The following is a 57,671-nucleotide window of genomic DNA, read 5'->3' on the forward strand; positions in this document are numbered from 1 at the left end:
AAACCCGCCTCCGTTATTAAGAGTGGCTACCATATATTCTAACGGGAAATAGGCTTTTAAGAACAAACTCTGATAACTTTCTACGGCATAGCTGGCAGAATGTCCCTTTGCAAAGGCATATCCTGCAAAACTCTTTATTTGATCCCAAACCTCAGAAATGGTCTTTTGTTCGATCCCTTTTTCGTGACAATTGGAGATGAATTTTTCTTCTACCCGCTGAAATTCTTCTCGGGAGCGATATTTCCCACTCATTCCGCGGCGTAAAACATCTGCCTCGGCAAGGCTGAGGCCGGCAAAAAAATGCGCTACTTTTATTACATCTTCTTGATACACCATAATACCATAAGTGTCGGGCATTATTTTGGCAAGTTCGGGATGGGCGTTGTCTCGTCTTTCCGGATATCTGTGGCGTAAGATGTATTCTCGCATCATTCCGCTTTTTGCCACTCCGGGACGAATAATTGAACTGGCGGCAACTAATCCTAAATACGTATCGGTTTGTAATTTTTTAAGCAACATGCGCATTGCGGGAGATTCCACATAAAAACAACCTATACAAGAGGCTTCTCTAATAAGGTTATTTATTTTAGGGTCTTCTTTAAATGCTGCCACATCATGAATATCGAACCCAGCTGCATCGGGCTGATTTTTAGCAATGATATCTAAAGAATCCCGAATCTTGCCTAATCCGCGTTGTGCGAGAATATCAAATTTATATAGTCCTACATCTTCAGAGATCACCATATCGAACTGTACACAAGGAAATCCTTTTGGCGGAAGGTCTAAAGCAGAGAAAGCCGTAAGAGGTTTGTTGGAAATAAGAATACCTCCTGCATGAATGCTTCGGTAATTAGGTAGCCCCTGGATTAACTCACCATATTTAAGGACTATTTTATGAATCTCGTCTTGTTTATTATTTGGGAGACCTCCTTTACAAAGTTTGTCTATGTCTTCTTTTGGAAGCCCAAAGACTTTTCCTAATTCTCTAATCACAGCTTTGTACTGGAAGGTGTTGTAAGTAGCGAGCAAGGCCGTATGGGGAAATTCTTCAAAAATAAAGCGAGTGACATCTTCCCGATCATTCCACGAAAAATCTATATCGAAATCTGGCGGACTGGTCCTGAATTCATTTATAAATCGTTCAAAATAAAGATCTAATTCTATAGGATCTACCTCGGTGATCTGCAGTAGATAGGCTACAATGCTATTGGCACCGCTTCCTCTACCTATATAGAAATAGCCTTTTTCCCGGGCATATTGGCAAATGCGCCAGTTGATAAGGAAATAGGAGATAAAATTCATTTTTTTAATGACCTTTAATTCTGTGATCATTCTTTTAAGAACTTCCTCTTTAGCTTCAGGATAGCGAAGAAGGAGTCCTTTTTCACAAAGTTCTTTTAGGAATTTTTCATCTTCAGAAGCACTTTCTCCAAAAACCTGCTGATTTTGAGGTTTTCTATTTTCAGAAAAATCGAAATGGATCTTACAGGCTGCCAGAAGATCTTCGGTGTTTTTGAGAATAAAAGGGAACTCTTCAAAACACTCTTTTATTTTCTCAAGAGGCATCATTTGCTCTTCTTTTCCAGCTTGTTCTTCAGGAGAAAGTTTGCTTAGTAGTGTATTGTTATCAATGGCGCGCAACAATCTATGCGCATTAAAATCTCGTTTATTTCTGAAGGTGACAGGTTGTAGTACTACTAGTTTAGTGGTGAGTTCTTTTAGTTTTGAAAATTTCAATTTTCGCAATTCAGCAATACTTACCCCGATAAATTCATTTGCGGCAAATTGACTTATTTCTGAAGCTAATATTTTTTCAAAAGGATAAATAACAAAGGCATTTTCAAAAAAAGGAGCTTTTTCTGGGATGGCTATTTTTTGCTGAAGGTGTTTAGAAAGAAAATCATTTAATTCCTGAAATCCTTCATTGTTCTTTGCGATGCCTATAAATTGTTGCTGTACTCCGTTTCTAAAATCTATGCCCAGAATAGGGGTTATATTATATTCTTTGGCAATTCTCACAAAATTTAGGCTGGCAGAGGTGTTATTAATATCTGTAAGCACTAAAGTTTTTACATTATTTTTTTGTGCCAATTCCAGTAATTCTATTTCTGAAAATGTTCCAAAGCGCATGCTATAATATGTGTGGTTATTTAAGTACAATTTCAGGTCTTATGTTTACAGTATTTTAAACTTCTAATTCTTAATATTTTCTTCTCTTTTCAAGTAACTATTTATTGCTTTCTGTGAGCTAGTACTACCGGCGGTTCCCCGTTAAAAGGATTGGTCATCCGGCCAATGGTCTTAGCTCCTAAAGAAGCAGCCCTTAATACGCTTCGGTCTCCATACCGAATTCTAATAGTATCCATCGCATTGTATAAACTCAAAATCTCTTCGTTATCATCAAACAAGTTGATTTGGTAATTCCCACCGGCTAAATGGCTAAAACGTATCCCGATAAGTCGCACCAATAAGCGGCGGTTATAGAGTTTTTTAAACAGATCTTGTATCTTGGGAAGCAAGATATGATCTGCACTTGTGTAAGGGATCTTAAGTTGCTTGGTGTAAGTATTAAAATCTGAGTATCTTATTTTAACCGAAATGCAAGAGGTGAGTTTATCACCACGCCGTAGCTGAAATGCCAGATTTTCCGTCATCGCTATTAAAATAGCAGATAACCTATCTACATCTATCGTATCCCGATCGAAAGTGCGCTCGGTGGAGATGGATTTTCTTTCAGAATAGGGGATAACTGGCGTGTTATCTATTCCTTGTGCTCTGTGCCAGATGGTAGTGCCGTTTGCTCCCAATACTTTTTGGATCATTTCCAGCGGCATTTCTTGTATTGTTTTTACATGCCTAACTCCAAGATTCCGAAGGGTTTGATACGTTTTATCACCTACCATAGGTATTTTTTTAACTGAAAGTGGTGCTAAAAATTCCTTTTCAAATCCCGAATCTATTTTTAATTGATTGTTAGGTTTCGCTTCATTAGTGGCTACTTTTGAAACTATTTTGTTTGCTGAAAGTCCGAAGGAAATGGGTAGTCCAGTTTCACGAATAATCTTTTTACGCAATTCTGAGGAATATTTATAACAGCCAAAAAAGCGATCCATTCCAGTGAGATCTGCATAGAATTCATCGATGCTTGATTTTTCAAAGAGCGGAACATCTTTTTTTATTATATCGGTTACATCATTAGAATATTTGGTGTAAGTACTTGCGTCTCCCCTTATAATTGTAGCCTCCGGGCATAATTGCTTGGCGAGTTTCATAGACATTCCGGAATGCACCCCAAAAGCTCTGGTTTCATAACTGCAGGCCGCTACAACTCCACGGTCGCTGGTGCCTCCTACTAATAAGGGTCTGTTTTGTAAACGCGTATCTATTAGGCGTTCTACAGAAACATAGAAGGTGTCCAGATCTAGATGTAATACTGTTTTCGCCATTTTTATATGCATTCCATCTTAATGGGAATGATTACAAAATTATGGAATAATTCCAATATATTGGAATTATTCCAATGTTAAAACTGGAAGATTTTGAACTTTAATAGAAGACCTAATGGAATTAGGCACTAGCAGAAATTTGAAAGAATAAATTCCCCTGTTATAAATCCAATAATGAGAACAGGGAATTGTAAAAAGAAAAACCCCCAAGGAATACCTTGAGGGTTTAAAAAAAAAAGAAATAAATATTACATGTTTTCCAATTGTGTTTCAACTTCAGCTTTAGTTCCTCTATAGGTTTTTACTTTTACATCTGTTTTACCATTTTCAATAATAGTAGTTCTAACCTCTGCTACAGTTTCATCACCTTCAGTGGTCATTCTAATTTCTATTTCTTTAGTTCTGGAATTATCTACATCAGCAATATTGATTATTTCAGCTTGTTCAACTGAATTAGTTGCTTCACCAATTGTGTGACCTCCTAATATAGGTGCTATTACCAAACCAATTAAACAAGTCAGTTTTATTAAGATGTTCATAGATGGGCCAGATGTGTCTTTAAATGGATCTCCAACAGTATCACCAGTTACAGCGGCTTTATGGGCATCAGATCCTTTATAAGTCATTTCGCCGTTGATCAATACACCTGCTTCAAAAGATTTTTTAGCATTATCCCACGCTCCACCTGCGTTGTTTTGGAAAATAGCCCAAAGAACTCCACTTACAGTAACTCCAGCCATATAACCTCCTAACATTTCAGCAATTGCTAAATTGTTCATTCCAAAGATCATTGGGATAAAAGCGATCGCTAATGGAAAACCGATGGTTAATAAACCAGGAAGCATCATTTCTCTTAAAGAGGCTTCGGTAGAGATCGCCACACACTTATCGTATTGTGGTTTCCCTGTTCCTTCCATAATTCCTGGAATCTCTCTAAACTGACGTCTAACTTCCTGTACCATTTCCATAGCTGCTTTTCCAACTGCATTCATTGCCAATGCTGAAAATACTACGGGAATCATTCCTCCTACAAATAACATTGCCAATACTGGAGCTTTAAAGATATTAATACCTTCTATGCCAGTAAAGGTTACATAGGCTGCGAATAAAGCTAAAGAGGTTAATGCGGCAGATGCAATTGCAAAACCTTTTCCTGTAGCTGCAGTTGTGTTTCCTACAGAATCTAAAATATCTGTTCGTTCTCTTACTATTGGTTCTTGTTCGCTCATTTCAGCAATACCACCTGCATTATCAGAAATAGGTCCGAAGGCATCTATTGCCAACTGCATGGCGGTTGTGGCCATCATTGCTGAAGCTGCTAATGCAACTCCGTAAAATCCTGCGAAAGCATAAGATGCCCAGATTGCACTTGCAAATAATAATACTGAAGGAAACGTAGAGATCATCCCTGTTGCTAAACCTGCAATAATATTAGTTCCTGCACCTGTACTGGATTGTTGTACGATCTTAAGTATTGGTTTTTTACCTAATCCTGTATAATATTCTGTTACTGAAGAAATTGCTCCCCCAACAATAAGTCCGATGATTGTTGCCCCAAATACACGCATGGAAGAAATTTCTTTTAAACCTTCGCCAAAGAATTCCATTTGCATCGTTGCCGGAAGCATCCATTTTACTAATAAATAACATGTTATCGCTACTAATGCTATGGACACCCAGTTCCCTATGTTCAAGGCACGCATTACTTGCGATTCCTTTGCATCGTTACTGCTTATTTTAACTAACATAGTCCCGATCATGGAAATAATAATTCCTGCACCGGCAATTGCCATTGGTAATAATACTGGACCAATTCCGCCAAAAACATCATCTATGCTTCCGCCCATATCCTTAATCACATAATTCCCGAGAACCATTGCTGCAAGAACAGTGGCTACATAAGACCCAAAAAGATCGGCTCCCATTCCCGCTACATCACCAACATTGTCTCCAACGTTATCTGCAATAGTTGCTGGATTTCTAGGATCGTCTTCAGGAATTCCTGCTTCGACTTTACCAACTAGATCTGCTCCAACATCGGCAGCTTTGGTATAAATTCCACCTCCTACACGCGCAAACAAAGCGATAGATTCAGCTCCAAGAGAGAATCCTGCAAGGGTTTCCAATACAATTGTCATGTCTGAAGTGGAGGTCCAAATCCCGCCCATAAAGTAATGGAAGAATAATATAAAGAAGGAAGTTAAACCTAAAACAGCGAGTCCTGCAACTCCAAGCCCCATCACTGTACCACCACCAAAAGAAACTCCTAAGGCATTTGGCAAACTTGTTTTGGCGGCTTGTGTAGTTCTAACGTTTGTTTTTGTTGCTATTTTCATTCCCATATTCCCTGCTAGGGCAGAGAAAAATGCTCCAAAAATAAAAGCGATCACTATTAACCAGTGTGTAGTGGGTACTACAAAAGAAACTACTGCAAGTGCAACACTTACAATAAGTACAAAAATGGTAAGCAGTTTATATTCGGCATTCAAAAAGGCTAAGGCGCCCTCATAGATATGATCTGAAATTTCTTTCATTTTTCCGTCACCGGCGTCTTGTTTTAAGACCCAAGACCTTTTCATCCACATGTATAATAGACCAATTAAGGCCAGAACAATTGGGGCATAGATAATCATTGATTCCATAGAGATAGTTAAAAATTAGTTAATGTCTGCTAATGTAGTTAAATCAATGATAAATAAAAAAGCGATAACTTTTTAGGGTTATCGCTTTTAATTATTCAATATTTATAAGAAAATATTCGATTAAATCCCGAATCTCTCTTTATCTCCTTCATAATTCTTATATCTCTCGATACATTGTTTGATAATTTCTCTAGCTTCATCAGCATTACCCCATCCACCAACATCTACTTTCTTTTTCTCAAGATCTTTGTATACTTTAAAGAAATGTTCGATCTCTTTTAATAAGTGACCATTCACATCGTCAAGATCATTTAATCTATTCCAGATAGGATCTGAAACTGGTACACAGATAATTTTTTCATCTGGTCCTTTTTCATCTGCCATATGGAAAACACCAATTGGCTTAACTTCCATTACAATCCCAGGAAATGTAGGCTCTGCTACCAGTACCAATACATCTAAAGGATCACTATCCAATGCTAATGTGTTTGGAATAAATCCGTAATCTGCAGGGTACATCATAGAAGAAAAGATCATTCGGTCGTACCGAACTTTCTTCAATTCAAAATCATACTCATATTTGTTTCTACTCCCTTTTGGGATCTCTATCAATACATCAAAAGTCTCTGACATTGTCTTTCTTTTTTATTCAAATTTTTCAGGCGGCAAATATAGTAATTTATCCTCTTACAGAGCATATTAAAAATGAAAACCGAAGGAAGCGGTTACCCCAAACGATCTAGCATCTTCATTATCGAAATAATTTCCTCTAAAATGAGCATCTATTCTTAGGAACTTAAAAATATTCCCAACACCTACACTATATTCCCAATATGGGTCGGAATCTGGTGCGATAAGCGGTAATCCAGAAGCATCTATATTTTTATTTTCTTCTGAAATTTCTCCATAAACTCCGCGAATTCCGATGATCTCCCTTAAATTAAGATCACGAAGAACTGGGATTCTAGAAAATAATCTACCATTAAAATTATGTTCCAAATGTGCCGCTACATAAGTATCGGTTACAAATTCGTAAAAATTAAGCAGAGAAAATGTATTGTATAAAGCGAAATATGTTTGATTTCCAGGTACTACACTCAATAATCCCAGCGGAACTTCACCAAATGTTTTTCCTGCTTCTAAACTAACATTGGATCTTCCGAAACCTCCTACTAATAACGGCTGATTATAAAAGAATTGTATTTTCTTATAATTAAAATCACTTTCAAAAATATCTTTTACTCCCAGGCTATAATTTAAGAAAAATGTAGGAAAATCACCGCCATTAATAACATTTCTATCCACGCCATATCCAGTGGTTTCCCTTCCTGGGGTATAAGTAAAAATGGTGGAAATTTCTGTTTGATTTATTTCTGAATCTATTTGTGTTAGCGCATCATCTGCATAAAAATCTAAACTGAAAGTTGGGGATGCTGGCTTTAGAATCCTATAAGATCCAGCTAGTCTAAAAGTGAAATTTTTAATGGGTTCTATTTCAAGACTTACAACAGAGAGGTTAATAGAACTCAACTTATCATTATCTCCTACATTTATCAATGAGGAAGAAGCTAAGCTTCTACCAAGTACATCTGTTGTATTTGTAAGGCTAGTACCTAATTGCTCTATATCACGCCTATTTCCGGCGGTGGCAATTATCCTCATTTTTTTATCTAATAATACCTTACCTGCAATTCCGTATTTAAATTTCTTATCCTTAAAACCATAAGCTCCATATCCTTCTACTCTCCAGGGGTCATTTTGGTCAAAATAGGTTCTTCCACCTCCTCTTAACCTAAATCCTTCCACATCGTTAAATCCTAATGTGGTATAAATTGGTCCATAATCAAAACCATCAAATTCTATATATCCTGTGGTTAGGGTAGTGGTTAAATTATATAATCGTTTAAAAGCTTTTACATTTTGCAGGGTGTCCAGCATTTTATAAACTCCTCGTTCGTCCCCGTTTAATTCTTCTAGTCTATTCTTTTGCCAAAATTCATCATCTCTGTTATAAACTTCTTCCTTAAAATCTATAACTCGGGCATCGTAAAAATTCAATGGTTTTTTATTATTAAAATTATATTGATCGTAGAGCACGGTTCTTTTTCCGTAGATTCCTCTTGCATTCTCTTTATCTCTAAGCGAAAAATCTACCTGAAAAAAGTCTCGGGTAATCAAGAAAATAGAATCGTTTAATACATCAAATTCTTGTTCTATATAAACCCCTTTCACCCAGTTTACATTAGCATCTTGTGCCATTTCCAGATTGATCTTCTTTACCGCCCAAGTCGTATCATTAACCCAAAAGTCTCCTTTAAAGGTTAATTCATTTTTTCTTCTTGGGTAATATCTTATTCTATAGCACCATTTATCACCAACAAAAGAGCTATCTGTTAGTACATAATTATAATTATTTATTCCAGTTGTGGAAAGCGGACTTATAAAACTTTTGTCGAAAAATTTAAGGTAGTTTTCGTAGATATCTATTTCTGAATAAATATCTTTTACTGAAGAGATTAAGATCTGATTATTACTGAAACCGGAATTCTTGTTCCCTAGAAGTTCCTCCTTGTATTTGCCAGATTTTTTATCTCCGTATATTTTAGAAACAGCTTCATTCAGGAAAATGGGTAAATAAGTTTTACCAGTAACTCTATTGGTGTCAAGATCTTTAAATATGAATTCCATTCCATTAAAAATGGGACTTTTAATTAAAGCGCTATCTATTTTATTAAGATCGAATTCCAGTTTTTCATATTTTCTGTACTCGTATTGATCGAATTTCTTTACACCGTTCAATCTTTTGTTCTCCCAGACCTTTCTAAGAATATCCAAAGCAGGATTGTTAGTCTTGGAAGTTTTTCCTTGATAGATCATCACTTCACCCAAAGATTCGGTCATTTCTTTTAGAACGATTTTTAGATTCAAATTATCTCCTTTTTCAAGGGGTAATAGCAAAGTCTCATATCCAACATAGGAGAATTCTACATTAGGTTGAACTTGATCGGATATTATATAGAAATCACCGTTTTCGGTAGTGGTTGTTCCTTCAGAAGAACTTAAAAAAATAACATTCGCAAACGGGATAGGATTGCCTGTCTCATCTAAAACTTTTCCGCTAATTCTGGTTTGTGACCATCCTTGAAAAAAAGTTAATAGAATACAGGTAAATAAAAGGGTTTGTTTCATAATTGGGCAAAAAAAAAGCTTCATCTTTTAGATGAAGCTTCAAAGATAAGTCTATAAGATTACTTGTAAAGCACCTTTCTTACAGCTTTAACAACATCTTCACTATTAGGCAACCAGTTCTTTAAAAGTTCTGGAGAATATGGAGCTGGCGTATCTGCCGTGTTGATCTTTATAATAGGGGCATCCAAGTAATCGAATGCATTTTCTTGAACTTGATACGTGATTTCTGTAGCAACATTTCCAAATGGCCATGCTTCTTCCAAGATCACTAATCTATTTGTTTTTTTAACCGACTTATATATTGCCTCATAATCCAAAGGTCTTACGGTACGTAAATCAATGATCTCACAAGAGATTCCATCTTTTTCTAATTCATCTGCTGCTTTATAAGCTTCCTTGATGATCTTTCCAAAAGATACAATAGTAACGTCTGTTCCTTCTCTTTTAATATCTGCAACTCCAATAGGGATTATATAATCTTCTTCAGGCACTTCTCCTTTGTCTCCATACATCTGCTCACTTTCCATAAAGATCACAGGATCGTCATCACGAATTGCCGCTTTTAATAATCCTTTTGCATCATAAGGATTAGAAGGAACAATAACTTTTAATCCTGGACAGTTTGCAAACCAGCTTTCAAAAGCTTGAGAGTGTGTTGCAGCTAATTGCCCTGCAGAACCTGTTGGTCCTCTAAAAACGATAGGAATATTAAACTGCCCACCACTCATTTGGCGCATTTTTGCTGCGTTGTTAATAATTTGATCTATACCTACAAGTGCAAAGTTGAAGGTCATGAACTCTATAATAGGTCTATTCCCATTCATTGCGCTTCCAATTCCAATTCCGGAGAAACCAAGTTCAGAAATAGGAGTATCTATAACACGGTCTGGTCCAAATTCGTCCAACATACCTTTAGATGCTTTGTAGGCACCATTATATTCTGCCACTTCTTCACCCATTAAGTAGATAGTGTCGTCTTTGCGCATCTCCTCGCTCATGGCCTGCTGAATCGCTTCTCTGAATTGAATTGTTTTCATTCTATATGTCTATACTGTTAAATGTATCTCTTTAAAAAAACAAAAATAGTAATTCGTAAAAGTTTATAGCGCATCTAACTGCTAAAATATTTGTTATGCATGCATAGTAAATTCTGTATAAATTTACCTATCTTCGTGATCACGATAAAAAAATTATTTAAAAAGAAAATATAGATGAAAATATTAGTGTGTATAAGCCACGTACCGGACACTACTTCGAAGATTAACTTTACAGATAATAATACTCAGTTTGATACCAATGGAGTACAGTTTGTAATTAATCCGAATGATGAGTTTGGTCTTACCCGTGCCATGTGGTTCAAAGAAAAACAAGGAGCAACAGTAGACGTAATAAACGTTGGTGGGGCTGAAACTGAGCCAACCTTGCGTAAAGCATTGGCTATTGGTGCAGATAATGCAATAAGAGTGAACACTCCAGCTATAGATGGATTCCAAGTTGCTAAACAACTTGCAAATGTTGCAAAAGAAGGTGGATACGATCTTATTATTGCAGGACGTGAGTCTATAGATTATAATGGAGGGATGGTTCCTGGAATGTTAGCTGCCTTATTAAAAGCTAATTTTGTAAACACCTGTATAGGGCTTGAGATTGAAGGAACTGAAGCGAAAGCGGTTAGAGAAATTGACGGTGGAAAAGAAAGTGTTACTGCTAAATTACCATTGGTTATTGGTGGACAAAAAGGTTTGGTTGAAGAAAGCGATTTAAGAATTCCTAATATGAGAGGAATTATGATGGCTAGAAAGAAACCTTTAAATGTTGTAGAACCTGTAGAAGTTGATGCTCAAACTGAAGTTGAAAAGTTTGAGAAACCTGCTCCTAAAGGTGCTGTGAAGTTAGTAGATCCGGATAATTTAGATGAATTGATTCAATTGCTTCATACAGAAGCTAAAGTGATCTAATTACAGTCGAAAGGCTTCAAAAAGCCGAAATGACGTAAAGAATTTAATATCCACAACAAATAAAAATAAAAGACATGTCAGTTTTAGTTTATATAGAATCAGAAGAAGGAAAGTTTAAGAAAGCTTCATTAGAGGTGGTTTCTTATGCAAAGGAAGTTGCTCAAATGCTGGGAACTACTGTAACAGGGGTAACATTTAATGCTGAAGATGTTTCGGAACTTGGAACTTATGGAGTAGACAAGGTTTTGAAGATCAATAATTCGAAATTAAAAGATTTTAATGCTGAAGCTTATGCCGATGCATTGAAACAAGCAGCAGATAAAGAACAATCTAAAGTAGTAGTTGTTAGTCAGAGTGCTAATAGTAAATACGTAGCGCCTCTTTTGGCAGTTCATTTAAATGCGGGATATGCGTCTAATGTAGTTTCCATTCCAGAAAGCGCTAGCCCATTTGTTGTAAAGAGAACAGCTTTTACAAATAAAGCATTCAGTTTTACAAAAATAAGTACAGATATTAAGGTAGTAGGAGTTTCTAAAAACGCCTTCGGCTTAAAAGAAGTTCAAGGAGATGCAACTGCAGAAGATTTTTCTCCAAACTTATCTGAGGAAGATTTTTCAGTAAATGTTACCAGCGTAGATAAAGCAAAGGATAAGGTAACCATTGCAGATGCAGAGATCGTGGTTTCTGGTGGAAGAGGACTTAAAGGACCGGAGAACTGGGGTATGATAGAAGATTTAGCTGAAACTTTAGGTGCTGCAACAGCATGTTCTAAACCGGTGAGTGATATGGGCTGGAGACCTCATAGTGAGCACGTTGGGCAAACAGGGAAGCCTGTTGCCTCAAACTTGTATATAGCAATTGGTATTTCTGGTGCTATCCAACATTTGGCAGGGATTAACTCATCTAAAGTAAAGGTTGTTATTAATAATGATCCTGAAGCACCTTTCTTTAAGGCTGCAGATTACGGTGTTGTTGGTGATGCCTTCGAAATTGTACCGAAGCTAAATGAAAAACTAAAAGAATTTAAAGCTAAAAACGCATAATTTTTTTAACTTGCGAGCTTTAAAAGGGCTGTCTAAATCTGGTATTTTGTCCTTATTTAGACAGCCCTTTTTAATTATTGGTATATGAGCCTAATACGCCTTAATATAAAAGGAATATCTTATAGTCAAACCCAAAACGGCGCCTACGCACTTATTTTAAGTGAATTGGGTGGGGATAGAAAACTCCCTATCGTTATTGGCGCTTTTGAAGCACAATCTATTGCCATTGCGTTAGAAAAGGAAATTAAACCTCCGCGCCCTCTTACTCATGATCTATTCAAGAATTTTTGCGACAGATATGAGATCATCATTAAACAAGTGATCATTCATAAATTGGTGGACGGAGTGTTTTATTCTAGCTTAATTTGTGAAAGAGATAAAGTTGAAGAAGTAATAGATGCACGCACTAGTGATGCTATTGCTTTGGCTTTACGATTTGATGCTCCAATTTTCACCTATAAAAATATTTTAGATAAAGCGGGGATATTTTTGAAAGGAGAATCGGGATCTTTGACTCCAACTACAGCGAAAGAACAAGCGCAGGTAGATGATATATTATCAGAAAAGGTTGAACCTGAAGGGGCAGATTATAAAGTAATGTCCTTAATAGAACTTGAAGATCTACTCACTCAAGCAGTAAGAAATGAAGATTATGAAAAGGCAGCCAGAATTAGAGACGAGATTTCCAAAAGAAAATAAGTAGTTATTTATGAAGAAATACTGGTATTGCCTGTTCTTTTTTTTATTCGGAATTATTACCGCACATTCCCAAACAATATCTAAATCCTGGACTTTTCAATCTACAAAGGATACTACTCAAAGTCTTTCAGGATTTATTTCTGAAGATAATTTGACCCTTGAAGATGGTCGGTTTACAATTATTTCTGAAGACGAAACAACAGCTCAAGGAGATTATTTATATCAAAATAATCTTTTGGTATTCTTTTACAATCAGCCCGCGGGAGATTCTATTAAGAAATTTAGAATCACTGAATTAACTGAAGGCTCTCTTCAGTTATCAGATAACTCAAATACTTATACCTTTAGTGAAACCCCTCTACTAATAGAAGAGGTGATTCCTGTTGGGACAGTTAAACAAATGATACCTAGCGCCGGGATCTCTTTTAAGAGTGTTTCAAGAGGCCTTCTAGGGATGGCATCCTTGTTACTTATCGCTTTCATATTTAGCAGTAGTAGAAGGTCTATTAATTGGAAAACCGTCCTTATAGGATTAGGAGCGCAGATGTTACTTGCAATCGGGGTTTTAAAAATCACATTTGTAAAAAATATATTCGAATTTGTTGGTGGGATCTTTGTTTTGATCCTTGACTTTACAAGAGCGGGAAGTGAGTTTTTATTAGGTGGAATGATGGATATAGATAGTTTTGGATTTATATTTTTGTTTCAGGTATTACCAACTATTATTTTCTTTTCTGCATTAACATCTGTATTGTTTTACCTAGGAGTAATTCAAATTGTGGTAAAAGGAATGGCTAAAGTTCTTACTAAAATCATGGGTATTTCTGGGGCTGAAAGTTTAAGTGTTGCTGGAAACATCTTTTTAGGTCAAACCGAAGCTCCTCTAATGATCAAAGCTTATTTGGAACGTATGAACCGTTCTGAAATGCTATTGGTAATGATTGGTGGGATGGCTACCGTTGCCGGTGGAGTTTTAGCAGCTTATATAGGGTTTCTAGGTGGTGATGATCCTGAACTTAGACTGCAATTCGCAAAACACCTATTAGCAGCTTCTGTAATGGCAGCGCCAGGTGCAATTGTTATTTCAAAAATATTATACCCCCAAATAGAACAAATTAATACTAATGTGGAGGTTTCTTCAGAAAAAATTGGATCTAATATTTTGGATGCAATTGCCAATGGAACTACAGAAGGTTTAAAATTAGCAGCTAATGTTGCAGCCATGTTATTAGTATTTATCGCTTTTATAGCAATGATCAACTATTTGTTAGGTTGGATTGGTGGTATCACTCATCTTAACACCTTAATGGCAGACTATACACCTTATGCTAAATTTTCTTTAGAAGCAATTCTTGGAACTGTATTCGCGCCTTTAATGTGGCTTATTGGAGTTGCTAAGGAAGATATGATGCTTATGGGGCAATTGCTAGGAATTAAGCTTGCAGCCAGTGAGTTTGTTGGTTATATCCAATTAGCAGATCTTAAAAATCCAATGAATGCGCTTAGTCTAAATTATGAGAAATCTGTAATTATGGCAACTTATATGCTTTGTGGATTTGCCAATTTTGCTTCCATAGGAATTCAAATTGGTGGAATTGGATCTTTGGCTCCAGGGCAACGTAAGGTGCTTTCAGAATTTGGAATGAAAGCCTTATTAGGTGGAACCATCGCTTCCTTACTATCTGCAACTATCGCCGGGATGATTATAGGATAATTTTAAAGATTCTGTATTTATAAATATGAAAAATTTTTTTCTGCTATTTGTTTTATTGGTTACCTCATGTTCCACTTATAAAGAACCTTCTCAAGATTATATTCAGAACAATAATTATTTAGAAGTAATTGGGAATATCCAGAATACTAACGGACAAGAAATTATTGGTGATCTGGATAGAAAGCCAATGTTTCCCAACGGGAAAAAAGGTGTGTCAGAGTATATTGGAAAGAATTTTAGATTACCTATTACTGCTGAAAAAATTAAAGGAAGGGTGGTTGTGAAATTTATTGTTAACAATGAAGGAAAGGTGTCGTATGCTGAAATCGTCGAAGGTTTACATCCAAAAATAGATAAGGAAGCCATTCGTGTTATAAAATCCATGAACAATTGGATTCCAGCAAAAATGGATGACAAAGTAGTTGCCGTCCTTTATCATCAACCAATTCAATTTTGAGTTAGTATTTATTTCTAGTTTGCTTCTCTTCGAGGCTTTATATAGCTTAAAATCCATATTTCTGAAGTTGTTTGTTATTGAAATAGTTATCTTATAAAAATGAACCAATCACAAAAAGTTCGAAAATATCGTGGGGAAGATGCTCAATGGCCTCATCAAATACCTTTGGCTGGCTGGATAGATATTGGTAAAAGATCTTTTCATGAAATGAAAGCTGACAATGTGCAGATCGTGGCCGCTGGTGTAGCTTTCTATTTCTTTTTGGCCGTTTTCCCAACAATTATAGCGACAATTTCTGTGTATAGTCTAGTACTAGAACCAGACCAAATACGAGAGCAAATCTCTAAATTAGGTCTCATTTTGCCAGAACAGGCATTTGGGATGATTAAGGAGTTTTTAGAGCCAGTTATTGCTAAATCTAAAAAGGAAATTGGTTGGGGACTTGCTATAAGTGTTCTAATAAGTATTTGGAGTGCTAATAAGGGAACTAGCGCCCTTTTTGAAGGAGTAAATATTGCCTATGACGAGAATGATACCCGAGGTATCATCAAAAAAAATTTACTGACGCTACTCTTTACTTTAGGTGGAGTTGTCGTTGGACTTATCAGCTTATTAATTGTGATATTTTTTCCTTTACTTATTAAAAACATTGGTCTTAATCCTCAAATCGAACATGTTATTACTTGGTTTCGTTGGGTTTTATTGGGAATCATAATTGTGCTAAGTCTAAGTATCGTTTACAAATTCGCTCCAAATCGTCGTAGTCCTAAATTGCGATGGGTAAGTTGGGGTGCATTACTGGGATCTGTTTTATGGCTTGCAGGATCTATGCTGTTTTCTTGGTATGTGAGCAATTTTGGTAGTTATGATGATCTTTACGGAAGTTTTGCTGCTGTAGCAATTTTAATGCTTTGGCTCTTTTTAACTGCTTTTATTATATTGATGGGTGCCGAAATAAATTCTGAAATGGAACATCAAACAAGATATGACACCACCATAGGCATGGATAAGCCAATGGGAGAACGAAACGCTCATCATGCAGATCGCTGTGCGGTGAAGTATGAGGATGATGAATAATTTTCCATATTTAAAATTAAAATCTCTTAGAATATCAGCCGTTGTTTTTGCTTGATTTCTTATTTTTAAAAATTAATATTATTTAATACAAAGCTTAGCATGAAACAATACCACGATCTTGTAAACCACGTTTTAAAAAACGGAACTCAGAAGGGAGATAGAACAGGAACCGGTACGATGAGTGTGTTTGGTCACCAAATGCGATTCGATCTTAGCGAAGGGTTTCCAATGGTGACTACCAAGAAGTTACACCTTAAATCCATCATTTATGAATTGCTTTGGTTTTTAAAGGGGGATACTAATATTGGATATCTTCAAGAAAATGGAGTGAAAATATGGAATGATTGGGCAGATGAAGATGGTGATCTGGGGCCTGTTTATGGACATCAATGGAGAAATTGGAATAATGAAGATATAGATCAGATCAAAGAATTGATAGACACTTTAAAGAAGAATCCTAATAGTCGGAGAATGTTGGTTTCTGCTTGGAATCCTTCAGTTTTACCAGATACTTCAAAGTCTTTTTCAGAAAATGTCGCTAATGGAAAGGCAGCTTTACCACCATGTCATGCGTTTTTTCAATTCTATGTAGCAGATGGTAAATTGTCTTGTCAGCTTTATCAGAGAAGTGCCGATATTTTTCTTGGTGTTCCCTTTAATATTGCTTCTTATGCGTTGTTTACAATGATGGTTGCACAAGTATGTGGTTATAAAGCTGGAGATTTTATTCATACCTTTGGAGATGCTCATATTTATAATAATCATATTGAGCAGCTGGAACTTCAGTTAAGCAGGGATGTAAGAGCCTTACCCCAAATGAGGATTAATCCAGAAGTGAAAGATATTTTTGATTTCAAGTTTGAAGATTTCAGCCTTGAAAATTACGATCCGCATCCTCATATAAAAGGAAAAGTTGCGGTTTAAATCCTCTTAGAGGCATAGAATTATGAGGCACGCCTCGAAATTTAAAAATACCTACTTATGAAGAATTTACTTTTTATTGCTGCTTTATTTATTCTTACTTCTAATTCTCAAGCCCAGGAAGGAGTTACAGTTAAAGGAAACACTATTACCATGAAAGAGATTGGTCCTGTATGGCCTGGCTGTGAGAAAAGCGAGCTATCAGATGACGATTGTTTTAATAAGCAACTTGCCAAGCACATTAAATCAAACTTCAAATATCCAAAGGATGCTAACGGAAAGATCGTTAGAGGAAAATCTGTGATCACCTTTTATATAGATGAAAACGGAAAAGTTTGTAAAGTTTCTGCTGAAGGTCCTGAAAAATTGGTGAATCAAGAAGCTGTTCGTATCACAAAATTATTTCCAATTATGAAGCCTGGTTACAGAGGTGGTAAAAATATAGAGGTTAAGTTTAAAATGCCCTTTAATTTTTAGTAGCTCTTCGAGCTTATTTAATCCCTCATTGAGGGTTTAATTCCCCGAGGCTTGCCTCGAATCTTTAAAAGTATTTTCCAATTCATAACTCGTGGGCTTGCCCCGAGGTTCTTGATTAAAAATATCAGCTTAGCTTGCAAATTGTTTTTTTTTGAGATTTATCTCTCATCCTCGCGCTATTAGACATTTGACTTTAACTTCTCCTTAACTCACGTTGATTTCACTCATTGCCAAAAAATTGTAACTTTGGTTGTTAGCCTTACGCTACCAATTGACCTATGATCTCAAAAGAAAATTTATTTCAACTTTTTACTGAAACCAGAGCGCATACAGAAATTATTTGTGCTCCCTTGGAAATTGAAGATTATGTGGTGCAACCAGTGGTGGATGTGTCTCCTCCAAAATGGCATTTAGGCCATACTACCTGGTTTTTTGAAGAATTTGTTCTTAAGAAATATCAGAAGGATTATAAGTTGTTTGATGAAAATTCAGCCTTCGTTTTTAATAGTTATTACGAAAGTGTAGGGGAGAAGGTGGTAAGAACAGATAGGGGGAATTTATCTCGCCCAACAGTAGCCTGGATTTATGAATACCGTTCTTATGTGACCAAAGCTATTTCAGATCTTTTTAATAATTCTACAAACTTTTCAGAAGAGCTTTTAAATGTGATGGAAATAGGTTGCCATCACGAAAAGCAGCATCAAGAATTATTGCTAACAGATATTAAGTACATTCTAGGAAACAATCCTTTATTACCTTCTTATCAGGATAATTTTAAAGAAAATTCTATACAGGAATTTAAGCAAGAATGGTTAACTATTCCAGAAGGTGTTTATGAAATAGGCCATGAGGGAGATTCTTTCTTCTATGACAATGAAATAGGTAGGCATAAAGTATATTTAAATCAATATGAGATCTCTAATAAATTGGTCACCAATGGAGAATACTTAGAATTCATAAAAGATAAAGGCTATAAAGATGTGTTGTTATGGCATGCGGAAGCTTGGGATTGGATAAATACTGAAAATATTACTGCTCCTTCTTATTGGCATTTTGTAGACGGTAATTGGAAACAATACACCTTGAGTGGATTACAAGATTTAAATCTTGCGGCTCCTTTGGCACATGTCTCTTATTATGAAGCCTTTGCTTTTGCTCAATGGAAAGGGATGCGATTACCCACAGAATTTGAATGGGAAGTAGCGCAAGAGAAGTTCAAATGGGGAAGTCGTTGGGAATGGACAGAAAGTTCATATGATGCTTATCCTAATTATAAAAAGGCAGATGGAGCTCTGGGTGAATACAACGGAAAATTTATGGTGAATCAAAAAGTACTTCGTGGAGGTTCTGTTGCGACTTCTGCAAATCATACTCGTGCCACTTATAGAAATTTTTTTCAACCTCATTTAAGATGGCAATTTACAGGTGTAAGATTAGCCAAATAATTCGACTTTTTAGTACATGGAAAATAATATAAATACACGCTTTACCTCTGCCTTTGAAGAAGATGTTTATAATGGCCTAACTAGTTACCCTAAACATTTATCTTCTAAATATTTTTACGATAAGAAAGGGGATAAGCTTTTTCAGGATATTATGAATTTACCTGAATATTATCTAACTAATTGTGAGTATAATATTTTAGCAACTAACACCCAGAAAATCGCAGAAGCTTTTGCTGGGCCTAATGGTTTTGATCTTATTGAGCTTGGAGCGGGGGATGGAAAGAAGACAAAGTTATTATTAAGATATCTCATAGATAAGAAGATAAATTTCGATTATCTACCAGTAGATATTAGCCAGAATGCATTAGATGAATTAGAGGGATCTCTAAAAAAAGAACTTCCAACTGTTTCCGTTAAGACGCAGCAAGGAACGTATTTAAAAACCTTGGAGCGCTTATCTGATTATAATTCTAGAAAAAAGGTAATTCTGGTCTTGGGTTCTAATATTGGAAATCTTCTCCATGAGGATGCGATAGATTTTTTAAAGAAGATCCAAGATGCTATGAGCCCAGATGATATGCTTTTCATGGGATTCGATCAGAAGAAGAATCCTCAAACTATTTTAGATGCTTATAATGACCCCACAGGAGTTACAGAGGCTTTTAATAAGAATGTTTTGGAGAGGATAAATAACGAATTGGATGGGAATTTTGATCTGAATTCCTTTTTTCACTGGGAAACTTATAATCCTGAAACCGGTACTGCGAAGAGTTTTCTTATTAGTAGGGAAAAGCAAGCTGTAACTATTAATAATCTAGATCTTACAGTGAATTTCGAAGCTTGGGAAAGTATACATACCGAGATCTCCCAAAAATATGATGATATGATCGTGGAGTGGCTTGCGAGCCAAGCAGATCTTAAGGTTACAGATTCTTTTACAGATGAAAAGGATTTTTACAAAAATTATATTTTTAGAAAAAAGTAATTTTTTTGAATTAGAATAAATCAGGTTTTTTTTTTCGTCATGCGGAACTTGTTTCGGCATCTCAGAAAGTTCAGAGGAGACCCTGAAACAAGTTCAGGGTGACTATATGCTTCGAGGTATTTTAGGACATAAATGGATATATTAGTAAAAATAAAATTATTAGATATGAAAGCAATTTGGAATAATAAGGTGATCGCGGAGAGTAATGAAACAAAAATGGTTGAAAACAATCATTATTTCCCACAAGAATCTATAAAGTCTGAATATTTTAAACCCAGCAACACTACATCTAGATGTCCCTGGAAAGGAGAAGCCTCTTATTATAATGTAGAAGTTGATGGGAAGACCAATAAAGACTCAGCTTGGTTCTATACTCAAGCCAGCCATGCTGCAAAGCCAATTGAAAACTATGTAGCTTTTTGGAAAGAGATCAAGGTGACAGAATAACTACTTTTGGTAAAATTCCTTTAATATGCTTACTAAAAGATCAATTTCTTCTTCGGTATTAAAATAATGAAAACTAACACGAACTCCTGGTTCTTTTAACGAGCATATAATATTTTTGCTGTTTAAGAACTGCAGGAGTTTAGCATCTCCTCCAATATTAAAAATAGAGGAATGCTGAGTTCTTTTCATTACATCCTCTTCTAAAAGCTTGAGTTTTTCAAATTCTTCTTTGGCCTTTATAGATAAGAGTTTAATGCGTTCTTCAACTAAATCTATTCCCACAGAATTTATAAATTTTATAGCAGCCATTAGACTTCCAAAATTTAAAGTGTCTTGATGTCCTGGTTCGAATTTTCCTAGAAAATTTCCTTCATGGGCTTTGTACTTTCCTTGTAACGAATTAAATCCGCAGCTTTTAGGATCTATTTTTTGAGGTACATCTTCTTGAAAAAGCATAATAGCATTTCCATAACCTGCATTCATCCATTTGTAGCCACTTGCAATAACAACATCTATTTTTGAATGATCAAAATCAAATTTTTCAGTGCCTATATATTGAGTTCCATCTGCAACAAAAAGGGTTTCAGGGAACTTCTCTTTCATCTCCTTTAGAAAAGATGTTTGAAGTTTTATCCCATTTTCATATTGTATAATACTAAAGCAAAATACATCTGGTTGATTTTCTTTAAGGGCAGCTTCAATGTTTTTTTCCAGATCTTCATCGATTATTGCATAACAAATATCAAAATCTCGGGATTTCACTGCCCATGTTATGGACGGATAATCCTCCTTTAATAAAAGAATCTTACTGGTTTTATCTAAACCTTCTAAAAGAGTATTGAAGCCACTAGAGAAATTATGAATTAAGCCGACTCTATTGGGTGCACAATTAAAAAAATCTCCTACTGTCTCACGAACCTTCTCTAAGATCTCTCCATTTTTATCTCTAAAAACACTCCCTGAAATAAGCAGATCCAGATCATGATCTTGCCGATATTCGAATACCTTTTCAGATAATAATCCACAGGAAGCATTATTTAAATATACATATTGACGTAGGGCCGGAAAGGCTTTTCTTAAATTCTTCATAAGCATTTTAACAATAGACCAAAAAATCTGTAAATTTGGTAAACACTAAAGTACCTCAAATTATGTTTTCTAAAAAGAAAAACACTTCTAAACTAGATGCAGATCAACGCCAGTTATATGAAAATGCTCGGGCAAGAGCTCTTCAGAAAAAAAGATTGTTTCAGCATTTCGTGATCTTTTTAGTAGGTGCTGTCTTGCTGATAGTTCTAAACGTGGTGATTGGATATCGAGAAGATTTTATGCCATTAGGTTATAATTGGTTTGTTTGGGCAATTTTAGCTTGGTCATTTTTCTTTTTTATACATGTTATAAATGTTTGGGTTACCAACAGTTTTATGGGTAAAGAATGGGAGCAAAAGCAGTTAGAGAAATTAGTTGCAAGACAAAAAGAGCGAATAGCACAACTTCAGCAAGAAGTAGATCGTGATTATCCATTACCTAAAAATTCAGATAACTCCATAATTACAGATAGAACAGAGCCTAAATTTATTGATCCAAAACCAACAGATAAAAATTACTAAAACGATGCTAACAATTATTGCAGCTGCAGGAGAGAATAATGAACTTGGAAAGGACAATGGTTTAGTGTGGCATCTTCCAGATGATTTTAAGCGATTTAAAAAGCTTACTACAGGTCATCATATCTTAATGGGTAGAAAGACTTTTGATACATTTCCGCAGCCTTTACCAGATAGAACTCATGTGGTAATTACTAGAAAGGATAATTTTAAAAAAGAAGGAATTGTAACAGTTCATTCGTTAGAGCGTGCGATACATTTTAGTAAAGGAGATCCTCAGCCCTTCATTATTGGAGGAGGTGAAATATATAAGCTGGCGATGGAAGTTGCTAATAAAATTGAACTTACAAGAGTACATGGGACTTTTGAAGCAGATACTTTTTTTCCAGAGATCGATGAAAATATGTGGCTTTTGGAAAAGGAAGAAATTCATGAAAAGGACGATAAGCATAAATATGCTTTCACCTATCTAACATATGTCCGTCGCTAAGCGTTTAAAATAGCACGTACAAATAGTAATAATCTTCATTTTACAGGAACCAGTTGTTCTTCGCTATTTTAATTAATTGCGAATTAACTACCTGTTTTCACAATTCTTAACATAAATAAACGAAGAATTGGCTATTCATTAATTCAATATATCTTTTTCGCTTGGTATCTTGCCAACAAAAAAGATGAGTACAGAAAATTTAAACAATACAGAAGCTTTAAAGAAAATGAGAAAATTGGTAGAGGATATTGATTTTTGCATGATGTTAACGGATTTAAATACGCAGCCAATTAGTGCGATTCCTATGTCTACCAAAAAAGTTGACGAAGCTGGAAATATTTGGTTTTTGAGTGGTAAGGAAAGTGAGCATAACACTAATATTTCTAAAGATTCTAAAACGCAACTTTTATATAGTGAAAATTCAGATATGGAATTTATTAGTATTTATGGTTCTGCTAGCATCCATTCAGATAAAGATATTATTCATGACCTTTATAGCAAAAGTGATGATGCATGGTTTGAAGATAAAAACGATCCAAGTATTACCGCTATAAAATTCACCCCAAGTGAGGCATATTACTGGGATACAAAGGAAAATAAATACATTGCTCTACTTAAAAAGGGAATGGCTACTATTACTGGAGATAAAGCAGATGTTGGAGAAAAAGGAAAACTAAGCCTATAATATTTTCCGGAATTTATTACAGAAGACCTCTAACATATAAGTTATGAGGTCTTTTTTTTTATATCTATTTTAGCGCAATTAAAATGAAAATATGAAAGCATATATATTTCCCGGTCAGGGAGCACAGTTTACGGGGATGGGTTTAGATCTATATGAGAAATATCCTGAAGCACAAAAGCTATTTGAGAGAGCTAATAAAATATTGGGTTTTTCTATTACAGATATAATGTTTCAAGGATCGGCTGATGATCTTAAACAGACGAAAGTTACCCAACCTGCAATCTTTTTGCACTCTGTGATTATGAGTAAGATGATGGGAGATTCGTTTAAACCAGATATGGTTGCAGGGCACTCTCTAGGTGAGATTTCTGCTTTAGTGGCAAATAATACATTAGAATTTGAAGCTGCTTTAAAATTAGTTTACAAACGAGCTTTGGCCATGCAAGAGGCTTGTGAGCTGGAGCCTTCTACCATGGCTGCTGTATTAGGAATGGAGGATGAATTGGTAGAAGCTATATGTGCTGAAATTGAAGGAACAGTGGTTGCTGCAAATTATAATTGTCCAGGACAATTGGTGATATCCGGTGATCTAGCTGCAGTAGAAAAAGCATGTGAGGTACTAAAGGAAAGAGGAGCAAAACGCGCATTAATTCTTCCTGTGGGAGGAGCTTTTCATTCTCCTTTAATGGAGCCGGCAAGAAAAAAATTAGCAGAGGCGATTGAGGCAACAACTTTTAGTAGGCCAAGTTGTCCTATATATCAGAATGTTAGTACGTTCGCGGTAACAGATCCAGAGGAGATCAAGAAGAATTTAGTCTTTCAATTAACAGCACCAGTAAAATGGACACATTCTGTTAGAAATATGATCACCGATGGAGCAAGAGAATTTATTGAAGTTGGCCCTGGTAAAGTTCTGCAAGGATTAGTTAAAAAAATTGATAGAAGTGCTAATACAAGTTCTGCTGTAATATAAATTTCAATATAATTTTAAAAAAAGGCCATGATCTTAGATCATGGTTTTTTTTTTATATCTATCAACAATTATTGTTTAATTTTTGTAAACTTTTCCTTCCTTCATCACAAATCGAACATCTTCTAAGGTTTTTATGTTTTCGGTTGGATCTTCCCTCACTGCGATAATATCAGCATAAAAACCGGGTGCCAGTTGTCCAGATTCTTTTTCCATAATTAAGATAAGAGCTGGAGTAATGGTTGCACTTTGTATCGCAGCCATAGCTGGCATTCCTGCTTCTACCATAAATCCAAATTCTTTAGCATTCTGGCCGTGAGGATAAACACCTGCATCCGTGCCAAAAGCAATTCCAACACCTCTCTTATATGCTTTGCTAAAAGTATTCTGAATTTTTGGTCCAATCTCTAAGGCTTTTGGAACAATGATCGCTGGATAATATCCTTCTATTTTGGCTTTATCTGAAACTTCTTTTCCTGCAGTAATTGTAGGAACTAGATACGCATTGTATTCTTTCATGAGATCCATCGTTTGTTCACTCATAAGAGTGCCATGCTCTATTGTTTTTACGCCACCTTTAACCGCGCGTTGCATTCCCTCATCCCCATGAGCATGTGCTGCTACATGAAATCCATAATCCTTTGCAGTTTCGGTAATCGCTTTTATTTCTTCAAGAGAAAATTGAGGATTAGAGCTGGATTTTGCGACACTAAGCACACCACCGGTTGCCGTTATTTTAATTAGATCTGCGCCATTTTTATAGCGTTGTCTCACTGCTTTTTTTGCTTCTTCAGGTCCATTTACTACTCCCTCTTTAGCTCCCGGATCTCCCATTAACTCATTTTTAAAGCCATTAGTAGGATCGGCATGGCCACCAGTTGTTGCAAGGGATTTTCCAGAAGTAAATATGCGTGGACCAACTACTTTCTTTTTATTAATGGCATTTCTAAGAGCGATATTTACCCCGCTTCCACCAAGATCTCTTACTGTTGTGAAACCAGCCATTAAAGTAGCTTTCGCAAAGCTTAAAGAGCCAAAAGCTAGATCGGCTTCGTTCAAAGTAAATGGCTCCAGATATGCTCCTGGATTAGATTCGCTTTCCATATGCACATGCATATCTGTTAATCCCGGCAATACTGTCATTTCGCGAAGATCTATTAAACTATCACCTTCATTTTCTGGTTGAATATATCCATCTTCCACACTTTTAATCCTTTCTCCAGAGACAATAATAGTTTTCTCAGTAAGAATTTTTCCATTTTTAGTGTCTACTATTTTTCCGCTTTGGATATAAATATCCTGAGCATTTACAGTTGAAGCGAATAAAACTCCGGAAAATATGGCTATTAGTATTTTCATAGACTCGTATTAATTATTTACAAATTCAATAATTGTTTTAGTGATATGATCTATTTGTTCAGTATCTAGCTCTGTATGCATAGGCAAAGAGATCACCTCTTTTACTAATTGATTGGTTACTGGAAAATCTGCTTCTTTATATCTGCTGTCTTTGTATGCCTTTTGATTGTGTAAAGGAATTGGATAATAAACGCCACAAGGAATATTATTTTCATTTAAGTGTTTAACCAAAGCATCTCTTTTCCCGTTTGTGATCTTTAAAGTGTACTGATGAAAAACATGAGTGTCACAATCTCCAGATCTCACAGGAATTTTTATATGCTTTTGATCTTTCAGTGCATCATTATATTTATAAGCAGCTGCTTTTCTTGCTTCATTATATATATCTAGTTTTGGTAATTTTGCACGAAGCACTGCTGCTTGAAAACTATCTAATCTAGAATTAACTCCAACTACATCATGGTGGTAACGTTCGTACATTCCATGGTTTACAACTCCTCTCAACGTGTGCGCAAGTGCATCATCATTGGTGAAAATTGCTCCTCCATCCCCATAACAACCTAAATTCTTTGATGGAAAAAAGGAAGTAGAACCAACATGTCCAATAGCTCCAGTTTTAGATGTTTTGCCTTCTTTAGAATGAAAATCAGCACCAATAGCCTGAGCATTGTCTTCAATTACATATAAATTATGAGCTTTAGCAATTTCCATAATTGCATCCATGTCAGCAGTCTGTCCAAAAAGATGAACCGGAACAATTGCTTTGGTTCTTGGAGTAATTGCTTTTTTAATTGCTTCAGGGTCTATGTTAAAGGTTTCTGGATCTACATCTACCAAAACAGGCGTCAGTTGTAGTAATGCAATTACCTCTACGGTGGCAGCGAACGTGAAGTCTACGGTGATCACTTCATCTCCGGGTTTTAAGCCAAGTCCCATCATTGCTATTTGAAGGGCGTCCGTTCCATTTGCACACGGAATAACATGCTTAACACCTAAATATTCTTCTAGCTCTTTTTGAAAATTTTGGACTTCAGGACCATTAATAAAAGCTGAAGTATTCATTATTTCCTGGAGAGAATCATTAATTTGATCTTTTATAGAGGCGTATTGACCTTGAAGGTCAACCATTTGTATCTTTTTCATCTAATTTTTCTTGAAGTGCCACGAAAATACAAAATATCGCACCTACCGCCAATGCAATTTTTAAGAAAGAGGTATTTTAGCAATCAAATTAGAAAGCTTGCAAACACTTTATAACATACTTATCTGGTTGACTGAAAAGTTGCTGCCTATTTCAACATTCTTCAGTCCTAAAATGAAATTATTTGTTGATGGAAGAAAGAGGACTTTTTCACTTTTAAAATCTGAAATTAATAAAGAAGATCGAGTTATTTGGTTTCATATGGCTTCTTTAGGAGAATATGAGCAAGGGGTTCCGGTAGCTGAAAGAGTGAGGCAGCTCTATCCAAATCATAAAATTGTAATTAGCTTTTATTCGCCCTCAGGTTATGAGATCAAGAAAAATTCACCTTTAGCAAATATTGTGATTTATCTGCCTTTGGATACTGTTAAGAATGCAAAATCATTTTTAGATCTTGTACATCCTGAGCTAGCGGTTTTTGTGAAATACGAATTCTGGCCAAATATATTGAATGAACTTAAAAATAGGGGCATTCAAACATTATTGATTTCTGGCGGATTCAGAAAAGATCAACTTTTTTTTAAGATGAACAGTGATTGGTTTAAAAAACCTTTGGAGGCCTTTGATCATTTTTTTGTTCAAAATGGAAAATCTAAATCATTGCTGAATTCTATAGGTTTTCAAAATGTAACAGTTTGTGGTGATACAAGATTTGATAGGGTTACTAATCAACTACAACAGAATAATAAATTAGATTTTATTGAAGAATTTATAGATGATAAATTATGCATTGTGGCCGGAAGTACATGGCCAGAGGATGAATTGCTTCTGGAGGAATTTATAAAACAAAATGACTCGGATGTTAGAATTATAATCGCACCGCATACTATAGAACGAGATAGGATTAAAAATTTTCAAAATAGAATTTCAGTTCCCTCTGTTCTCTTTTCAGATAAAGCGGGTAAACAACTATCAGATTATAAGGTCTTGTTTATAGATACTATAGGTTTATTAACGAAAATCTATAATTATGCCGATATTGCTTATGTTGGCGGAGCAGTGGGAACCACAGGTCTTCACAATATCTTAGAGCCCGCCACATTTGGAATTCCAATTATTACAGGTAAAAATTTCCAAAAATTTCCTGAGGCTATAGAATTGAAAGCGCTTAAAGGATTATATACTGTTAACTCTAAACACGAGCTTATTTCCATCTTCAATGAACTAATTGTTAATTCTGAATTTCGGTTGCTAACTGGGAGTAAATCGCGACAGTACATAAAATCCAATATTGGCGCTACAGAAATAATAAGTAACTATATAAAGCTAAATTGTCTTAAAACTTGCAGATATTAACTTCCTTTTATTAAATGAATCAATTTAATACTAAAATATTCTAAAAATATAAACGCTATGTTTAATATTATAGTAATTTCGAAGATTAAATTATAATACAAATCAAACTATATGAAACGAGTAATTTATTTAACAGCTTTAATTCTTACAGGTACTACTACGCTTATTTCTTGTAGAGATACCGCTGAAAAGGAAACAGTTATAGTGAAAGAAGTTAGAGTTGAAACCGAAAAAGCAGAACCTGTAGAGGAACGTAAAGGGATTTTAGAGAGAACAGCACAAGAGGTTGATAAAGAAGTAAATAAGGAAGTGGATAAGAGAATTGATGAAATAGGGGATGATAATTAATTGAATCTATTTCTATTGAATTTAGAATTTTATCCTTTTTTATATATATTTATATAGATAATTACTACAAAACCAATAACTATAAAATTAAACTTATGAGAAAATCAATTTTAGTACTAGCAACGGCCTTTACACTTAGCGCCTTTTTCACTTCATGTAGAGATACAAAGAAAGAAAGTGATGATATGGAAATGAGTGATGATATGGACGACATGGATGATATGAACGACGACATGGATGATGTTGGAGATGATTTAGAAGAAGCAGCAGATGATACTGGAGATGCAGTAAAGAAAGCAGCCAATAAAACAGGGGATGCAGTAAAGAATGCAGCTAATGAAGTTGAAGCTGAGGTTGAAGGAACAGATGATATGTAATTTATTGCTTCTTTAAGCAATAGATAAATTGTTCAAATATTTAGAATACCTCAATTAGAGATAATAGGGATTCTTAAATTAACAAACCACTAAAATTTAAATTATGAAAAAAATTGTTTTTTTATTAGCCTTAACCTTTACTTCTAGTATTGTGTTAACCTCTTGCAGAGAAGAAAAATCTGGTATAGAGAAAGTTGCTGATGATGTTGAGGATGCTGTAGATTAACATTTAGAATCAACTAAAATATTTTAAAATCCATCTCTAACCAGGATGGATTTTTTAGTGTTTAAAAGTCTTGAATTCACTTTTTAATTCGTCCATAGATTCCTGAAGCTGTCTAAGTAATCCGCTTTCTGAGGTGGCATCTATACTAAATGTTAGTTTACTATTCACTTGCCACAATTCTTGAATATCACTGATCTTAACTTCTACAGGAGCATATTCTTCATTAATTGAAATTAATACTACTTTAAAGGGGTCATCCAGTTTTTGGATTTTTTTTACAAGAACGGAATCGTATAATACAACCACATAGATCTTATTACTGCTAATTTCAGTAATACTTGGAATTCCTTTTCCTAGAACCCACTCTCCGGGTCTTAAATTAGGCATCATACTATCTCCTTCTACCTGAAAGCCACGATAAGAAGCATTTCTGTATTCGGGCAAAGGAATATCGAAAGCGGGTAATTGTTGGTACCATTCTACATCCTGGACGTTATGGGGATAACCTGCAGCGGCTTTTTGATTTACTAAAATTATATTTTCTTCCTCTCCGCTATTAACAGTGATAACCTTTGGGCTAACATCTCCTTTATTTATCTGTAGATATTTTTGAGCGCTCTCTCCGAATAGCCAAAGTGGGTTCACTCCAAATTGCCTTAATAACTCTGCAACTATTTTTCCAGAAAGTTTTGTTCGACCACGCTCAATATCGGCAGTAGAATTTTTTATACCCAGTAATTCTGCAAATTCACTTTGCGTGAAATTGTGATCATCGCGAATTTCCTTAAATCGCTTTATTTCAAATGTTATATCTGTACCCATAATCAAATATAACATTTTTCGGAATAAATCCATTTTTATATTGGAATAATTCCTATATATAAAATGGATACAAAAATGCTCCCTAAGAAAAATATTCCAAGAGAGCCTTTATTAAATATGAATTTATGGAATTAAGCTTTCGCTTTTTTATTTAAGCGTTTTTCTGCAAGATCATCTAATTTTTGGTCTGCTTTGTATTCTTCATCTAAGGTTTTCTGAAGCTTTTTAGCGATACTATCATGGCCTAATTCTTTTGCAAAACGTACTACTGTTCCGTAACCGGAGATCTCGTAATGTTCTACGCGTTGTGCTTCAGCAATTAACCCAGCATCCTTAACTTCTGGTTCTGCTTTTTCTTCAATCATAGACTGAGCTTCCTTAATCAATCCTTCCATAGCCTTGCATTTTTCTCCAGTAGGTTTTATTGATAACTCTTTACAAACCTCTTCAATACGTTCTTTATGAATTTTTGTTTCCTCTAAATGACTTTCAAAAGCTTTCTTTAATTGAGCATCATGGGCGGCTTTTACCATTTTTGGTAAGGCATCTATTAATTGGTTTTCTGCGCTATAAAGATCTTTTAATTGATGTTCAAATAACTCTTCTAAATTTTTCATAATATTATATTTTAATGGTTATATAACGAATTTAGAAAGTATGTGAATTACTTTTAGTTAAAGACATGATAATTAAAATCTAATTTTAGTGAACGAATTGTTAAGTCATAAATGGAGATTTTAATTTATAATTGATCATTATAAATTCCTACGTTAATAGTTAATGTATTGAGATTTTAAAATTTATTTTGCCCTTAGTAAGAATATTGAGCTCTTAAAGTTTATCTAAAATTAGCAGCAATCTCCATACAGAAATTTGAATAATGGTAAATTACCTTCCTATTATATATAGAGCTAAACCGAAGAAATGCTTAGAAGAATAAAAAATTTATTTAGTAGTAATAAAATTGAGAATGTTCTAATAACCCCCTATAGAAGCTATGGAACTAAAAATCACCTATATATTTTGGGGAGAGTACTCGATGATGTTCCACTCAAAATTGTTCAAGATCAGTCCTTTCTGAATACCTTAAAAACCACTTACAAACAATTCGATAGTTTTGAAATTCCGCATGCTAAAGTAGAACTTAACATCCCTCAGTTTCTAGATCTAAAAACTGAAGCAGATAGTGAAGGTTATTTTCTCTTCGAGGAAACCTTTACAAATGATCTTTCTAATATGGCGAATGAGGAGGGTTGGGTTACGGTGAATTTATTGTTTAATAAGAGTGAAGATTCTACACCTTCAGAAGAGAGAAAACATTTCCAAGGAGAAGTTTTAATTCCTGAGGACAAAGCAGAATATGGGATTATAAGTGATATAGATGATACAATTATACATACTGGAGTTACTTCATTTTTAAAGTGGAGACTTCTTAAAAATTCTTTGCTTACAAATGCCTATAAAAGAATTCCTTTTAAAGGGGCAGCAGATTTTTATCAAAAGCTTCATTTAGGAAAAAATGGAGAGAATAAGAATCCGGTTTTTTATATTAGCAACAGTCCATGGAATTTATATCAGTATCTAAAGCTTTTTATGGATTTTAATAAATTTCCAAAAGGACCAATACTACTTCGAAATTTTCGTACTCCTTTCGATAGGTCTATTAAACCTGAAAAACCACATAAACAAAAAGAGATAATCAATATTTTAAAAACTTATCCAGATTTAAATTTTATTTTAATTGGTGATAGTGGAGAGCATGATGCATCTATTTATACTGAAATTGCTGCTCAATTTCCAGATAGGATCTTGACTATTTACTTGAGAAGTGTGAACCACAGGAGACAGATGAATAGGGTAAGAAGTATTGTAAGTGAGTTTGATACTACTCCAATATTAATGGTAGATAACTCTAATGATGCCGAGGAACATGCCCGTCAAAACGGATTTATTCAGTAAAAACAAAAAATCCCACTTTTCAGTAGGATTTTTTAAGTAGAATAACTCTCTATATTAGTGTGAAGCACTTGCTTGTTCTTGAACTGGAGACTTCCTAGGCATTGTTCTGAAGATCACATCCCATAGAGGAGAAGATACTCCAAAAGCCTTATCTGGCTCTCTATAATGGTGAATACTATGGTGATGCCATAAGATTTTCAAAAAATTGTTTGGAACCTTAAAAGCATGCACAGAATAGTGTACTCCTAAATATGCGGTATATCCCATTAAAAAACCTGCAAGGAAACCAAAAGCATAATCTCCCATAACACTTCTGTATATCACAAAGAAAATAGTGGCCAAGATCAAGCTTAGTACTGGCGGCATAGCCAATCTATCTTTATCTTTCGGGAAATCGTGGTGTACACCATGCATGGTATATACAAATTTTTCTCTTTTAGGATTGGTTACTGGTAGGTGATAGAGATACCTATGCATTAGATATTCTATAAAAGTAAAAAAGAACAATCCGCCTAAGAAAAGTAAGATTATACTTGGTACTTCAAATCCTTTTTCAACGATCCCAAAATAAATTAGGATTGCAGAAATTACTGTAAAAATAATTAAAGGCGCAGCAATATGCGTGTGCGTAAGCTTTTCTAAAATCGGATTTTTAAAAAGTTTGGCAGAACCCTTATGTTTCGGTCTATTATGTTTGGTAGCCTCCATTATTATCAAAATTTAAAATAATCCGTGTAATTGAGCATCAATCTTACTTATGATATCTCCCAGATCCTCCGGATTGTCTACAAAATTTATATTATCTACATCTATAACGAGCAAGTTTCCTTTATCATATGTATGGATCCAAGCTTCGTAACGTTCATTCAGTCGGCTAAGATAATCAATAGATATAGAATTTTCATATTCTCTACCGCGTTTATGTATCTGTGAAACTAAATTTGGGATGCTGCTTCTCAGATATATCAGTAGATCAGGACCTTCAACTACGCTTTCCATTAGATCGAAAAGTGATCTGTAGTTTTCGAAATCCCTATTTGCCATCAATCCCATTGAATGAAGATTGGGAGCAAAAATATGAGCGTCTTCATAGATGGTTCTATCTTGAATAATCTTTTGTCCACTTTCTCGAATTTGCAGAATTTGTCTAAATCTACTATTTAGAAAATATATTTGGAGATTAAAGGACCATCGCTCCATCTTATTATAAAAATCCTCGAGATAAGGATTTTCTAGAACATCTTCATATTGTGGTTCCCATTTGTAATGTTTTGCTAATAATTTTGTGAGGGTTGTTTTACCAGACCCTATATTTCCCGCAATGGCTACATGCATATTTAACACTTTATGATAGATTATTTTTTGAGGACGATGAAATTAATTCAAAGCGGATAAAGATACAAGTTTTAGGCTAAAAATAACAGATTTGAATAATTCTAAGTCTGTGCTATTTCATCCATTTCTTCAAACTTAATTAACATTCTGGGTTAAAGAATATTAAATTTGCAGACTTGAGCTAGCTAATTTTATATTTTTAGCTAATATAAAATACTGGCCATGATTAAATTTATATCTTTTTTTAGTTTGTTGTTTATTCTGAACTCCTGTAACAATGATGATCCGGGAGATGTTGTTCTTTCTTCAGAAGAAATAAATGTAACAGGAACAAAGTATGCTGAAAGTAAAAATAATTTTGCTAATACATATTCCACTTTTATAGATTCACTGAATGCCAATGATGCTATCACTATAGTGGCAGAAGTAGACCATGCGGCTAATGCAAGATCTACCGGTCGAGTTTTGAATCCTACGAAAATTGTATTCTTTGGGAATCCCGTTTTGGGAACTCCGTTAATGCAAAAGAATCAGTTGGCTGGTTTAGATCTTCCACAAAAAGTATTATTTTTCCAAAATTCAAACAATACAGTTTATGCTATATATAATAGTGTTCCTTATTTAGAGTCTAGATATAATCTTCAGGGAGTTTCCACCTTGTCTAAAATCTCTACAGCTTTGGAAAATTTAACTAAAGCTGCTACTTCATCAGAGATACAACGCGCCACAAATTTAAGTGCAGAGTTTAAAGAAGGGATTATCACGATAGAAAGTAACCAAGATTTTGAAACTACACACAATACTTTACAGAATGCAATCGTCACAAACGAAAATTTAAGTATCGTTGCTCAATTAGATCATCAGGCAAACGCGGCCAGTGTTGGTTTGGAACTAAGACCAACTAAAATAATTATTTTTGGGAACCCAAACCTTGGTTCACCTTTAATGCAGAACAAACAAACTATAGGCTTAGATCTACCTCAAAAAATGTTGGTTTGGCAATCTGAAGATGGTATGGTGAATATATCGTATAATGATCCTGTGTTTCTTGCTTCTAAACATCAAATTGAAGGAAATGAGGATGTAGTATTACAAATTTCTACTGCCCTGGAAACTTTAGCTAATACTGCTGCGGGGAATTAAATTATAATTTAATTATTAAAACTGAATAAGCTCCGATATTGATTTGGAGTGATTTTCTCCAATCTTTTAAATTGCCTGTTGAAATAGCTTATATTATTAAAGCCAGACTTAAAGGCTATTTCGGCAAATTTCCATTTTGTATCACGAATTAATCTTTTAGCGAATTTTATTCGTTCTGCATTTAAATAATCTATTGGAGATTCTCCTAAAGTATTCTTGAAGGTTCTATAGAAATTGGATGTACTCATACATGCTTTATCTGCCAATTTATCTACAGAAATATTTTCTGTAAGATGTTCTCTCATATATTTCACAATGAATGCAATCCTGTTATTATCGAACAAAGTTGAATTATCTATAAGCATCAGTTTAGCCTTCGTTTGGAGTAATCGTATAATTAACTCCTTAACCATTAAATCTACCAATACATCTTTTGCTTTATTACCACTTAAAAAGGTTTGAAAGATCCTGTCCAATACAAATTGAATTTGTTCATTATTATTTAAATGAATAGAACTAGTATCGAAATTGTGGGCGTCGTTTTCGAATTCTATTCGGGAATTATCATTAAATAAAGCAACTGTCTCTTTTATCTTATCTGGATCGATTCCTAGAGCTAAGCATTGAGTTGGTTTTTCAATTGTAGCTAAAGGGAAATCTATGATCATCTTTTCATTGGCGGGAAGTACAACAGACTCTCCTGGGGAAAATTCAAAAGAATCTCTATTCTTAAGATGCATCACTTTTTTACCAGTGAGCATACTGGCAATAATGGGAAAATCAAATTGCAAGTCTACTTTTTCAGCAGCTTGTTGAGTTTCAAAAACGTTAAGCTCAGCATGATCTGCACTATAAATAGTTCTATTTTCTATAAAAGTATTTAGCTTTCTAGAACTCTTGTATTTTAACAAATTTGTATTCAAGACATTCGAAAATTAAGAAATTGATAGAAATGTAATAGTCTTAAGTAGAAAAGTTCAATTTTTTACCAGTTTAAATATAGAAATTTATAATCATTAATTTTAATAAAAGACTATATGAATTATTCAAAACCAAAGTTTAAAGAGAAATATGGGAATTTTATAAACGGGAAATTTGAAGCTCCAGATGATGGAGAATACTTCGATAATCATTCTCCTGTAGATAATAAATTACTAGCTAAATATCCTCGATCTAAAGAAAGTGATGTAAAGAGGGCTATTGAAGCAGCTAATAATGCTAAGGATGCTTGGGGAAAAACCTCTGTTGGTGAGAGATCGGCAATTTTAATGAAGATCGCAGATGTTATTGAAGCAAATCTCAATGAATTTGCCCAGATGGAAACTGCAGACAATGGAAAGGCAATTCGTGAGACCGTAAATGCAGATGTTCCTTTAGCTATAGACCATTTTAGATATTTTGCGTCTGTAATTAGAGCTGAAGAAGGATCGGCTACAGAGCTTAATGAGAATACAGTTTCTTTAATAATTAGAGAGCCTTTGGGAGTTGTCGCTCAGATTATTCCTTGGAATTTCCCTCTTCTTATGCTTGCTTGGAAAGTGGCTCCGGCATTAGCATCTGGAAATTGTGTGGTTTTAAAACCTGCTGAACAAACTCCTGCCTCAGCAACCTTTCTAGCTGAAAAAATAAGTGATCTTTTACCTCCAGGCGTCTTTAATGTAATTCATGGATTTGGTCCAGAAGCAGGAAAACCTTTAGCTTCTAGTGGCAAGGTAGATAAAGTGGCTTTTACAGGAGAAACCACCACCGGGCAGTTAATAATGCAATATGCTTCAAAAAATTTAAATCCGGTTACAATGGAATTGGGAGGAAAATCTCCAAATGTCTTTTTTAGCAGCATCATGGATCATGACGATGATTTTCTGGATAAATGTATTGAAGGTGCCGTATTGTTTGCATTTAATCAAGGGGAAGTTTGTACCGCTCCTTCAAGATTATTAATTCAAGAAGATATCTACGATGCATTTATAGAACGAGTAATTGCCAGAACTGAAGCTATAAAAATGGGTGATCCATTCGATATGAATACAATGATGGGAGCTCAGGCTTCCAATGATCAGCATGAAAAGATTTTATCCTATATTGAAATAGGGAAAGAAGAAGGTGCAGAAGTACTTACAGGCGGAGCAGCTAAGAAATTAGATGGAGACCTTTCTAAGGGATTTTATATACAGCCAACTATTTTAAAAGGACATAATAAAATGCGGGTTTTTCAGGAAGAGATTTTTGGGCCTGTAGTTGCAGTTTGTACCTTTAAAGATGAAGCTGAAGCTATAGAAATAGCCAATGATACTTTGTATGGTTTGGGAGCTGGAGTGTGGACAAGAGATGCGCATCAGCTTTATCAAATTCCTCGTGCTATTAAAGCCGGTAGAGTATGGGTGAATTGTTATCATGATTATCCAGCACATGCTCCGTTTGGAGGTTATAAAAAATCTGGTTTTGGTCGTGAAAATCACTTAATGATGCTAAATCACTACAGACAAACCAAGAATATGCTTATTTCTTATGATAAAAAGAAACTAGGATTCTTTTAGAAAGATAAATTATGAAATTTAATCGGGTTGAAATTACAGAAGAGGCTGCAGAAATAGTAGAGAAACTGAAGCAGCAACATGGTGACCTCATCTTTCACCAAAGTGGTGGCTGCTGTGATGGCTCTTCTCCTATGTTATTGTCCAAGGAAGATTTTTATATAGATGATAATGATATTTGGTTAGGTGAAGTTACTGGAATTCCATTTTATATGAGCCATGATCAATTTGAGTATTGGAAGCACACTCATCTCACCGTGGATCTAACCTCTGGGAGAGGAGCCAGTTTTTCTTTAGAAATTCCTTTAGGCAAGCGATTTATCATTAGATCTCGGTTACTAAAAGAAGAAGAATTAACTTATCTCAATAAATAGATATTATAGAAAAGACCCTATCATGAAAGTTTTAGGGTCTTTTTTTAATTTCTGAAAAACAAAACCCATTTATAGATTTCTGAATTTACATAACAATCTTGGCATTTTGAAAACATCCATATGCAGTCGATAAAATCTGTAATCATATGGAAAAGCAGTCCGATGAAGATTAGTTTTAAAATTTTATTCTTTAGAAGGAAAACACCAAGAATATAGCCAACAATTGCAATTTCAGAATGTAGTGGATGATAGCCTATTCCACATCTATTTGGATCAAAAAGTGGTGTGGCAAAAACATGATCAACATCCACAAGCATTGTAGCCATCAAAATCAGCCAGTTCCTTTTCCAATTTTTTTTATCGTACCAATAAGCAATAGCACCAATGGCGAGAAAATGAAGTGAATAATGAACAATAGTTTGCAATGACAATTAATTCCGAATTATAGTTAAAGATCGGGTTTGAACTCTTCTTTTTTAGATTTTTCTTCTACCTCTTCTGGTTGTAATAACATTCGAAGTTTTCTATTTAAATGAATATATCGGTAGATGCCTATAGATATAAATACTATACATATGAAAAGTGACAAATAACCCAACCATTGCACGTGCTCATATTCTTTAATCTGCAAAATAGCTAATCCACCAATGAATAAGTAGAGTGAGGATCTTATATAAGATAATAAAGTGCGTTCATTGGCTAGTTTAGTTCTCTCCAATGCAAGATGCTCCCGAATGAATTTCTCATCAATCATACGGGTTTTGAATGGATTATATAGTTTTACTCTTCTCATTTATAAAAATAAAAGTTTTAGTTGTGAGTAGATTGACAAGTACATCCAGGAGCAGTAAAACTTTGGCTGCTTTCATGCCATGGAAATGCTTGATTGTAATTATTGTTTTCCCAATAAAAATTACCTCTTTCTTTCGGGTTATTTCCAACTTCATTCATGGTGGCAGAATCGAATAAACGTCCGTTAACCATAGTGAATTCAACTGTATTTGAGTTATGAATATCTTCCAATGGATTTTTATCAAGAACAATAATATCAGCCAATTTTCCAACTTTTAGTGACCCTATTTCACTTCCCATTCCCAGGTATTCGGCTCCATTAATTGTTGCCGCTCTTAAAGCTTCCATATTGTTCATTCCACCCATTTGTAATAACCACAATTCCCAATGTGCTCCAAGGCCTTGAAGTTGTCCGTGTGCTCCAAGATTCACCTTTACACCTTTGTCGCTCAAGGCTTTTGCAGTTTCAGAAACCAGGATTGGGCCATTGTCGTATTCTTCTTGAGGCAGCATCTCTCTTCGTCTAGATCTGGAATCTACAATGAATCTAGGAATAAAGGTCAATAACTTTTCATTTTCCCAAACATTAGACTTCTCATACCAATAAAACTCTCCATTTATTCCTCCGTAATTTACAATTAGAGTAGGAGTATAGCCTGTGTTGCTATTTCCCCAAAGAGTGAGCACATCTTTATAAACCGGTGCTACGGGAATATTATGTTCAATCCCTGTATGACCATCTATAATCATACTCATATTATGGAAAAAGGTACTTCCTCCTTCAGGAACCACATTAAGATCTAATTCTTTAGCAGCTTGCATCACTTGTTGGCGTTGCTCTCTTCTCGGCTGATTGTAACTTTTAATAGAATTTGCACCAAAGGCCTTTGTTCTTCTAAGAGCAGATCTTGCATCTTCTAGACTATTGATATCGGCTTTAAAATCGCCATCTGCTCCATATATAATGATCCCTGTAGAAAACAATCTTGGTCCTACCATTTCTCCACTTTTAATCATTTCTGCCATTCCAAATACCGTTTCACTTAAGGCAGATGGATCATGGGCAGTGGTAACTCCAAAGGCAAGATTTGCATAAAGCGGCCAATGTTTCTTTGGGCTAATTCCATATCTAAAAGCTCCAATATGTGCATGGGCATCTACAATTCCAGGCATTATAGTTTTGCCGGTTAGATCGTAAGTTTTCGCATTTTTAGGAACTTCAATATCACTAGCATTTCCAAGTGCGACAATTTTATTTTCGTTTACTACAATAGTTCCATTTTCAATAACACTATCACCTTCCATGGTAATGATACGCACATTGGTAAAGGCAATTTGCCCTTTTGGAACCGCTGTTTTTGCTTGCAATCCTATTTTTAAGCCAGTCTCTGTTATTGCAGAAATAGAATCTGTTGAAGTTTCTAAAAACGTGAATTTCTGGTTAATTTCATTGGTGAAATATTCATCTCCTAAAGTCCAGTGAACTTTATCGCTGTTGTTAGACCAATGCAAATTGATCCCAGCATCTTTTGTGATCTGTGTTACAGGAAATGCTTTCGATTTTCCATCCAGTTCTATAGGCTTTCCTGTCATTACAAAAGGAGCCACATAGGCTTTATGCAAATTGGAAAATACGATCCATTTATTATCTGGACTTGGGATCAGCCTGTTTGCATATTTAGAATTGAAATGAACACGTTCATCTTCTCCATTTAAATCTATAGTTTTTAAACTTTTAGTAAGACTCCCAAATAAATAACCGCCAGTTTGAAAGATAATTCTGGAATCATCTTTATTGAAAACAGGAAAGTCTCCTTCTTTATTTATTTTTACTGAATTCTTTCCATCGGAATTCATCAAATAGATTCCGGGTTCTTTAGTATAGGTTTCGCCTAGATCTGTGTTCCCAGACTCCTTAGTGTACACTAATTTATCTCCATTTTTAGAGAAAGAAGGGTTTCTATAGATTCCTTTTTCTGAAGTTAAGGCTACCGGGTTTCCTCCCGAAAGATTTACTTTTTTAATACTTCCTTTGTTTTGGTCGTCCCAGGTTACGTAGATAATAGTCTTTCCATCTGTAGAAAAAGAAGGATCAAATTCGAAATCTGTATCCTTAGTCAAGCGTTGAGGGTTACCGTTCGGAAGCTCTTTTTTCCAAAGAAATCCTAATCCATGGAATACTAGTGTTTTTCCATTAGGGGAAGTCACTGCATTTCTAATAGCCTTCGCGGTGAAATCCTCAGAAAAAACCTTCGGACTAGAATGATGTGCTTCAGCTATTTTAATAGTGGTTTCAGCATTGAAGGGAATTTCTTTTTCTTCAGAAGTTTCCACATTAATACGTTTTATTTTTCCTTCACTCCAGATCACCACTTCTTTATTGTTCGGCATCCAGCTAAAACCAGGATATACTCCAAAAATAGCCCAAGCCTCTTGCTGATCTTTACTTAGGTTATCATAAACAGGGCGTTCTTCGCCTGTTTTTAGATTATGCACATACAAAACAGTCTTGGTACGCACTCTTTTAATAAATGCCAATTTTGTACCATCTCGGGAAATCTGAGGTCGTGCAGCTCCACCGGAACCTCCTGTGATTACAACAGTTTCTCCTGTTTCAAGGTCATAACGTTTTATAACATAGATCTGTTTGTTTGGATCTTTATTATACTGAAAATTGCCTCCAGGATACATGTCTTCACTATAATACAAATAACGACCATCTGGGGAAGTGCTAGGTTCATTCACGTCCTGCTGATCATTCTTTCTCTCGGTTAATTGAAGCCCTGCAGATCCTGCAATATGATATTGCCACATTTCACCTGCTCCTAATGAACGTCCTGAGGTGAAGTGTTTTCTAGCAATTATAGAATTTCCGTCTGCCGTCCAAACTCCATTATTTAAAAGTCTAAACTCTTCCGTAGTAAGTTGTATGGCATTTTTCCCTTCAGAATCCATGATCCAAATATTATCTCCGCCTCCAGCATCACTGGTAAATAAGATCTTAGATCCATCCGGGCTAAACCTAGGTTGTACTTCATAAGGCATTCCAGATCTTAATAGTTCAGCTTTTCCTCCTGTAATTGGCATACTAAAAATATCACCTAATAAATCGAATACTATCTTGTTACCATCTGGACTAACGTCTAAATTAATCCAAGTTCCTTCATCTGTATTCAAGGGAACCTCATTGATCTCCCAATCTTTTGTGTAGGGGTTGGAAACGTCCCATTTATCTTTTTTGTCTTTTTCCTGAGAGTATGCGGTCGTGTAGAGAATTACCAAAGCTAGGGTAAGCAATATTCTTTGAAACATATTTGTACTTTTAAAGGATAGCTAAAGATACTATTTCTTTTATTTTTACATAATCTTAATATCCATATCATATGAATGATAAAGACTTGCCAGAATATTGGCTTAGAGGGAAAATTGAAGGTTATCCAGTTCTTTTACAGCCTATTGTACATTCCTTGCTTCAATCTAAACTGGAACTGAAGAAATATATGTTAGATTTTCCAGATTCTTTACTTTGGGAAAAGCCTGTATATAGAGCTTCGGTAGGATTTCATTTGCAACATTTAACGGGAGTTTTAGATAGATTATTCACTTATGTTGAAGCTGAAAATTTAACGGATGCTCAATTGACTTATCTGAAAAATGAAACTGTTCCTAACACTAAAATTTCTTCTGAAGACTTAATAGAGTTATTCAATAAAAAGATAGAGGAACAACTAGAGAAGTTAAAAACTATTCCTGTTGCCAATTTAACCGAATTTCGGGGTGTTGGTAGAAAGCAATTACCTTCTTCTGTAATCGGCTTGATGTTTCATGCTGCAGAACATACCCAAAGGCATATTGGTCAATTGTTAGTTACGGTAAGTGTAGTAAAGGCAGCTAGTTAATCTTCATCTATGGGAATAGTAAGTAGTGGGATATTTCCGTTCTTTAATAGTTCCAAAGAAACACTTTCAGATAATAAATTATGCAGGAAGCTATGTTTGTGATTCCCTACAATTAAGAGATCTGCACGTAACTTTTTTGCTTCATTTAAGACCGTTTCTACTGTTGAGCCTTGTATAAGTAAAGCTGCGGATTCTATTTTTTTGTCCAAGAACATATTGGTGACTTCTTGTAGCTTTTTATGTTCATCTCTTAATTCGTCTGCCCTGAAATCTCTAATATATTGAGGTCCGGGTTCATACCCTACAAAATCTGGATCGGGATCTGCCACATGTACCACCCAAATTTTAGCATCAAATTGCAAAGCTAAAGCTTCAGCATATCCTAATAATTTACCTACGGCCTCATTAAAATCTACCGCTACCATTATATTTTTAAATACTGTATTCATAAACTGTAATTTTAATATTCCTTTTTTAAGTTGACGATATTCCTTAAAGGTTTTCGTTCTTTAAGTCTTAGATAATTCTCCATTAGTTGATGTGCTACTTGTTTGGGGTTTGTAGTGCTAGCAATATGCGGAGATATATGAACCTTGGGATGCTTCCAAAATGGATGTTCTTCTGGTAAAGGTTCTGTTCTAAATACATCTAGACTTGCTCCAGAAAGTTGTCCATTATCAAGCATCTCTAAGAGATCATATTCAACAAGATGTTCTCCTCTAGCAACGTTTATAATGTATGCGCCTTTAGGTAATTTTTCAAACAATTCTTTATTTAGGATACATTCTGTTTCTGAAGTTAGCGGAAGCAGGCAAATTAAAATACTAGTGTTTTTCAGGAAATCATTTAAACCATTTTGTCCGTGATACGTGTTCACGCCTTCAATTTGCTTTTGAGATTTGGACCAGCCAGAAACTTCAAAGCCGTTTTTAGACAAGTTTATAGCGGCAGCTTTTCCAAGCACACCAAGTCCCATAACACCAATTTTTTCTTCTTTTGCGGTACTGTAAGCCTTAGGATTCCAAATTTTTTCACCGTGGTGTATTGATATATTTCTAATCTTATCCAATACTAAGCCTAATACGAAAGTGCTCATGTCCAAAGTAAGTTGCTCATCTATTATTCGAGTGATAAGAGCCTTTTTCGGAATTTCAGGATCGGAGATAATATGATCTACTCCCGCGCCAATAGAGGCAATTACCTTTAAATTTGAATACTTGTTGAATATTCCTTTTGGGTGTTTCCAAGTAACCGCATAAGTTATTTCTTCTGGATTGTGCTCTTCAGGATATACATACAACTTAACATTAGGCTGTTGTTCCTTTATTGCATCTACCCAAATTTTTGGATCTCTTCCAGGAAATATCAATAGAACTGACATTTTTTAAATTTTTTAATTCACGAAGGCACTATAGCCAGTAATGGCTCGTCCTACAATAAGTGTATTTATTTCTTTGGTTCCTTCATAGCTATAAATAGCTTCAGCATCGGCGACAAATCGGGCAACATCATATTCCAATAATATTCCATTTCCACCCAGCACTTCTCGGGCTCTACTTACTACATCCCTCATTCGCATGCTGCAATATACCTTAGCCAAAGATGCATGTTCATCTGTTAGCAATTCTTGATCTTGTAACTCAGAAAGCCTAAAAACCATCGTTTGCATGGCTGTTAAATTGGAAAGCATTTCTACCAGATGATTTTGAATTAATTGATAAGAAGCAATAGGTCTTCCAAATTGTTCCCTTTTCTTGGTGTATTTCAAGGCACTTTCATAAGCACCTCTAGCACAACCAACCGCTTGCCAAGCCACTCCAGCTCTTGTCATTTTTAAAACTTTTGCGGTGTCCCTAAAAGAATCTGCCTTTTGCAATCTATCACTTTCTGGTATTTTGCATTCTGTTAAAGTAATAATGGCATTTTGAACGATCCTCAAAGCCATTTTATCCCTCATTTTTTCAGCTTCAAAACCTGGATTTTCTTTTCTAACAATAAATCCTTTTACTTTATTAGAGTCTTCATCTCGTGCCCAAATAATAATCACATCGGCAAATGTGGCATTCCCTATCCATTTTTTCTGCCCATTCAAGATCCAGTTTTCCCCATCAAATTTACAAGTAGTTTCCATCCCTTGTGAAACTCCCGATCCTCCCTCAGGTTCTGTTAGTCCAAAAGCACCAATCTTATCTAATTTTTGCATTTGTGGCAACCATTCCTGTTTCTGTTCTTCACTTCCGCATAAATAAATAGACCCCATTGCAAGTCCGCTATGCACTCCAAAAAAGGTAGATATTGAAACATCTACACGAGCAATTTCTTGTGCTATAATTCCTTCCATCAAAAAGGGCATATTTGGGCAGCCATATCCCTCGTAAGGAAGGCCTACAATATTTAGTTTTTTAAATTTTTCTATGATTTCAAATGGGAATGCCGCTCTATTCCAATGATCATTTACTAAAGGCTTTACTTCGTCTTCCATGAAATTTCGAACCCTTAATTGAAGCTCACGCTGTTCTGTAGTAAGTTTAAGATCTAAATTGTAAAAATCCCCATCGATAGGAGGCAGGTTATGTTGCCCCTTTTTCTTTTTGGTTTTCAGCATTTTCATGAGGCCTTTTAATTGGCGCTCATCTAAATTCCCTAATGCATCCATAGCTTCAGGGATATCTATGGTTTCACTTATTTTCGCCAGCTGATTTAAATCTACCGACTTTAATATATTGATTGTGTTTTTTACTTTTCCGAAGAGCGACATAGGTAAGGTTTTGTTGAATCTTAAAATTAAGGTTTTTAACGCTTCTGTCTTGTTAAAGCTTTCGGAAGATATGTAGATAAACAAAAAAAAGACCACTATTGCTAATGGTCTTTTTTATAATATATTATTTAAGTTTAAATTTAATTTAATCCAAAAGCTTTTTTTACCTGTTCTACATAATCCAATTTTTCCCAAGTAAATAACTCTACTTCACGAGTTATTCTTCCAGAATACGGACTTTCGAAAATTTTGGTGATAGTCTTAGGCTCTTTTCCCATATGTCCATAAGCTGCAGTCTCTCTATAAATAGGATTTCTAAGCTTCAATCTACTTTCAATACTAGCAGGTCTCATATCAAAAATCTCGGCAACTTTCTTAGCGATCTCTCCATTAGAAAGCTTCACTTTAGAAGAACCATAAGTATCTACAGAGATAGAAGTTGGTTTTACAACTCCAATGGCATAAGAAACCTGAATTAAAACTTCATCTGCAACTCCTGCTGCTACTAAATTTTTAGCGATATGTCTTGCTGCATAAGCTGCAGATCTATCTACTTTACTTGGATCTTTTCCTGAAAATGCTCCTCCTCCGTGGGCTCCTTTTCCACCATAAGTATCTACAATGATCTTTCTTCCCGTAAGTCCGGAATCCCCGTGCGGACCTCCGATTACAAACTTTCCTGTTGGGTTTATATGGTAAGTGATCTCATCATTGAACAATTTCTGAACATATTCCGGGAATAGTTTTATCACACGCGGGATCAAAATTTCCTTCAAGTCCTTCTTGATCTTGCTCAACATCGCATTGTCATCTTCATCAAAATCGTCATGTTGCGTAGAGATCACGATAGCTTCTATGCGTTCTGGCACATTTTCATCACTATATTCAATAGTAACCTGACTTTTAGAATCGGGTCTTAAATAAGTGATTTCTTTATTTTCACGGCGTAATTTCGCAAGTTCTATCAAGATCTTGTGAGAAATATCTAAGGCCAAAGGCATGTAATTTTCAGTCTCGTTGGTTGCGTAACCAAACATCATCCCTTGATCTCCCGCACCTTGTTCCTCTTTTTCACCACGATCTACTCCTTGATTAATATCCTGAGATTGCTCATGGATCAAAGAAATAACGCCACAAGAATCACCGCTAAATTTATAAGCTCCTTTGGTATATCCAATATCGTTAATCACTTCACGTGCGATGTTTTGAACATCTATATACGTGTTGCTTTTTACCTCTCCAGCCAAAACAACTTGTCCTGTGGTTACTAAGGTTTCACAAGCAACCTTTGAATTCTCATCAAAAGCTAAAAAATTGTCTAGTAAGGTATCACTGATTTGATCAGCTATTTTATCTGGGTGTCCTTCAGAAACACTCTCTGAAGTAAATAAATACGCCATTCTTGTCGTTTTAATTAGTAAGTAAGAAAACTCTTTGACGGGTATTGCTAGCGAAGTTTACACTGCTTTAGCATTTTTTAAGGGTAGCAATCAGTCAAATCATTCCCTGTAATCGTAAAGCGCAAATGTATAAAATTAGATTGAATGCCCTCATTCTTTAACTTGTTTTTTAATATTTGTTTAGCACTACGCTTCGCCAAAAGGCCTGCCCGAAAGTTCAGGCGGGCTCGCGTCAGGCTTTCACGACTCGCTTCCCGATAAAAGGATCGGGAGAGCTCAGACAAACGCTCAATCCTTAGCGCAAAAAAAAATAAATTCCTTTCTTATAGTTGATTCTCAGTAGGTTATTTAAATTTTTTTAAAAATAAGTGAAATAAAATTTGTTTTATAAAAGATTCTGTCGTTAAATTTGTGACATAGATTTTTAACAAGATGAATCAAGTAATGTGTAATATGTGTATGATGATGTTGGGGAAACCCGCAGCGTTCACTATTGCATAAAACTTAACTTATAAGAATTGCAAAAGCCGCTGCCAACCGCAGCGGCTTTTTTTGTTTATATAACTCAAAAAAACAAGAATTTTAAAGTGCTGATAGAATTCAGCTCGAACAAACTATAATGAAAACAAATTTCTCAAATATTTCAATAATGTGCTGCAATATGCAAATGTGTATGATGTACGCAACAAGCCGCTATTGCCAAAAATTCAGGATGTAAATTAGTTTTATATAGTTCAATTCCTAAATCCCTCTGGCAAACTAGCCAGAGGGATTTTTTATTTCAGCAAAATTAAGATCATTTATAAAAAATAAAACAAACACTTAAAACTACAATTATGAGCACACAACAATTTTCAACAAATGCACTACACGCGGGTCACGATGTAACTACCAATGGAGGAACTAGAGCGGTTCCTATTTATTTAACCTCTTCGTATGTTTTTAAAGATTCAGATCACGCCGCCAGACTATTCTCTTTGGCAGAACCAGGTTTTATCTATACAAGATTAAACAATCCCACCAATGATATTCTCGAGCAACGATTAGCCGCTTTGGAAGGTGGAATTGGCGCGGTAGTAACCGCATCTGGAACTGCAGCTATCAGTACTACCTTGCTTACTTTATTAAGATCTGGAGATCATATCGTCGCTTCTAGTAGTCTTTATGGTGGCACCTATAATCTTCTAAATGTAACCTTGCCAAGATTTGGGATCACTACCACTTTTGTAGATCCATCTAATCCGGAAAACTTTCAAAAAGCAGCCCAAGAAAACACCAGGGTCTTCTTTATAGAATCTCTGGGGAATCCAAAATTAGATGTATTAGATATCAAGGCTATTTCTAAACATGCGAAATCGCATAAAGTTCCTTTGATAGTGGATAACACGGTAGCAACTCCATCGCTTTTAAATCCAATTCAGCACGGAGCAGATATTGTAATTCATTCTCTTACTAAATACATCAACGGGAATGGAACTTCTCTCGGTGGAGCGATCATAGATGCCGGACAATTTGATTGGGCCAATGGAAAATTCCCTGAATTTACAGAGCCTTCTGCGGGATATCATGGCCTTGTTTATCATGATGCTTTAAAAGAAGCAGCCTTTATAGCAAAAGTAAGAATAGAAGGATTGCGAGATCATGGCGCAGCTTTAAGTCCGTTCAATGCTTTTCAGATCATTCAGGGATTGGAAACTTTAGAAATTAGGATTAAAAAACATAGTGAAAATGCGTTGGCTTTGGCAAAATGGTTACAAGAACAGGAGCAGGTAAAATGGGTGAATTATCCGGGATTGGAGAGCAGTGAATATTATGAACTTGCCCAGCAATATTTACCTAAAGGACAAAGTGGAGTTGTGACCTTTGGAGTAGATGGCGGTTTTGATGCTGCGAAAGTAATAGCCGATGAAACTACTATTTTCTCATTGCTTGCTAATATTGGAGATACAAAATCTTTAATTATTCACCCTGCCAGTACAACTCATCAACAATTGAATGATGAACAACAGGAATCTACCGGAGTTACCAAAGATCTTATCAGGCTTTCTGTAGGACTGGAGGATCTGGAAGATCTTAAATCCGATCTAAAACAAGCTTTTTCTAAGATTGGTTTAAAGGTTTTAAAATAATTGGTTGATTTAGGAAGACAATCGGAATGAGCAAATCCTCATGCGTGATTTTCGATTGCTCTTTATAATCCCTCATTGAGGGTTTAATTACCCGTGGGCTTGCCTCTCATATAAAAAATGTTTTCCAATTCTTACCTCATGGCTTATTTAGAGGTTCTTGATATAATAAAAATGTAAAAATAGATAGAAAATGCTTCAAAAGATAAAAATCTCCAATTTTAAGAACAATGCGGGAACCATTCAGGAGCTCCAATTAACCTATCAAATTTTTGGTAGGGAATTAGGAACTGCGCCGATAGTTCTGGTGAATCATGCGCTTACGGGAAATTCAGCAGTAACAGGGAAAAATGGTTGGTGGAAAGAAATAATTGGGATTGATAAAAGTATCGATCTTAAAGACTATACCGTTCTGGCATTTAATAATCCGGGGAATGGTTTTGATGGAGAGGAGTCTCATTTATTATTAAATTATAAAGATTTCAACCTAAGGGATATTGCTAAACTTTATTCTGAAGCATTAAAACAATTAGGGGTCTCTAAAATATTTGCTGGCATTGGAGGGTCTGTTGGAGGAGCACTCTTATGGGAGCAGGCAGTTTTAGATCCAGATCTCTTTGAACATTTAATTCCCATTGCAACAGATTATAAAGCAACTCCGTGGGTGAAGGCACAATGTAAGGTGCAGGAACAGATTTTAAATAATTCTGTAAGTCCTGTTTCAGATGCTAGGATGCATGCAATGACAATTTATAGAAGTCCGGAATCTTTCGTCTTTAAATTTGCTTCAAGCCAAAACCATAAAAGCGGAAATATTGAAGGCTGGCTGGAACATCATGGTAAAAAACTGGAAAATAGATTTCAATTGGCAGCCTACAAACTAATGAATCATTTGCTCTCTACTTCAGATATAAGCCTGGGGCGTGGAGATCACTTAAATTCCGCATCAAAAATAACAGGAGACATACATATTATCACCATAAATTCTGATGGGTTGTTTACACCCAGTGAGAATTGGGATACTTATGTAAATCTGTCCCTTATCAAAGAAAACATAAGCATCCATGAAATTAGATCCATCCATGGGCATGATGCTTTTCTAATTGAGAATTCTCAAGTAGCATCCTTTATAGATCCAATATTCAACGCAGGTAATAAACAAAATGAAAAAAATAAACATAGTCCTATTCGGAGTAGGTAACGTAGGGAGTTCCTTAATAAATCAGATATTGGAAGCCCGATCCAAAATTATAACTTCTTCTCAGGTAGAGATCAACCTCGCAGTTTTAGTGAATTCTAAAATCGCTTTTTATAACAAGGATAACATAAGTCACTCCTGGGAGGCAGAATTTAAAACCTATGGGTATCCATATAAATTATCACAAATTATTAATCATGTCAAAAAAGAGAAACTAACAAATTTAATTGCTGTAGACGCTACTGCAAGTGAGAAATTTGTAAAGAATTATAAGGAATTAATAAGAAACGGATTTCATATAGTTGCCGCCAATAAAACAGCAAATACATTATCTGATAGTTTTTACAAGGAGTTGAAAGTCGAGTTAAAAAAGTACGACAAACAATTCTTATACGAGACCAATGTTGGAGCTGGGTTGCCTGTAATTAAAACCGTCCAGGATCTACACTTAGCCGGGGAAGAAGTCACCAAAATAAGAGGGATCTTCTCAGGTTCTCTAAGTTATATTTTCAATACATTTTCTAATGAGAACAAATCATTTTCCGAAGTTTTGGAAGAGGCAAGAACTAAAGGATTTACAGAGCCAGATCCAAGAATAGATCTTTCAGGAAAAGACGTTGGCAGAAAATTATTGATCCTAGCCAGAGAATTAAATTTAAAAAAGGAACTTTCTGAAGTGAAGATAGAAAATCTGGTTCCTAGTCATCTAAACGGGAAAAGTTCCATTTCTCATTTTATCGAGAATCAACAAGAGCTGAACTTAACTTTTGAAGATCTAAAATCGAACTTAAAACCGGATGAGGTTTTAAGGCATATTGGAGAGTTGGATGTAGCCAGTGGAGAATTAGAAGTGAAATTGGTTACAGAAAATAGAAGCTCTCCCTTTGGAAGCTTACAGGAAGCGGATGCTTCATTTGAAATTTACACGAAGTCTTATGGAAATAGACCCATTGTTATTCAAGGTGCCGGTGCGGGTGCTGCGGTGACTTCAAGAGGGGTATTGTCTGACCTGATAAAGATTTCAGAAAAACTTGAATGCATATAAAATCATAAAAATGAACAATACACATATAGAAACTACAGCAATTAGAACCCAAGCAGAAAGAACTCAGAATTTGGAGCATTCGGTTCCTTTGTACTTAACATCAAGCTATGTTTTTGAAGACTCAGAGGATATGCGAGCATCTTTTGCTGAAGAAAAAGAAAGAAATATTTATAGCAGATATTCAAATCCGAATACCTCGGAATTTATAGATAAGATAGTGCTAATGGAAAAGGCAGAGGCAGGATTTGCGTTTGCATCCGGCATGGCGGCAGTATTTTCCAGTTTGGCGGCCTTATTAAATAGCGGAGATCATATTGTTGCATGTAAATCTTTATTTGGGTCTACTCATGGCTTGTTCACGCAATATTTTCCCAAATGGAAAATTTCGCATAGTTATTTCAATATAAATGAATTGGATAGCATTGAAAATCTTATAAAACCAGAGACTAAAATTCTATTTGCCGAATCCCCAACAAATCCCGGAGTAGATATTTTGGATCTGGATAAACTAGGTAAGATTGCTAAAAGGCATAATCTTATTTTAATCATAGATAATTGCTTTGCAACGCCTTATCTTCAAAACCCTATAGTGTTTGGCGCAGATCTAGTTATTCACTCTGCAACAAAATTAATAGATGGGCAGGGCAGAGTCTTGGGTGGGGTTACCGTAGGAAGAGCAGATCTTATTAGAGAAATTTACTTGTTTTCAAGGAATACAGGCCCATCGATGTCTCCCTTTAATGCATGGGTGTTATCTAAGAGTTTGGAAACATTGCCAGTGCGACTGGAAAAGCATTGTGAAAATGCACTTAAAGTCGCTAAGTTCCTTGAAAAGCATGATGCAATTACGAATGTAAAATATCCATTTTTAAAGTCCCATCCCCAATATAAAATTGCCAAAAAGCAAATGAAATTGGGTGGAAATGTGATTGCTTTTGAAATAAAAAAAGGAATTGATGCCGGAAGAAAATTTATCGATTCTATCAAATTATGCTCAATATCTGCAAATTTGGGGGACACCAGAAGTATACTAACTCATCCCGCATCTACCACGCATAGTAAACTATCTAAATTAGATAGATTGGAATCTGGAATTACAGATGGACTCATAAGAATTTCGGTAGGTTTAGAGCATGTAGATGATATTATAAAAGATCTTGACCAAGCTATAGCAGAAGGAGAAAATGTTTAAAATATCTCTAGAATTTGGATAAAATCTTTTCAACTTTTACTTGGTTTATAACTTATTGAGTTGTTAACTTTGTGCTATCAATTAAGACAATGAAAAAGGTGATTTGTATAATGTATAAGTTAATGTGGGAAACCCCAACAGCAGCTGCATTTGCGTAAAACTTAAAATATAAGAATTACAAAAGCCGCTGCCAACACAGCGGCTTTTTTGCTATCATAAATTGAAATTAGAGAGCCTATATTTAAATGGATATAATCAAAGCAAATATTATGTGTATTAGTAAACACTTTACTGTTTATTATATGTATCGCTCTTCTTTCAATTGCCAGAAATTTTAGATTTTAAATTAGTTTATAGTTCAATCTAAATCCCTCTGGTAATTTTTCCGAAGGGATTTTTTTCTTTCTAAAATATAAGTTAAAGTATGAGTTTTGGAGAGGATATTTTAAAATAAAAGCACACTTGGCTGAGTTATTGAAAACAGTCAAAACCTATTAAATGGGATTATGAAAAAGATTCATGTAATACTCTTCGGAGTCGGGAATGTTGGGAGCTCATTGATCAATCAGATCTTAGAAGCTAGAGAACAACTTAAAAAACAAAGCAAGCTAGAAATTAATATTCCAGTGGTGGTGAATTCTTCATCAGCTTTTTATGAAGAGAAGTGTGTGCGTCCTTCTTGGAAAACCGATTTTAAATATTTCGGGGTTTCTTATACAGTAGATTCTGTTTTAAATTATATCAAAAGAGAAAAGTTTAAAAATGTGATCATCGTAGATGCAACAGCAAGTAAAGAGTTTGTAAGGAATTATTCAACTTTCATAAAGAATGGGTATGATATTGTAGCATCTAATAAATCTGCTAATACCTTATCTTATATTTTCTATAATAATTTAAGAAAACAACTCAGGAAAAATAAAACTGAGTTTTTATATGAAACTAATGTTGGTGCAGGATTGCCAATTATCCAAACACTTCAGAGGTTATATGCTTCAGGAGAAAAGGTTACAAAGGTAAGAGGGGTGTTTTCTGGATCGTTAAGTTATATTTTCAACGAATTTTCTAAGCAGAATAAAATGTTTGATTCCCTAATGGCTGAAGCTGGGATTAGAGGACTTACAGAGAGAGACCCTAGAATAGATCTTTCTGGGAATGATGTAGCCGAAAAATTGCTTGTTTTAGCACGGGAGTTAAAGATGAAAAAAGAACTTAGGGATGTTAAAATCGAAAGTTTAGTGCCTAAGCATTTAAATGGACGAAGTTCAGTTTCACATTTCAAGGATAACATGAGCGATCTCAATTTAGATTTTGACGAGTTGAGAGACGAATTAAAGCCAGATGAAGTGTTAAGACATATTGGAGAGTTAGATGTTGTAACTGGAAATCTAGAGGTTAAATTGGTTAAAGAAAAAACCAATACTGCTTTTGGGAGTCTTAAGAATGCGGAAGCTTCTTTTGAGATCTATACAGAATCTCATGGGCAATTTCCTATAATAATTCAAGGTGCTGCAGCGGGAACTGGTGTAGCGGCAAGAGGAATTCTCTCAGATTTAACTAAATTAGCAGAAAAATACTAAAAGCAATTTCATCTTAATTGTTAATGCTGCAAAAGACAATTAGCCTCCTGAATCAAATTTATTTTGAGTTAGGAGGCTTTTGTTTTTAAGGTTATTAAGATGAAATATGAGCTAGAGAAATTATTTATCTATATTCGCTAAATGCTTTCAAAAAAGACCAAATACGGCATTAAGGCTTTATCCTATCTGGCCAAAAGGACGGATAAATCTCCTGTTCAAACCGCAGAGATTGCTAGAAGTGAGAACATCTCTCCCAAATTTTTGGAAAGTATTTTATTGACTTTACGTAAGTCTGGTTTTCTAGGTGCTAAAAAAGGAAAAGGAGGAGGTTATTATTTGATAAAGGATCCAAATGAAATTCAAATGACAACTGTAATTCGTGTATTAGAAGGCCCTATAGCCATGCTTCCATGCGTTAGTTTGAATTATTATGAAAAGTGCGAAGACTGCCCAGACGAGCTTACTTGTTCCGTTCATAAATTGATGATTGAAGTAAGAGACAGTACGCTTAAAGTATTAGGTGAAAAAACCTTAGCCGATCTTGCTTAGTCGGTCATCTTCAGTAGAGTATAAATACTGTTAAAATTTAATTTAATTTTAATTTAAGTGGCATATATCAATATTGTAGTTTATATTTGTTTAATAACCTACTAAGCCGATAGGTTTATAGTTTTATGTTAGAAATAAATATGTAATGTTATTAGATCAAGTTAATAAAAGCAATTATAAACAGGATAAGGTTACCGAGCGACCCTTGAGAAGTGTGCTTAAGGCTATAAGCTGGAGGGTAGTTGGAACTATTGATACTATAGTTATTTCATGGGTTTTAACTGGGGAGATGAAAACTGCGCTTGCAATTGGATCTGTAGAACTGGTAACAAAGATGTTGCTTTATTTTGGGCATGAACGGATTTGGGATAGAATAAATTATGGGAGACAATAATTATGAAAAAATATTCAGAAAGTGAGTTGAAGGCTCTCAACCAACAATTTAAGGGTATTAGTCCATCAGAAATAATCCAGTGGGCCGTGGAAAGAAGTGATCGTCCAGTAGTGACCACAAATTTCAGACCTTATGAAGCAGCCATATTAAATGCTTGCGTTCAGATTGACCCTAAAATGACGGTTGTTTGGTGTGATACAGGATATAATACTCCTCAAACATATCTTTATGCAAGATCTGTAATTAAAGGGTTGAGTTTGAATGTGAAGGTTTATTCACCTCTTCAAACTGCAGCTTATAGAGACGCTATTTTTGGGGGCATTCCTAAAATTGATAATCCTTTACATGATGAGTTTACCCATCAAGTAAAATCAGAGCCTTTTAAACGAGCAATGGAAGAGCAATTACCAGATGTTTGGTTTACTAATCTTCGAAAAGGGCAAACCGCATTTAGTGATAGTATAGAAATTCTAAACTATAGTAAAGATGGGGTATTAAAGATTAGTCCATTCTGTCATTGGACAGATGAGCAACTGGATAAATACCTGTTGGAGCATAATTCACCGAATAAATTTAAATATTTTGATCTCACTAGAGTAATAGACAACAGAGAGTGGGGTTTGCAAGCTTAAAAACTGAACAATGAAAAATACCATTTTTATAAAATCATGTTATATGTGTATAGGCAATAAACCTTACACCTAAAAGCTATTTCTATAAGTTTATTATAAGAGTCCTTTTAAGTGTTTCACTTTAAAGGACTTTTTTCATTTTAAAAATTAATACTCATGCAAAGTTTTAGAACAGAACTAGAAAATCCGATTGTACAAAAGGATATTCTGGATTTAGAAAAAAAGATCAGGTTATTTCGAGAAGGAAAAGCCGATGAAGAAAAATTTAGAAGTCTAAGGTTGGCGCGTGGTGTATATGGCCAGCGTCAAGCCGGAGTCCAGATGGTGAGAATAAAACTACCATTTGGTAAAGTGTCTTCAGAACAACTTCATAGGATAGCTGATGTTTCCGATGAATATTCCACAGGAAGGTTACACATTACCACAAGGCAGGATATCCAGATTCATCATGTTAGTTTGGATAGAACTCCGGAACTTTGGTCTCAACTTGAAAAAGATGACATCACGTTGCGTGAAGCCTGTGGTAATACGGTAAGAAATATCACCGCGTCTCCCACAGCAGGAATAGACGTAAATGAGCCTTTTGATGTTTCCCCTTATGCTCACGCTATGTTTCAGTTCTTTTTAAGAAACCCTATTTGTCAGGAAATGGGTAGAAAGTTCAAGATCTCCTTTTCATCTTCAGAAGAAGATTCGGCTTTAAGTTTTATACATGATCTTGGTTTTATAGCTAAGATAGAGAATGGAAAACGCGGATTTAAGGTGATGCTTGGTGGAGGATTGGGTTCTCAGCCAAGACATGCCGATGTGCTATACGATTTTATTGAAACTGAAAATATCATAGAACTAACAGAATCTGTACTACGTGTTTTTGATAGATATGGAGAGCGAGCAAAACGTCTAAAAGCCAGAATGAAATTCTTGATCAAGGATATTGGAAAAGAGGCATTTGTGGAATTGGTAGCTGCACAAAAAACTGCGCTATCAGGAGAAAAAGTGGAATTTGATCTTGCAGCCTTTGAAACCGAGCCACTGTTACAGGATTTAGAAGCTCCTTCGGTGATCATAAAAGATCTTAAGGCATATGAAATTTGGAAATCCACAAATGTTCAAGCTCAAAAACAAGAAGGATTGTACGCAATTGGAATTCGAGTTCCATTAGGTGATTTCTACACGGGTGCGGCAAGGAAACTTGCAGATCTTATTAAAAAATATGCAGGAAATGAACTCAGGTTCACTTTACGTCAGGATATTTTACTGAGGCATGTACGAGAAGATTTGTTGCCATTCTTTTATGCTGAATTAAAAGAACTTGGTTTTGCAGAACCAGGTTATAATAAAACGATAGATATCACTGCCTGCCCAGGCACAGATACCTGTAATCTTGGAATAGCTAGTAGTACGGGAATTGCAGATGTATTAGAAGATGTAATTAAAGAGGAGTTTCCGCAATATATCAACGGGAAGGATATCACCATCAAAATTAGCGGATGTATGAATGCTTGTGGGCAGCACAATATGGCTGAAATAGGTTTTCAAGGGATGTCTATAAAGGTTGGTAAAAGTGTTGCTCCGGCATTGCAAATTTTACTAGGGGGTGGAGTCCTTGGAAATGGAAAGGGGCGCTTTTCAGATAAGGTCCTAAAGATTCCTAGTAAACGCGGCCCGCAGGCTTTGCGTATTCTACTAAATGACTTCGAGAGTTCGTCTTTAAATAATGAAAAATTCATCAATTATTATGATAGGCAGGGGAAAACATATTTCTATGATCTTTTAAAAGAGTTATCTGATACTTCCAATATCACAGAAAACGAGTTTGTAGACTGGGGACATGAGAAACCTTATATACAGGCCGTTGGGGTAGGAGAGTGTGCCGGTGTAATTATAGATCTTATAGCTACGCTTCTTTTTGAAAGCGAGGAGAAAATCGATAATTCAAGAAGTGCATTAGAAAGAAAGGCTTGGGCAGATAGTATTTACCATTCCTATACTTCCATTGTGAATTCAGCTAAAGCATTATTGTTATCAGATGATGTTTCAACCAACACACAGGCTGGGATCATTGCTCAATTCGATGAACTATTTGTGCAAACCGAAAAGATTTCTCTTTCTACTTCTTTTAAGGAATTTGCTTATCAGCTAAATGAAAGAGCGCCCACTGAAGAATTTGCAGTGAAATATTTAGAAGACGCACGTCTGTTTCTTAAAAAGGCAGATGCCTATAGAACAAAGGAGGTAAACCATGTATAATATACCAAAATTAAGTATAGTTGGTGCAGGTCCGGGAGATCCGGAATTAATCACTATTAAAGCAGTAAAAGCTTTACAATCTGCTCAGGTTGTATTGTATGACGCACTTATAAACCGAGAGCTGTTGGAATATGCACCACAAGCCAAGCATATTTTTGTTGGAAAACGTAAAGATAAGCATAGATATAGTCAGGATGAAATCAATGAATTGATCGTGAAGTATGCTTTAGAACAAGGTCATGTGGTAAGATTAAAAGGGGGAGATCCATTCATTTTTGGAAGAGGATCTGAAGAAATTGACTATGCCAGAAGTAAAGGTCTGGAAACTGCGGTAGTTTCAGGGATTACATCTTCTATAGCCGTTCCTGCAAATGTGGGAATTCCTTTGACCAAACGTGGTGTTTCCGAAAGTTTCTGGGTGATCACAGGAACAACATCTAAGCGAAAACTCTCTGCCGACGTAAAACTTGCTGCACAATCTACCGCCACTGTTGTGATCTTAATGGGAATGGCAAAGCTTGCAGAAATTGTGGAGATATTTTCTGGGTTTGGAAAACAAGATATACCGGTTGGGATCATTCAAAATGGCACAACTTTAAACGAAAGATTTGGGTTTGGCAGTATCAAGGATAT

55 protein-coding genes (1 of these 55 running past the window's edge) are annotated in these 57,671 nt (G+C 35.3%); 34 read left to right on the top strand and 21 right to left on the bottom strand.

Features of this window, described 5'->3' with window-relative positions; translation table 11 throughout:
- The 6 genes from I130_RS12105 to I130_RS12130 form a co-directional block, all read right to left on the bottom strand.
- Positions 1–2,160: PHP domain-containing protein (locus I130_RS12105; protein WP_034923629.1), on the bottom strand; the 2,160-nt coding region annotated here is incomplete at its 3' end.
- 71 nt (positions 2,161–2,231) lie between these two features.
- On the bottom strand, positions 2,232–3,446 hold the full coding sequence (dinB, locus tag I130_RS12110; protein ID WP_034923632.1) for a DNA polymerase IV: 1,215 nt from the start codon (positions 3,444–3,446) through the stop codon (positions 2,232–2,234).
- Between the two features lie 248 nt (positions 3,447–3,694).
- Positions 3,695–6,088, bottom strand: coding sequence for a sodium-translocating pyrophosphatase (locus I130_RS12115; RefSeq protein WP_034923460.1), 2,394 nt, complete (start codon positions 6,086–6,088; stop codon positions 3,695–3,697).
- A 120-nt stretch (positions 6,089–6,208) separates the two neighbouring features.
- Positions 6,209–6,721 carry an inorganic diphosphatase gene (locus tag I130_RS12120; protein WP_034923464.1) on the bottom strand — a complete coding sequence of 171 codons (513 nt, stop codon included), beginning with the start codon at positions 6,719–6,721 and terminating at the stop codon, positions 6,209–6,211.
- A 66-nt stretch (positions 6,722–6,787) separates the two neighbouring features.
- Positions 6,788–9,277 carry a DUF5686 and carboxypeptidase-like regulatory domain-containing protein gene (locus I130_RS12125; protein ID WP_034923635.1) on the bottom strand — a complete coding sequence of 830 codons (2,490 nt, stop codon included), beginning with the start codon at positions 9,275–9,277 and terminating at the stop codon, positions 6,788–6,790.
- 59 nt (positions 9,278–9,336) lie between these two features.
- Positions 9,337–10,314 carry a pyruvate dehydrogenase complex E1 component subunit beta gene (locus I130_RS12130; RefSeq protein ID WP_034923467.1) on the bottom strand — a complete coding sequence of 326 codons (978 nt, stop codon included), beginning with the start codon at positions 10,312–10,314 and terminating at the stop codon, positions 9,337–9,339.
- Positions 10,315–10,488: 174 nt separating this feature from the next.
- On the opposite strand from I130_RS12130, the gene I130_RS12135 reads away from it, so the two are divergent.
- The 11 genes from I130_RS12135 (at position 10,489) to I130_RS12185 (ending at position 20,500) form a co-directional block, all read left to right on the top strand.
- Complete coding sequence (locus I130_RS12135) at positions 10,489–11,235, top strand: electron transfer flavoprotein subunit beta/FixA family protein (protein WP_034923471.1); 747 nt, start codon at positions 10,489–10,491, stop codon at positions 11,233–11,235.
- Positions 11,236–11,309: 74 nt separating this feature from the next.
- Positions 11,310–12,278, top strand: a complete 969-nt coding sequence (locus tag I130_RS12140) for an electron transfer flavoprotein subunit alpha/FixB family protein (RefSeq protein ID WP_034923474.1) — start codon at positions 11,310–11,312, stop codon at positions 12,276–12,278.
- An 84-nt stretch (positions 12,279–12,362) separates the two neighbouring features.
- The gene (locus tag I130_RS12145) at positions 12,363–12,977 is read left to right on the top strand and encodes a bifunctional nuclease family protein (protein ID WP_034923477.1); all 615 of its coding nucleotides are present in this window, start codon (positions 12,363–12,365) and stop codon (positions 12,975–12,977) included.
- Between the two features lie 10 nt (positions 12,978–12,987).
- Positions 12,988–14,691, top strand: coding sequence for a NupC/NupG family nucleoside CNT transporter (locus tag I130_RS12150; protein WP_034923480.1), 1,704 nt, complete (start codon positions 12,988–12,990; stop codon positions 14,689–14,691).
- 25 nt (positions 14,692–14,716) lie between these two features.
- Positions 14,717–15,148, top strand: coding sequence for an energy transducer TonB (locus I130_RS12155; RefSeq protein WP_051119709.1), 432 nt, complete (start codon positions 14,717–14,719; stop codon positions 15,146–15,148).
- Positions 15,149–15,247: 99 nt separating this feature from the next.
- Positions 15,248–16,225 carry a YihY/virulence factor BrkB family protein gene (locus tag I130_RS12160; RefSeq protein ID WP_034923483.1) on the top strand — a complete coding sequence of 326 codons (978 nt, stop codon included), beginning with the start codon at positions 15,248–15,250 and terminating at the stop codon, positions 16,223–16,225.
- A 99-nt stretch (positions 16,226–16,324) separates the two neighbouring features.
- Positions 16,325–17,149 carry a thymidylate synthase gene (locus I130_RS12165; RefSeq protein ID WP_034923486.1) on the top strand — a complete coding sequence of 275 codons (825 nt, stop codon included), beginning with the start codon at positions 16,325–16,327 and terminating at the stop codon, positions 17,147–17,149.
- Between the two features lie 57 nt (positions 17,150–17,206).
- Complete coding sequence (locus I130_RS12170; RefSeq protein WP_034923489.1) at positions 17,207–17,623, top strand: energy transducer TonB; 417 nt, start codon at positions 17,207–17,209, stop codon at positions 17,621–17,623.
- A 278-nt stretch (positions 17,624–17,901) separates the two neighbouring features.
- A complete protein-coding gene (gene egtB, locus I130_RS12175; protein WP_034923491.1) occupies positions 17,902–19,068 on the top strand; it encodes an ergothioneine biosynthesis protein EgtB in 1,167 nt (388 codons plus the stop codon).
- A 16-nt stretch (positions 19,069–19,084) separates the two neighbouring features.
- Positions 19,085–20,053: an L-histidine N(alpha)-methyltransferase gene (locus I130_RS12180; RefSeq protein WP_034923494.1), complete on the top strand. Its 969-nt coding sequence runs from the start codon at positions 19,085–19,087 to the stop codon at positions 20,051–20,053.
- A 165-nt stretch (positions 20,054–20,218) separates the two neighbouring features.
- Positions 20,219–20,500 (top strand): DUF427 domain-containing protein, encoded by a 282-nt coding sequence (locus tag I130_RS12185; protein ID WP_034923641.1) that lies wholly within the window; start codon positions 20,219–20,221, stop codon positions 20,498–20,500.
- Here the strand turns inward: I130_RS12185 and I130_RS12190 are convergent, their stop codons facing one another.
- Positions 20,501–21,589: an aminotransferase class V-fold PLP-dependent enzyme gene (locus I130_RS12190; RefSeq protein ID WP_034923644.1), complete on the bottom strand. Its 1,089-nt coding sequence runs from the start codon at positions 21,587–21,589 to the stop codon at positions 20,501–20,503.
- A gap of 35 nt (positions 21,590–21,624) precedes the next feature.
- On the opposite strand from I130_RS12190, the gene I130_RS12195 reads away from it, so the two are divergent.
- The 4 genes from I130_RS12195 (at position 21,625) to fabD (ending at position 24,255) form a co-directional block, all read left to right on the top strand.
- A complete protein-coding gene (locus tag I130_RS12195) occupies positions 21,625–22,110 on the top strand; it encodes a 2TM domain-containing protein (RefSeq protein ID WP_232224082.1) in 486 nt (161 codons plus the stop codon).
- 4 nt (positions 22,111–22,114) lie between these two features.
- Positions 22,115–22,597: a dihydrofolate reductase gene (locus tag I130_RS12200; protein ID WP_034923500.1), complete on the top strand. Its 483-nt coding sequence runs from the start codon at positions 22,115–22,117 to the stop codon at positions 22,595–22,597.
- Between the two features lie 184 nt (positions 22,598–22,781).
- Entirely contained in the window at positions 22,782–23,282 is a 501-nt protein-coding gene (locus I130_RS12205) for a pyridoxamine 5'-phosphate oxidase family protein (RefSeq protein WP_034923503.1), read from the top strand.
- A 91-nt stretch (positions 23,283–23,373) separates the two neighbouring features.
- Positions 23,374–24,255 carry an ACP S-malonyltransferase gene (gene fabD, locus I130_RS12210; RefSeq protein ID WP_034923506.1) on the top strand — a complete coding sequence of 294 codons (882 nt, stop codon included), beginning with the start codon at positions 23,374–23,376 and terminating at the stop codon, positions 24,253–24,255.
- Positions 24,256–24,330: 75 nt separating this feature from the next.
- Here the strand turns inward: fabD and I130_RS12215 are convergent, their stop codons facing one another.
- Both I130_RS12215 and I130_RS12220 read right to left on the bottom strand, forming a co-directional pair.
- The gene (locus I130_RS12215) at positions 24,331–25,611 is read right to left on the bottom strand and encodes a metal-dependent hydrolase family protein (protein ID WP_034923509.1); all 1,281 of its coding nucleotides are present in this window, start codon (positions 25,609–25,611) and stop codon (positions 24,331–24,333) included.
- A gap of 9 nt (positions 25,612–25,620) precedes the next feature.
- Positions 25,621–26,754: a DegT/DnrJ/EryC1/StrS family aminotransferase gene (locus tag I130_RS12220; RefSeq protein ID WP_034923512.1), complete on the bottom strand. Its 1,134-nt coding sequence runs from the start codon at positions 26,752–26,754 to the stop codon at positions 25,621–25,623.
- Between the two features lie 172 nt (positions 26,755–26,926).
- Here I130_RS12220 and I130_RS12225 point away from each other — a divergent pair, with 172 nt between their 5' ends.
- The 4 genes from I130_RS12225 (at position 26,927) to I130_RS16910 (ending at position 29,059) form a co-directional block, all read left to right on the top strand.
- Positions 26,927–28,108, top strand: a complete 1,182-nt coding sequence (locus I130_RS12225) for a 3-deoxy-D-manno-octulosonic acid transferase (RefSeq protein ID WP_083932917.1) — start codon at positions 26,927–26,929, stop codon at positions 28,106–28,108.
- Positions 28,109–28,219: 111 nt separating this feature from the next.
- Positions 28,220–28,456 (top strand): hypothetical protein, encoded by a 237-nt coding sequence (locus I130_RS12230; RefSeq protein WP_034923518.1) that lies wholly within the window; start codon positions 28,220–28,222, stop codon positions 28,454–28,456.
- Between the two features lie 95 nt (positions 28,457–28,551).
- A complete protein-coding gene (locus tag I130_RS12235; protein WP_034923521.1) occupies positions 28,552–28,833 on the top strand; it encodes a hypothetical protein in 282 nt (93 codons plus the stop codon).
- A gap of 103 nt (positions 28,834–28,936) precedes the next feature.
- Entirely contained in the window at positions 28,937–29,059 is a 123-nt protein-coding gene (locus I130_RS16910) for a hypothetical protein (RefSeq protein ID WP_262489276.1), read from the top strand.
- Positions 29,060–29,113: 54 nt separating this feature from the next.
- On the opposite strand, the gene I130_RS12240 is transcribed toward I130_RS16910, so the two are convergent.
- Together I130_RS12240 and I130_RS12245 are read right to left on the bottom strand one after the other, a co-directional pair.
- Positions 29,114–29,881 (bottom strand): XRE family transcriptional regulator, encoded by a 768-nt coding sequence (locus I130_RS12240; RefSeq protein ID WP_034923647.1) that lies wholly within the window; start codon positions 29,879–29,881, stop codon positions 29,114–29,116.
- 131 nt (positions 29,882–30,012) lie between these two features.
- On the bottom strand, positions 30,013–30,498 hold the full coding sequence (locus I130_RS12245) for a ferritin-like domain-containing protein (protein WP_034923524.1): 486 nt from the start codon (positions 30,496–30,498) through the stop codon (positions 30,013–30,015).
- Positions 30,499–30,805: 307 nt separating this feature from the next.
- On the opposite strand from I130_RS12245, the gene I130_RS12250 reads away from it, so the two are divergent.
- Positions 30,806–31,840: an App1 family protein gene (locus I130_RS12250; RefSeq protein WP_034923527.1), complete on the top strand. Its 1,035-nt coding sequence runs from the start codon at positions 30,806–30,808 to the stop codon at positions 31,838–31,840.
- A gap of 54 nt (positions 31,841–31,894) precedes the next feature.
- Here the strand turns inward: I130_RS12250 and I130_RS12255 are convergent, their stop codons facing one another.
- Both I130_RS12255 and I130_RS12260 read right to left on the bottom strand, forming a co-directional pair.
- Entirely contained in the window at positions 31,895–32,548 is a 654-nt protein-coding gene (locus tag I130_RS12255; RefSeq protein WP_034923529.1) for a sterol desaturase family protein, read from the bottom strand.
- A 12-nt stretch (positions 32,549–32,560) separates the two neighbouring features.
- Positions 32,561–33,175, bottom strand: a complete 615-nt coding sequence (locus I130_RS12260) for a deoxynucleoside kinase (RefSeq protein WP_034923532.1) — start codon at positions 33,173–33,175, stop codon at positions 32,561–32,563.
- Between the two features lie 222 nt (positions 33,176–33,397).
- Here I130_RS12260 and I130_RS12265 point away from each other — a divergent pair, with 222 nt between their 5' ends.
- Positions 33,398–34,318, top strand: coding sequence for a DUF302 domain-containing protein (locus tag I130_RS12265; protein ID WP_034923536.1), 921 nt, complete (start codon positions 33,398–33,400; stop codon positions 34,316–34,318).
- An 8-nt stretch (positions 34,319–34,326) separates the two neighbouring features.
- Here the strand turns inward: I130_RS12265 and I130_RS12270 are convergent, their stop codons facing one another.
- Positions 34,327–35,241 carry an AraC family transcriptional regulator gene (locus tag I130_RS12270; RefSeq protein ID WP_034923539.1) on the bottom strand — a complete coding sequence of 305 codons (915 nt, stop codon included), beginning with the start codon at positions 35,239–35,241 and terminating at the stop codon, positions 34,327–34,329.
- Between the two features lie 114 nt (positions 35,242–35,355).
- On the opposite strand from I130_RS12270, the gene I130_RS12275 reads away from it, so the two are divergent.
- Complete coding sequence (locus tag I130_RS12275) at positions 35,356–36,855, top strand: aldehyde dehydrogenase family protein (protein ID WP_034923542.1); 1,500 nt, start codon at positions 35,356–35,358, stop codon at positions 36,853–36,855.
- Positions 36,856–36,866: 11 nt separating this feature from the next.
- Positions 36,867–37,226, top strand: a complete 360-nt coding sequence (locus tag I130_RS12280; RefSeq protein ID WP_034923545.1) for a DUF779 domain-containing protein — start codon at positions 36,867–36,869, stop codon at positions 37,224–37,226.
- Between the two features lie 44 nt (positions 37,227–37,270).
- Here the strand turns inward: I130_RS12280 and I130_RS12285 are convergent, their stop codons facing one another.
- From I130_RS12285 to I130_RS12295, 3 genes are read right to left on the bottom strand one after another with little or no spacing between them, the layout of a single operon-like run.
- A complete protein-coding gene (locus I130_RS12285) occupies positions 37,271–37,651 on the bottom strand; it encodes a DUF6122 family protein (RefSeq protein WP_034923548.1) in 381 nt (126 codons plus the stop codon).
- A 23-nt stretch (positions 37,652–37,674) separates the two neighbouring features.
- Entirely contained in the window at positions 37,675–38,019 is a 345-nt protein-coding gene (locus I130_RS12290) for a DUF202 domain-containing protein (RefSeq protein ID WP_034923550.1), read from the bottom strand.
- 17 nt (positions 38,020–38,036) lie between these two features.
- Positions 38,037–41,330: an amidohydrolase family protein gene (locus I130_RS12295; RefSeq protein WP_034923553.1), complete on the bottom strand. Its 3,294-nt coding sequence runs from the start codon at positions 41,328–41,330 to the stop codon at positions 38,037–38,039.
- A 71-nt stretch (positions 41,331–41,401) separates the two neighbouring features.
- Between I130_RS12295 and I130_RS12300 the strand changes: the two genes are divergently transcribed.
- The gene (locus tag I130_RS12300) at positions 41,402–41,917 is read left to right on the top strand and encodes a DinB family protein (RefSeq protein WP_034923556.1); all 516 of its coding nucleotides are present in this window, start codon (positions 41,402–41,404) and stop codon (positions 41,915–41,917) included.
- Here I130_RS12300 and I130_RS12305 read toward each other — a convergent pair.
- From I130_RS12305 to metK, 4 genes are all read right to left on the bottom strand, one after another.
- Entirely contained in the window at positions 41,914–42,366 is a 453-nt protein-coding gene (locus I130_RS12305; protein ID WP_034923559.1) for a universal stress protein, read from the bottom strand. The two genes, I130_RS12300 and I130_RS12305, sit on opposite strands and share 4 nt — an antisense overlap.
- 11 nt (positions 42,367–42,377) lie before the next feature.
- Complete coding sequence (locus tag I130_RS12310; RefSeq protein ID WP_034923562.1) at positions 42,378–43,298, bottom strand: 2-hydroxyacid dehydrogenase; 921 nt, start codon at positions 43,296–43,298, stop codon at positions 42,378–42,380.
- Between the two features lie 12 nt (positions 43,299–43,310).
- Positions 43,311–44,675, bottom strand: coding sequence for an acyl-CoA dehydrogenase family protein (locus tag I130_RS12315; RefSeq protein WP_034923565.1), 1,365 nt, complete (start codon positions 44,673–44,675; stop codon positions 43,311–43,313).
- 140 nt (positions 44,676–44,815) lie between these two features.
- Positions 44,816–46,075: a methionine adenosyltransferase gene (gene metK, locus I130_RS12320; protein ID WP_034923568.1), complete on the bottom strand. Its 1,260-nt coding sequence runs from the start codon at positions 46,073–46,075 to the stop codon at positions 44,816–44,818.
- A gap of 836 nt (positions 46,076–46,911) precedes the next feature.
- Here metK and I130_RS12325 point away from each other — a divergent pair.
- The 10 genes from I130_RS12325 to cobA form a co-directional block, all read left to right on the top strand.
- Positions 46,912–48,204 (top strand): O-acetylhomoserine aminocarboxypropyltransferase/cysteine synthase family protein, encoded by a 1,293-nt coding sequence (locus tag I130_RS12325; RefSeq protein ID WP_034923571.1) that lies wholly within the window; start codon positions 46,912–46,914, stop codon positions 48,202–48,204.
- 190 nt (positions 48,205–48,394) lie between these two features.
- On the top strand, positions 48,395–49,402 hold the full coding sequence (locus tag I130_RS12330) for an alpha/beta fold hydrolase (RefSeq protein ID WP_034923574.1): 1,008 nt from the start codon (positions 48,395–48,397) through the stop codon (positions 49,400–49,402).
- Positions 49,365–50,444 carry an aspartate kinase gene (locus I130_RS12335; RefSeq protein WP_034923577.1) on the top strand — a complete coding sequence of 360 codons (1,080 nt, stop codon included), beginning with the start codon at positions 49,365–49,367 and terminating at the stop codon, positions 50,442–50,444. Before I130_RS12330 ends, I130_RS12335 begins: the two co-directional genes overlap by 38 nt.
- 10 nt (positions 50,445–50,454) lie before the next feature.
- Positions 50,455–51,636: a trans-sulfuration enzyme family protein gene (locus tag I130_RS12340; RefSeq protein WP_034923580.1), complete on the top strand. Its 1,182-nt coding sequence runs from the start codon at positions 50,455–50,457 to the stop codon at positions 51,634–51,636.
- A gap of 506 nt (positions 51,637–52,142) precedes the next feature.
- Entirely contained in the window at positions 52,143–53,213 is a 1,071-nt protein-coding gene (locus I130_RS12345) for an aspartate kinase (RefSeq protein WP_034923582.1), read from the top strand.
- A 141-nt stretch (positions 53,214–53,354) separates the two neighbouring features.
- Entirely contained in the window at positions 53,355–53,762 is a 408-nt protein-coding gene (locus I130_RS12350) for an RrF2 family transcriptional regulator (protein ID WP_034923585.1), read from the top strand.
- Positions 53,763–53,907: 145 nt separating this feature from the next.
- Complete coding sequence (locus tag I130_RS12355) at positions 53,908–54,156, top strand: DUF2061 domain-containing protein (protein WP_034923587.1); 249 nt, start codon at positions 53,908–53,910, stop codon at positions 54,154–54,156.
- A 2-nt stretch (positions 54,157–54,158) separates the two neighbouring features.
- Positions 54,159–54,788, top strand: a complete 630-nt coding sequence (locus tag I130_RS12360) for a phosphoadenosine phosphosulfate reductase family protein (protein ID WP_034923589.1) — start codon at positions 54,159–54,161, stop codon at positions 54,786–54,788.
- A gap of 156 nt (positions 54,789–54,944) precedes the next feature.
- Positions 54,945–57,038, top strand: a complete 2,094-nt coding sequence (locus I130_RS12365) for a HEPN domain-containing protein (protein ID WP_034923591.1) — start codon at positions 54,945–54,947, stop codon at positions 57,036–57,038.
- A protein-coding gene (cobA, locus tag I130_RS12370; protein WP_034923597.1) for a uroporphyrinogen-III C-methyltransferase crosses the window boundary here: on the top strand, positions 57,031–57,671 show its 5' portion. The gene runs 157 nt beyond the window's last position; only the first 641 of its 798 coding nucleotides appear in the window; it begins with the start codon at positions 57,031–57,033; the stop codon falls past the right edge of the window. Before I130_RS12365 ends, cobA begins: the two co-directional genes overlap by 8 nt.

The organism is Gillisia sp. CAL575 (assembly GCF_000403785.1).
GTDB lineage: Bacteria > Bacteroidota > Bacteroidia > Flavobacteriales > Flavobacteriaceae > Gillisia.

Excerpts from the sequence above, each read along its gene's own strand:
- I130_RS12165 (WP_034923486.1), top strand. The coding sequence starts at position 16,325 with ATGAAACAATACCACGATCTTGTAAACCACGTTTTAAAAAACGGAACT.
- I130_RS12240 (WP_034923647.1), bottom strand. The coding sequence starts at position 29,881 with ATGGGTACAGATATAACATTTGAAATAAAGCGATTTAAGGAAATTCGC.
- I130_RS12125 (WP_034923635.1), bottom strand. The coding sequence starts at position 9,277 with ATGAAACAAACCCTTTTATTTACCTGTATTCTATTAACTTTTTTTCAA.
- I130_RS12295 (WP_034923553.1), bottom strand. The coding sequence starts at position 41,330 with ATGTTTCAAAGAATATTGCTTACCCTAGCTTTGGTAATTCTCTACACG.
- I130_RS12190 (WP_034923644.1), bottom strand. The coding sequence starts at position 21,589 with ATGAAGAATTTAAGAAAAGCCTTTCCGGCCCTACGTCAATATGTATAT.
- I130_RS12260 (WP_034923532.1), bottom strand. The coding sequence starts at position 33,175 with ATGCATGTAGCCATTGCGGGAAATATAGGGTCTGGTAAAACAACCCTC.
- I130_RS12215 (WP_034923509.1), bottom strand. The coding sequence starts at position 25,611 with ATGAAAATACTAATAGCCATATTTTCCGGAGTTTTATTCGCTTCAACT.
- I130_RS12365 (WP_034923591.1), top strand. The coding sequence starts at position 54,945 with ATGCAAAGTTTTAGAACAGAACTAGAAAATCCGATTGTACAAAAGGAT.
- I130_RS12360 (WP_034923589.1), top strand. The coding sequence starts at position 54,159 with ATGAAAAAATATTCAGAAAGTGAGTTGAAGGCTCTCAACCAACAATTT.
- I130_RS12140 (WP_034923474.1), top strand. The coding sequence starts at position 11,310 with ATGTCAGTTTTAGTTTATATAGAATCAGAAGAAGGAAAGTTTAAGAAA.
- I130_RS12330 (WP_034923574.1), top strand. The coding sequence starts at position 48,395 with ATGCTTCAAAAGATAAAAATCTCCAATTTTAAGAACAATGCGGGAACC.
- I130_RS12170 (WP_034923489.1), top strand. The coding sequence starts at position 17,207 with ATGAAGAATTTACTTTTTATTGCTGCTTTATTTATTCTTACTTCTAAT.
- I130_RS12325 (WP_034923571.1), top strand. The coding sequence starts at position 46,912 with ATGAGCACACAACAATTTTCAACAAATGCACTACACGCGGGTCACGAT.
- I130_RS12120 (WP_034923464.1), bottom strand. The coding sequence starts at position 6,721 with ATGTCAGAGACTTTTGATGTATTGATAGAGATCCCAAAAGGGAGTAGA.
- I130_RS12220 (WP_034923512.1), bottom strand. The coding sequence starts at position 26,754 with ATGAAAAAGATACAAATGGTTGACCTTCAAGGTCAATACGCCTCTATA.
- metK (WP_034923568.1), bottom strand. The coding sequence starts at position 46,075 with ATGGCGTATTTATTTACTTCAGAGAGTGTTTCTGAAGGACACCCAGAT.
- I130_RS12290 (WP_034923550.1), bottom strand. The coding sequence starts at position 38,019 with ATGAGAAGAGTAAAACTATATAATCCATTCAAAACCCGTATGATTGAT.
- I130_RS12300 (WP_034923556.1), top strand. The coding sequence starts at position 41,402 with ATGAATGATAAAGACTTGCCAGAATATTGGCTTAGAGGGAAAATTGAA.
- I130_RS12335 (WP_034923577.1), top strand. The coding sequence starts at position 49,365 with ATGAAAAAAATAAACATAGTCCTATTCGGAGTAGGTAACGTAGGGAGT.
- I130_RS12130 (WP_034923467.1), bottom strand. The coding sequence starts at position 10,314 with ATGAAAACAATTCAATTCAGAGAAGCGATTCAGCAGGCCATGAGCGAG.
- I130_RS12230 (WP_034923518.1), top strand. The coding sequence starts at position 28,220 with ATGAAACGAGTAATTTATTTAACAGCTTTAATTCTTACAGGTACTACT.
- I130_RS12160 (WP_034923483.1), top strand. The coding sequence starts at position 15,248 with ATGAACCAATCACAAAAAGTTCGAAAATATCGTGGGGAAGATGCTCAA.
- I130_RS12145 (WP_034923477.1), top strand. The coding sequence starts at position 12,363 with ATGAGCCTAATACGCCTTAATATAAAAGGAATATCTTATAGTCAAACC.
- I130_RS16910 (WP_262489276.1), top strand. The coding sequence starts at position 28,937 with ATGAAAAAAATTGTTTTTTTATTAGCCTTAACCTTTACTTCTAGTATT.
- I130_RS12155 (WP_051119709.1), top strand. The coding sequence starts at position 14,717 with ATGAAAAATTTTTTTCTGCTATTTGTTTTATTGGTTACCTCATGTTCC.
- I130_RS12180 (WP_034923494.1), top strand. The coding sequence starts at position 19,085 with ATGGAAAATAATATAAATACACGCTTTACCTCTGCCTTTGAAGAAGAT.
- I130_RS12135 (WP_034923471.1), top strand. The coding sequence starts at position 10,489 with ATGAAAATATTAGTGTGTATAAGCCACGTACCGGACACTACTTCGAAG.
- fabD (WP_034923506.1), top strand. The coding sequence starts at position 23,374 with ATGAAAGCATATATATTTCCCGGTCAGGGAGCACAGTTTACGGGGATG.
- I130_RS12275 (WP_034923542.1), top strand. The coding sequence starts at position 35,356 with ATGAATTATTCAAAACCAAAGTTTAAAGAGAAATATGGGAATTTTATA.
- I130_RS12205 (WP_034923503.1), top strand. The coding sequence starts at position 22,782 with ATGAGTACAGAAAATTTAAACAATACAGAAGCTTTAAAGAAAATGAGA.
- I130_RS12340 (WP_034923580.1), top strand. The coding sequence starts at position 50,455 with ATGAACAATACACATATAGAAACTACAGCAATTAGAACCCAAGCAGAA.
- dinB (WP_034923632.1), bottom strand. The coding sequence starts at position 3,446 with ATGGCGAAAACAGTATTACATCTAGATCTGGACACCTTCTATGTTTCT.
- I130_RS12310 (WP_034923562.1), bottom strand. The coding sequence starts at position 43,298 with ATGTCAGTTCTATTGATATTTCCTGGAAGAGATCCAAAAATTTGGGTA.
- I130_RS12315 (WP_034923565.1), bottom strand. The coding sequence starts at position 44,675 with ATGTCGCTCTTCGGAAAAGTAAAAAACACAATCAATATATTAAAGTCG.
- I130_RS12305 (WP_034923559.1), bottom strand. The coding sequence starts at position 42,366 with ATGAATACAGTATTTAAAAATATAATGGTAGCGGTAGATTTTAATGAG.
- I130_RS12150 (WP_034923480.1), top strand. The coding sequence starts at position 12,988 with ATGAAGAAATACTGGTATTGCCTGTTCTTTTTTTTATTCGGAATTATT.
- I130_RS12115 (WP_034923460.1), bottom strand. The coding sequence starts at position 6,088 with ATGGAATCAATGATTATCTATGCCCCAATTGTTCTGGCCTTAATTGGT.
- I130_RS12225 (WP_083932917.1), top strand. The coding sequence starts at position 26,927 with ATGAAATTATTTGTTGATGGAAGAAAGAGGACTTTTTCACTTTTAAAA.
- I130_RS12265 (WP_034923536.1), top strand. The coding sequence starts at position 33,398 with ATGATTAAATTTATATCTTTTTTTAGTTTGTTGTTTATTCTGAACTCC.
- I130_RS12280 (WP_034923545.1), top strand. The coding sequence starts at position 36,867 with ATGAAATTTAATCGGGTTGAAATTACAGAAGAGGCTGCAGAAATAGTA.
- I130_RS12350 (WP_034923585.1), top strand. The coding sequence starts at position 53,355 with ATGCTTTCAAAAAAGACCAAATACGGCATTAAGGCTTTATCCTATCTG.
- I130_RS12250 (WP_034923527.1), top strand. The coding sequence starts at position 30,806 with ATGCTTAGAAGAATAAAAAATTTATTTAGTAGTAATAAAATTGAGAAT.
- I130_RS12345 (WP_034923582.1), top strand. The coding sequence starts at position 52,143 with ATGAAAAAGATTCATGTAATACTCTTCGGAGTCGGGAATGTTGGGAGC.
- I130_RS12235 (WP_034923521.1), top strand. The coding sequence starts at position 28,552 with ATGAGAAAATCAATTTTAGTACTAGCAACGGCCTTTACACTTAGCGCC.
- egtB (WP_034923491.1), top strand. The coding sequence starts at position 17,902 with ATGATCTCAAAAGAAAATTTATTTCAACTTTTTACTGAAACCAGAGCG.
- I130_RS12255 (WP_034923529.1), bottom strand. The coding sequence starts at position 32,548 with ATGGAGGCTACCAAACATAATAGACCGAAACATAAGGGTTCTGCCAAA.
- I130_RS12245 (WP_034923524.1), bottom strand. The coding sequence starts at position 30,498 with ATGAAAAATTTAGAAGAGTTATTTGAACATCAATTAAAAGATCTTTAT.
- I130_RS12185 (WP_034923641.1), top strand. The coding sequence starts at position 20,219 with ATGAAAGCAATTTGGAATAATAAGGTGATCGCGGAGAGTAATGAAACA.
- I130_RS12355 (WP_034923587.1), top strand. The coding sequence starts at position 53,908 with ATGTTATTAGATCAAGTTAATAAAAGCAATTATAAACAGGATAAGGTT.
- I130_RS12200 (WP_034923500.1), top strand. The coding sequence starts at position 22,115 with ATGCTAACAATTATTGCAGCTGCAGGAGAGAATAATGAACTTGGAAAG.